The sequence below is a fragment of the Gleimia europaea ACS-120-V-Col10b genome (assembly GCF_000411155.1).
In the GTDB taxonomy this organism is placed as follows: Bacteria; Actinomycetota; Actinomycetes; order Actinomycetales; family Actinomycetaceae; genus Gleimia; species Gleimia europaea_B.
This window is the reverse complement of sequence record NZ_KE150267.1, coordinates 133,220-189,209: the sequence shown is the minus strand read 5'-3', so window position 1 is coordinate 189,209 and position 55,990 is coordinate 133,220. Positions and strand designations below refer to the sequence as shown.

The 55,990-nt window shown below is 56.6% G+C and carries 39 protein-coding genes, 1 tRNA gene and 3 rRNA genes; 14 read left to right on the top strand and 29 right to left on the bottom strand.

The window, feature by feature from the left end; all coding sequences use genetic code 11:
• Positions 1–72: 72 nt before the first annotated feature.
• From rrf to gatC, 7 genes are all read right to left on the bottom strand, one after another.
• A 5S ribosomal RNA gene (gene rrf / locus HMPREF9238_RS07875) occupies positions 73–191 on the bottom strand.
• Between the two features lie 172 nt (positions 192–363).
• A 23S ribosomal RNA gene (locus tag HMPREF9238_RS07870) occupies positions 364–3,489 on the bottom strand.
• Positions 3,490–3,534: 45 nt separating this feature from the next.
• Complete coding sequence (locus HMPREF9238_RS09100) at positions 3,535–3,753, bottom strand: hypothetical protein (RefSeq protein ID WP_232217618.1); 219 nt, start codon at positions 3,751–3,753, stop codon at positions 3,535–3,537.
• Between the two features lie 95 nt (positions 3,754–3,848).
• A 16S ribosomal RNA gene (locus tag HMPREF9238_RS07865) occupies positions 3,849–5,387 on the bottom strand.
• Together the 16S, 23S and 5S rRNA genes form the textbook arrangement of a ribosomal RNA operon.
• A gap of 505 nt (positions 5,388–5,892) precedes the next feature.
• On the bottom strand, positions 5,893–7,383 hold the full coding sequence (gene gatB / locus HMPREF9238_RS07860; protein ID WP_016444930.1) for an Asp-tRNA(Asn)/Glu-tRNA(Gln) amidotransferase subunit GatB: 1,491 nt from the start codon (positions 7,381–7,383) through the stop codon (positions 5,893–5,895).
• A gap of 3 nt (positions 7,384–7,386) precedes the next feature.
• Positions 7,387–8,919, bottom strand: a complete 1,533-nt coding sequence (gene gatA, locus HMPREF9238_RS07855; RefSeq protein WP_016444929.1) for an Asp-tRNA(Asn)/Glu-tRNA(Gln) amidotransferase subunit GatA — start codon at positions 8,917–8,919, stop codon at positions 7,387–7,389.
• 2 nt (positions 8,920–8,921) lie between these two features.
• Positions 8,922–9,218, bottom strand: a complete 297-nt coding sequence (gatC, locus tag HMPREF9238_RS07850; protein ID WP_016444928.1) for an Asp-tRNA(Asn)/Glu-tRNA(Gln) amidotransferase subunit GatC — start codon at positions 9,216–9,218, stop codon at positions 8,922–8,924.
• 592 nt (positions 9,219–9,810) lie between these two features.
• Between gatC and HMPREF9238_RS07845 the strand changes: the two genes are divergently transcribed.
• Positions 9,811–11,076 (top strand): phospholipase D-like domain-containing protein, encoded by a 1,266-nt coding sequence (locus HMPREF9238_RS07845; RefSeq protein WP_016444927.1) that lies wholly within the window; start codon positions 9,811–9,813, stop codon positions 11,074–11,076.
• Positions 11,077–11,187: 111 nt separating this feature from the next.
• Here HMPREF9238_RS07845 and HMPREF9238_RS07840 read toward each other — a convergent pair whose 3' ends face one another.
• Positions 11,188–11,436: a WhiB family transcriptional regulator gene (locus tag HMPREF9238_RS07840; protein WP_016444926.1), complete on the bottom strand. Its 249-nt coding sequence runs from the start codon at positions 11,434–11,436 to the stop codon at positions 11,188–11,190.
• A gap of 145 nt (positions 11,437–11,581) precedes the next feature.
• Positions 11,582–14,482 (bottom strand): type VII secretion EssC family protein, encoded by a 2,901-nt coding sequence (locus tag HMPREF9238_RS08705; protein WP_016444925.1) that lies wholly within the window; start codon positions 14,480–14,482, stop codon positions 11,582–11,584.
• A 122-nt stretch (positions 14,483–14,604) separates the two neighbouring features.
• Here HMPREF9238_RS08705 and ligA point away from each other — a divergent pair, with 122 nt between their 5' ends.
• Positions 14,605–17,019 carry an NAD-dependent DNA ligase LigA gene (gene ligA / locus HMPREF9238_RS07830; protein ID WP_016444924.1) on the top strand — a complete coding sequence of 805 codons (2,415 nt, stop codon included), beginning with the start codon at positions 14,605–14,607 and terminating at the stop codon, positions 17,017–17,019.
• A 121-nt stretch (positions 17,020–17,140) separates the two neighbouring features.
• Here ligA and HMPREF9238_RS07825 read toward each other — a convergent pair whose 3' ends face one another.
• From HMPREF9238_RS07825 to HMPREF9238_RS07810, 4 genes are all read right to left on the bottom strand, one after another.
• A complete protein-coding gene (locus HMPREF9238_RS07825) occupies positions 17,141–18,016 on the bottom strand; it encodes a carbohydrate ABC transporter permease (protein ID WP_016444923.1) in 876 nt (291 codons plus the stop codon).
• A gap of 1 nt (position 18,017) precedes the next feature.
• A complete protein-coding gene (locus HMPREF9238_RS07820; protein WP_016444922.1) occupies positions 18,018–18,941 on the bottom strand; it encodes a carbohydrate ABC transporter permease in 924 nt (307 codons plus the stop codon).
• Positions 18,942–19,006: 65 nt separating this feature from the next.
• Entirely contained in the window at positions 19,007–20,314 is a 1,308-nt protein-coding gene (locus HMPREF9238_RS07815) for an ABC transporter substrate-binding protein (RefSeq protein ID WP_016444921.1), read from the bottom strand.
• Between the two features lie 156 nt (positions 20,315–20,470).
• On the bottom strand, positions 20,471–21,931 hold the full coding sequence (locus HMPREF9238_RS07810; RefSeq protein WP_016444920.1) for a sensor histidine kinase: 1,461 nt from the start codon (positions 21,929–21,931) through the stop codon (positions 20,471–20,473).
• Positions 21,932–22,060: 129 nt separating this feature from the next.
• Between HMPREF9238_RS07810 and HMPREF9238_RS07805 the strand changes: the two genes are divergently transcribed.
• The 4 genes from HMPREF9238_RS07805 (at position 22,061) to HMPREF9238_RS07790 (ending at position 24,853) form a co-directional block, all read left to right on the top strand.
• Positions 22,061–22,546 carry a DUF2505 domain-containing protein gene (locus HMPREF9238_RS07805; protein ID WP_016444919.1) on the top strand — a complete coding sequence of 162 codons (486 nt, stop codon included), beginning with the start codon at positions 22,061–22,063 and terminating at the stop codon, positions 22,544–22,546.
• Between the two features lie 108 nt (positions 22,547–22,654).
• Entirely contained in the window at positions 22,655–23,077 is a 423-nt protein-coding gene (locus HMPREF9238_RS07800) for an OsmC family protein (RefSeq protein ID WP_016444918.1), read from the top strand.
• Between the two features lie 43 nt (positions 23,078–23,120).
• Positions 23,121–23,900 (top strand): hypothetical protein, encoded by a 780-nt coding sequence (locus HMPREF9238_RS07795; protein WP_016444917.1) that lies wholly within the window; start codon positions 23,121–23,123, stop codon positions 23,898–23,900.
• A 158-nt stretch (positions 23,901–24,058) separates the two neighbouring features.
• On the top strand, positions 24,059–24,853 hold the full coding sequence (locus HMPREF9238_RS07790; RefSeq protein WP_016444916.1) for a thymidylate synthase: 795 nt from the start codon (positions 24,059–24,061) through the stop codon (positions 24,851–24,853).
• Between the two features lie 142 nt (positions 24,854–24,995).
• Here the strand turns inward: HMPREF9238_RS07790 and HMPREF9238_RS07785 are convergent, their stop codons facing one another.
• The 7 genes from HMPREF9238_RS07785 to HMPREF9238_RS07755 all read right to left on the bottom strand — a co-directional run bounded on the left by HMPREF9238_RS07785 (position 24,996) and on the right by HMPREF9238_RS07755 (position 36,144).
• The gene (locus HMPREF9238_RS07785; RefSeq protein WP_016444915.1) at positions 24,996–27,878 is read right to left on the bottom strand and encodes a choice-of-anchor M domain-containing protein; all 2,883 of its coding nucleotides are present in this window, start codon (positions 27,876–27,878) and stop codon (positions 24,996–24,998) included.
• 121 nt (positions 27,879–27,999) lie between these two features.
• Positions 28,000–28,908: an anchored repeat-type ABC transporter permease subunit gene (locus tag HMPREF9238_RS07780; RefSeq protein WP_016444914.1), complete on the bottom strand. Its 909-nt coding sequence runs from the start codon at positions 28,906–28,908 to the stop codon at positions 28,000–28,002.
• The gene (locus HMPREF9238_RS07775) at positions 28,905–29,801 is read right to left on the bottom strand and encodes a metal ABC transporter ATP-binding protein (protein ID WP_051109836.1); all 897 of its coding nucleotides are present in this window, start codon (positions 29,799–29,801) and stop codon (positions 28,905–28,907) included. The genes HMPREF9238_RS07780 and HMPREF9238_RS07775 overlap by 4 nt, the downstream gene beginning before the upstream one ends.
• A gap of 170 nt (positions 29,802–29,971) precedes the next feature.
• On the bottom strand, positions 29,972–30,913 hold the full coding sequence (locus HMPREF9238_RS07770) for a choice-of-anchor M domain-containing protein (protein WP_016444912.1): 942 nt from the start codon (positions 30,911–30,913) through the stop codon (positions 29,972–29,974).
• Entirely contained in the window at positions 30,913–32,469 is a 1,557-nt protein-coding gene (locus tag HMPREF9238_RS07765) for an anchored repeat ABC transporter, substrate-binding protein (RefSeq protein WP_198009508.1), read from the bottom strand. The genes HMPREF9238_RS07770 and HMPREF9238_RS07765 overlap by 1 nt, the downstream gene beginning before the upstream one ends.
• Positions 32,470–32,486: 17 nt before the next feature.
• The gene (locus tag HMPREF9238_RS09095) at positions 32,487–34,409 is read right to left on the bottom strand and encodes a choice-of-anchor M domain-containing protein (RefSeq protein WP_016444910.1); all 1,923 of its coding nucleotides are present in this window, start codon (positions 34,407–34,409) and stop codon (positions 32,487–32,489) included.
• A 484-nt stretch (positions 34,410–34,893) separates the two neighbouring features.
• Complete coding sequence (locus HMPREF9238_RS07755; RefSeq protein WP_156824467.1) at positions 34,894–36,144, bottom strand: MFS transporter; 1,251 nt, start codon at positions 36,142–36,144, stop codon at positions 34,894–34,896.
• 197 nt (positions 36,145–36,341) lie between these two features.
• On the opposite strand from HMPREF9238_RS07755, the gene HMPREF9238_RS07750 reads away from it, so the two are divergent.
• On the top strand, positions 36,342–36,857 hold the full coding sequence (locus HMPREF9238_RS07750) for an NUDIX hydrolase (protein WP_016444908.1): 516 nt from the start codon (positions 36,342–36,344) through the stop codon (positions 36,855–36,857).
• Here the strand turns inward: HMPREF9238_RS07750 and HMPREF9238_RS07745 are convergent.
• The 3 genes from HMPREF9238_RS07745 to HMPREF9238_RS07735 all read right to left on the bottom strand — a co-directional run bounded on the left by HMPREF9238_RS07745 (position 36,854) and on the right by HMPREF9238_RS07735 (position 38,896).
• Positions 36,854–37,411 carry a dihydrofolate reductase gene (locus tag HMPREF9238_RS07745; RefSeq protein WP_016444907.1) on the bottom strand — a complete coding sequence of 186 codons (558 nt, stop codon included), beginning with the start codon at positions 37,409–37,411 and terminating at the stop codon, positions 36,854–36,856. The genes HMPREF9238_RS07750 and HMPREF9238_RS07745 overlap by 4 nt on opposite strands.
• Before the next feature lie 58 nt (positions 37,412–37,469).
• The gene (locus tag HMPREF9238_RS07740; RefSeq protein ID WP_051109834.1) at positions 37,470–37,850 is read right to left on the bottom strand and encodes a hypothetical protein; all 381 of its coding nucleotides are present in this window, start codon (positions 37,848–37,850) and stop codon (positions 37,470–37,472) included.
• Positions 37,851–38,140: 290 nt separating this feature from the next.
• Complete coding sequence (locus HMPREF9238_RS07735) at positions 38,141–38,896, bottom strand: sulfite exporter TauE/SafE family protein (RefSeq protein WP_198009507.1); 756 nt, start codon at positions 38,894–38,896, stop codon at positions 38,141–38,143.
• 286 nt (positions 38,897–39,182) lie between these two features.
• On the opposite strand from HMPREF9238_RS07735, the gene HMPREF9238_RS07730 reads away from it, so the two are divergent.
• The 3 genes from HMPREF9238_RS07730 (at position 39,183) to HMPREF9238_RS07720 (ending at position 42,050) form a co-directional block, all read left to right on the top strand.
• Positions 39,183–39,256, top strand: a tRNA-Met gene (locus HMPREF9238_RS07730).
• Between the two features lie 932 nt (positions 39,257–40,188).
• Positions 40,189–41,145 (top strand): hypothetical protein, encoded by a 957-nt coding sequence (locus HMPREF9238_RS07725; protein WP_016444904.1) that lies wholly within the window; start codon positions 40,189–40,191, stop codon positions 41,143–41,145.
• A gap of 542 nt (positions 41,146–41,687) precedes the next feature.
• Positions 41,688–42,050, top strand: a complete 363-nt coding sequence (locus tag HMPREF9238_RS07720) for a YchJ family protein (protein ID WP_016444903.1) — start codon at positions 41,688–41,690, stop codon at positions 42,048–42,050.
• Positions 42,051–42,199: 149 nt separating this feature from the next.
• On the opposite strand, the gene HMPREF9238_RS07715 is transcribed toward HMPREF9238_RS07720, so the two are convergent.
• Positions 42,200–42,760 (bottom strand): hypothetical protein, encoded by a 561-nt coding sequence (locus tag HMPREF9238_RS07715; protein ID WP_156824466.1) that lies wholly within the window; start codon positions 42,758–42,760, stop codon positions 42,200–42,202.
• A 268-nt stretch (positions 42,761–43,028) separates the two neighbouring features.
• Positions 43,029–43,637 (bottom strand): DUF6318 family protein, encoded by a 609-nt coding sequence (locus HMPREF9238_RS07710; protein ID WP_040316840.1) that lies wholly within the window; start codon positions 43,635–43,637, stop codon positions 43,029–43,031.
• A 280-nt stretch (positions 43,638–43,917) separates the two neighbouring features.
• Between HMPREF9238_RS07710 and HMPREF9238_RS08830 the strand changes: the two genes are divergently transcribed.
• Positions 43,918–44,574, top strand: a complete 657-nt coding sequence (locus tag HMPREF9238_RS08830) for a TM2 domain-containing protein (RefSeq protein WP_016444900.1) — start codon at positions 43,918–43,920, stop codon at positions 44,572–44,574.
• Positions 44,575–45,019: 445 nt separating this feature from the next.
• Entirely contained in the window at positions 45,020–46,126 is a 1,107-nt protein-coding gene (locus HMPREF9238_RS08695; RefSeq protein WP_016444899.1) for a hypothetical protein, read from the top strand.
• A 227-nt stretch (positions 46,127–46,353) separates the two neighbouring features.
• On the opposite strand, the gene HMPREF9238_RS07695 is transcribed toward HMPREF9238_RS08695, so the two are convergent.
• The 3 genes from HMPREF9238_RS07695 to HMPREF9238_RS07685 form a co-directional block, all read right to left on the bottom strand.
• The gene (locus tag HMPREF9238_RS07695) at positions 46,354–46,677 is read right to left on the bottom strand and encodes a DMT family transporter (protein WP_434056929.1); all 324 of its coding nucleotides are present in this window, start codon (positions 46,675–46,677) and stop codon (positions 46,354–46,356) included.
• A gap of 5 nt (positions 46,678–46,682) precedes the next feature.
• Entirely contained in the window at positions 46,683–47,237 is a 555-nt protein-coding gene (locus HMPREF9238_RS07690) for an O-acetyl-ADP-ribose deacetylase (protein ID WP_016444897.1), read from the bottom strand.
• Between the two features lie 713 nt (positions 47,238–47,950).
• Positions 47,951–50,998: a UPF0182 family membrane protein gene (locus HMPREF9238_RS07685; protein ID WP_016444896.1), complete on the bottom strand. Its 3,048-nt coding sequence runs from the start codon at positions 50,996–50,998 to the stop codon at positions 47,951–47,953.
• Positions 50,999–51,174: 176 nt separating this feature from the next.
• Between HMPREF9238_RS07685 and HMPREF9238_RS07680 the strand changes: the two genes are divergently transcribed.
• Positions 51,175–51,876 carry a PPA1309 family protein gene (locus HMPREF9238_RS07680; protein WP_016444895.1) on the top strand — a complete coding sequence of 234 codons (702 nt, stop codon included), beginning with the start codon at positions 51,175–51,177 and terminating at the stop codon, positions 51,874–51,876.
• Between the two features lie 415 nt (positions 51,877–52,291).
• On the opposite strand, the gene HMPREF9238_RS07675 is transcribed toward HMPREF9238_RS07680, so the two are convergent.
• Complete coding sequence (locus HMPREF9238_RS07675; RefSeq protein WP_016444894.1) at positions 52,292–53,449, bottom strand: YlbL family protein; 1,158 nt, start codon at positions 53,447–53,449, stop codon at positions 52,292–52,294.
• A gap of 598 nt (positions 53,450–54,047) precedes the next feature.
• On the opposite strand from HMPREF9238_RS07675, the gene HMPREF9238_RS07670 reads away from it, so the two are divergent.
• Positions 54,048–55,628, top strand: coding sequence for a zinc-dependent metalloprotease (locus HMPREF9238_RS07670; RefSeq protein WP_156824465.1), 1,581 nt, complete (start codon positions 54,048–54,050; stop codon positions 55,626–55,628).
• The last annotated feature ends 362 nt before the right edge of the window (positions 55,629–55,990 follow it).

Below are 55,990 nucleotides of genomic sequence, written 5' to 3'. Positions count from 1 at the left end.
GCGTGTGTGTTTTTGGGTGTGTTTTGGGGCCCTCACCGTGTTGGTGGGGCCCCAAAATGTTTTTATGTGTGGTTGCGGTGGTTTCCTACTCTCCCACACCCTACCAGGTGCAGTACCATCGGCGTTCACGGGCTTAGCTTCCAGGTTCGGTATGGAATACTGGGCGTTTCCCCGTGGCTATGACCACCGCAAAAATATCAGCCAACACGAACAGCCCCCCTTTGTTTACAGGCCGCATGGCCTGCGCGGGCTTGTCCCACACGCTTCAGTGGTAACAACCACGATCACGCGTGTGTGGGTTGGTGGTGGTTTGCATAGTAGTTACGAGCAAACAGGATTCCTGTTTGTCATTGTTGTAATGGTTGTTTTTAGTTGTTGACTATTAGTACCAGTAAGCTAAACACGTTACCATGCTTACACCCCTGGCCTATCAACCCAATCATCTATTGGGAGTCTCTCCCCCACAAGAGGGGGTTGGAAACCTTGTCTTGAAGCAGGCTTCCCGCTTAGATGCTTTCAGCGGTTATCCTTCCCAAGCGTAGCTAACCAGCCATGCACCTGGCGGTACAACTGGCACACCAGAGGCTTGTCCGTCCCGGTCCTCTCGTACTAGGGACAGGCCTTCTCAAGTTTCCTACGCGCGCAGCGGATAGGGACCGAACTGTCTCACGACGTTCTAAACCCAGCTCGCGTACCGCTTTAATGGGCGAACAGCCCAACCCTTGGGACCGACTCCAGCCCCAGGATGCGACGAGCCGACATCGAGGTGCCAAACCATGCCGTCGATATGGACTCTTGGGCAAGATCAGCCTGTTATCCCCGGGGTACCTTTTATCCGTTGAGCGACCGCGTTTCCACAAACCACGGCCGGATCACTAGTTCCTGCTTTCGCACCTGCTCCACCCGTCAGTGTCACAGTCAAGCCTTCTTCTACACTTACACTCAACACCTGATTACCAACCAGGCTGAGAAGACCTTTGAGCGCCTCCGTTACCATTTAGGAGGCAACCGCCCCAGTTAAACTACCCACCAGGCACTGTCCCCAATCCGGATCACGGACCAAGGTTAGATAACCGTTTATATCAGAGTGGTATTTCAACAACGACTCCACCACCACTAGCGTGAAGGTTTCACAGTCTCCCACCTATCCTACACAAACACAACCGGCTACCAATACCAAGCTATAGTAAAGGTCCCGGGGTCTTTCCGTCCTGCTGCGCGAAACGAGCATCTTTACTCGTAATGCAATTTCACCGAGTTCATGGTCGAGACAGCGAAGAAGTCGTTACGCCATTCGTGCAGGTCGGAACTTACCCGACAAGGAATTTCGCTACCTTAGGATGGTTATAGTTACCACCGCCGTTTACTGGGGCTTAACTTCAAACCTTCACCCCACAAAAGAGGGGTTGAGCCTTCCGCTTAACCTTCCAGCACCGGGCAGGCGTCAGTGCGTATACATCGCCTTGCAGCTTCGCACACACCTATGTTTTTAGTAAACAGTCGCTTCTTCCAAATCACTGCGACCACACCCAAACAAAAAATACCAGAAACAGTAATGTCCGGGCCTGGTCCCCCTTATCCCGAAGTTACGGGGGCATTTTGCCGAGTTCCTTAACCATGATTCACTCGCACGCCTTAGTATACTCTACCTAACTACCTGAGTCGGTTTAGGGTACGGGCGGTCCTTTCTCTAACGTCGAGGCTTTTCTAGACAGCACAGGCACACCAATAACCACCACAAAACGTGGCAGTCCCATCAGCCCTCACCCTCATCATTTAAGACAGCACACCGGATTTACCTAGCATGCAGGCCACAACCTTAGACTGGCACAACCACCGGCCAGCATCAGCTACCCTACTGCGTCACCCCTGTTAACACGCTTGCCTACCCAAGAAGGGACCCCAAGACCACTAAGAGGCAAAACCCGAAGGAATCACCCCCATCACGGCGTTGGTTAGCACAACTTTGTCAGCACTGGACAAGAAAAAACCGGTACCAGAATATCAACTGGTCATCCATCGACTACGCCTGTCGGCCTCGCCTTAGGACCCGACTAACCCAGGGCGGATAAACCTTGCCCTGGAACCCTTAGTCAATCGGCGCGTGGGATTCTCACCCACCACTCGCTACTCATGCCTGCATTCTCACTCCCAACCAGTCCACAAACCCTCACAGGCCTGCTTCACCCCAGTCAGGACGCTCCCCTACCCAAAAAACAAAAACATTTTCTGCCACGGTTTCGGCGGTGTGCTTAAGCCCCGCTACATTGTCGGCGCGGAATCACTTGACCAGTGAGCTATTACGCACTCTTTCAAGGATGGCTGCTTCTAAGCCAACCTCCTGGTTGTCTATGCAACTCCACATCCTTTCCCACTCAGCACACCCTTAGGGGCCTTAACCGATGATCTGGGCTGTTTCCCTCTCGACTACGAAGCTTATCCCCCGCAGTCTCACTGCCTTGCAATTATCAATGGCATTCGGAGTTTAGCTGACGTCAGTAACCAAAACGGCCCATCAACCAACCAGTAGCTCTACCACCACAACAACACACGCAAGACGCTGCACCTAAATGCATTTCGGGGAGAACCAGCTATCACGGAGTTTGATTAGCCTTTCACCCCTACCCACAACTCATCCCCCCAGTTTTCAACCTAGGTGGGTACGGCCCTCCACGACCCTTTACAATCGCTTCAACCTGGCCATGGGTAGATCACCCCGCTTCGGGTCTAGAACACGCGACTGGGCGCCATTTTAAGACTCGCTTTCGCTACGACTACCCCACAAAGGGTTAACCTCGCCACGCATCACTAACTCGCAGGCTCATTTTTCAATAGGCACGCCATCACCACAACCCAAAAAAGGGCCGACCGGCTCTGACGGCTTAAAAGCGCTTGGTTTCAGGCACTATTTCACTCCCCTCCCGGGGTACTTTTCACCATTCCCTCACGGTACTACTACACTATCGGTCACCTAGAAGTATTCAGGCTTACCCAGTGGTCTGGGCAGATTCACAGCAGATTCCACGAGCCCGCTGCTACTTGGGAACACACTCAAGCAGAGTTGCATGAACCACCTACACGACTATCACGCCCTACGGTCAACCATCCCAGACTGTTCAGCTCCACACAACCATTTATAACTACCCCCACCCCCGGCAGAGAATGGAAAAACACGCCCCAACAACCCCACATGCGCAACAGCTGCCGCCTTGACACGCACACAGTTTAGCCATCATCCGCTTTCGCTCGCCACTACTCACAGAATATCTCTTCCTGCAGGTACTAAGATGTTTCACTTCCCCACGTTCCCCCCACCACCCTATACATTCAAGCAGTGGTAACAGGCCACAAAACCTGTCAGGTTACCCCATTCGGAAACCCCCGGATCAACGCTCGCTCGCCAACTCCCCAGGGAATATCGCAGGCCACAACGTCCTTCATCAGCTCTAGGCACCAAGGCATCCACCAAACGCCCACAAAAACTAAAAAACCCAACAAAACAAACAAAAAAGATGCTCGCAACCACTATACAAATCACCAACAACCCAACCACAACCACCAAACCACCACACACAAACCATCAACAAACAACAACTTGTGAAAACCAGTAGCAGCTAGTGGAAGAGCCAGACCAACAGTGTTAGCCATAAACCCGACAGCATGCCCCCAAACCAAACCAACACGAACCAGTGAAATTCGATTCAGAGTAAATTCTGTAATGCCCAAAACAATATTTTGTTCTTGTAAAAACAATCCAAAAAACTAAGGAACAAACCCACAGCAGGCCACAACCACAACTGGTTGCAACAAACCCACCACGAATCCTACTTAAAAAAGATAATCCTTAGAAAGGAGGTGATCCAGCCGCACCTTCCGGTACGGCTACCTTGTTACGACTTCGTCCCAATCGCCAATCCCACCTTCGACCACTCCCCCCACTTTCGTGGTTAGGCCACGGGCTTCGGGTGTTACCAACTTTCGTGACGTGACGGGCGGTGTGTACAAGACCCGAGAACGTATTCACCGCAGCGTTGCTGATCTGCGATTACTAGCGACTCCACCTTCACGCAGTCGAGTTGCAGACTACGATCCGAACTGAGAACAGCTTTAAGGGATTAGCTCCACCTCACAGTATCGCAACCCTCTGTACCATCCATTGTAGCATGCGTGAAGCCCAAGACATAAGGGGCATGATGATTTGACGTCATCCCCACCTTCCTCCGAGTTAACCCCGGCAGTCTCTCGAGAGTCCCCAACCAAATGCTGGCAACACGAGACAAGGGTTGCGCTCGTTGCGGGACTTAACCCAACATCTCACGACACGAGCTGACGACAACCATGCACCACCTGCACACCAGCCAAAAAAGCCAGCATATCTCTACACTGTACCGGCGCATGTCAAGCCTTGGTAAGGTTCTTCGCGTTGCATCGAATTAATCCGCATGCTCCGCCGCTTGTGCGGGTCCCCGTCAATTCCTTTGAGTTTTAGCCTTGCGGCCGTACTCCCCAGGCGGGACACTTAATGCGTTAGCTACGGCGCAGAAACCACACGGCCCCCACACCTAGTGCCCAACGTTTACAGCATGGACTACCAGGGTATCTAATCCTGTTCGCTCCCCACGCTTTCGCTCCTCAGTGTCAGTAACGGCCCAGAGACCCGCCTTCGCCACCGGTGTTCCTCCTGATATCTGCGCATTCCACCGCTACACCAGGAATTCCAGTCTCCCCTACCGCACTCAAGCCTGCCCGTACCCACCGCAAGCCCATGGTTAAGCCACAGGATTTCACGACAGACGCGACAAACCACCTACAAGCCCTTTACGCCCAATAAATCCGGACAACGCTAGTACCCTACGTATTACCGCGGCTGCTGGCACGTAGTTAGCCGGTACTTCTTTACCAGTTCAAATCAACCACACCCAAAGCATGGCCTTTCAACCCAGCGAAAGAGGTTCACAACCCGAAGGCCTCCATCCCTCACGCGGCGTCGCTGCATCAGGCTTGCGCCCATTGTGCAAAATCCCCCACTGCTGCCTCCCGTAGGAGTCTGGGCCGTATCTCAGTCCCAGTGTGACCGCCCACCCTCTCAGGCCGGCTACCCGTCACCGCCTTGGTAGGCCATCACCCCACCAACAAGCTGATAGGCCGCGAGCCCATCCCCCACCAGACCAAACCATTTCCCACCAAAGCCATGCGACCAAAGCGGAATATCCTGTATTAGCCACACTTTCATGCGGTTATCCAAAAGAAGGGGGCAGGTTACTCACGTGTTACTCACCCGTTCGCCACTCTCACCAAAAACAAAAAGCCCTTGGATCCCGTTCGACTTGCATGTGTTAAGCACGCCGCCAGCGTTCGTCCTGAGCCAGGATCAAACTCTCCAAACAAAAACAAAACAAAGAGAAAACCAGAACCAACCAAAAAAGCCAGCCCCAGCGACCCCAACCAAAAAACAAAAACAAAACAAAAAAGGACAAAACAAAAAACACACTATCGAGTTCACAAACAACACCCACACAATCGCTTTTCTCACCATTTGGTCTCAGTCACGAGCCCAAACATTTCGTGAAAACCGCGAAAGGCGTTGAAAAAGGTTCCGTTTCAACTACTTGCTTCGTTGCGGAACTGAGAGTCTACTCTAGTAGGTTTCGAACCCCTTGTCAACTGACTTTTTGTGATCCGCACTACTTCGCAGTTCCTCCGATTGAATCACTGCGATCAGAACCGGAACCAAATTAGTCACGCCACTACGGCGGAATCAAATTCCGAGCGCGTGACTTGGCGCACTTTCAGCGATTTAGAAAGTATTCCATAGTAATGGGGGATTCCCATTTGGGAATCCCCCATTACAGCGAGCCACCTGCACAGAAGCTAGCGGCCTCCTCGCGAATCTTAAATACGTTCCATGATTAGTTCGCGAACGCGCTTCGCATCGGCTTGACCTCGCGTCGCTTTCATAACCGGACCCATCAAAGCCCCGATAGCGGCCATCTTGCCACCGCGGATCTTCTCCACGACATCAGGGTTATCCGCCATCGCAGCCTCGACAGCCGCAATCAGAGGACCATCATCAGACACCACGGCCAGGCCGCGAGCATCCACAACCTCCACCGGGTCGCCCTCGCCAGCCAGGACGCCCTCAAGCACCTGGCGGGCAAGCTTGTCATTAATCTTGCCCTCATCAACCAACACTTGAAGCTCGGCCACTTGAGCCGGGGTCACCGTGAGTTCCTCGAGCTCAACGTCCGCCTCGCGCGCAACACGAGACAGCTCACCCATCCACCACTTACGAGCCGCAGCAGACGAGGCTCCAGCCGAAACCGTGTTCTCAATCAAATCCATAGCGCCGGCGTTCACCACATCGCGCATTTCCAGCTCAGAGAAGCCCCACTCATCGCGCAACCGGCGACGACGCACAGCCGGGAGCTCCGGAAGCTCCGCGCGCAAACGTTCAACCCACTCCGGGCTCGCCACAATCGGCCCCAAATCCGGATCCGGGAAGTAACGGTAATCCTCCGCATCCGACTTGCTACGACCAGCCGACGTCGTGCCATCCTCCGCATGGAAGTGACGCGTCTGTTGCACTACCTCGCCGCCATCAGCAAGCACCTGCGCCTGGCGCGAAATCTCGTAACGCACAGCCTTCTCAATACCACGGAACGTATTCACGTTCTTTGTCTCCGTGCGCGTCCCCAGAGGCGATTCCGGCGTCTCGCGAAGCGACACATTCACATCCGCACGCAGATTACCGCGCTCCATGCGAGCCTCAGAAACCCCAAGCGCCCTCGCAATATCACGCAAAGCCTGCACATACTTCGACGCAATCTCTGGAGCGCGATCTCCCGCCCCCTCGATAGGCTTCGTCACAATCTCAATCAAAGGCACCGAAGAACGGTTAAAGTCCACCAGCGAATACGCCGCGCCCTGAATGCGACCATCCTCCGAACCAATGTGAGTGTTCTTACCAGCGTCCTCCTCAACGTGAGCGCGCTCAATCTCAACCCGGAACGTATCGCCGTCATCCAGCTCAACATCCACCCAGCCGTTATGCGCAACCGCAACCGCAGCCTGCGAAATCTGGTAAGCCTTCGCCAAATCCGGGTAGAAGTAGTGCTTACGAGCGAACCGGCTAACCTCCGAAATCTCACAGTTCAAAGCAAGACCTAGACGGATAGCCCACTCGATCGCCGTCTTATTAATCGTCGGCAAAGCACCCGGCAAACCAATCGAAGCCGGCGCGATATTCGTGTTCGGATCGCCACCAAACTCATTCGGCGACTGGTCAAACATCTTCGTCTTCGTACCCAGCTCGACGTGAACCTCAAGACCCAAAACCGGGTCAAACTTCTCCACAGCCTCGCTGTACTTCATCAACTTATCCATGACCTAACGATCCTCTCCCTCGCGCGCAGCCCCATCCACGCCCTCAATCATCGGGTTCTTATGCGCCACATCCTCCTGCGCCTCAACCACAGCAGCCACGCGGTACATCACATCATCACCACGCACCGGGCCAGTCACCTGGAAACCAACCGGAAGACCATGGGCAACACCAGACGGTACCGACATCGCCGGCATACCGCCCAAGTTCGCAGGCGTAGTCGTAATATCACTCAAATACATGAGCGTCGGATCATCCATCTTCTCGCCAAACTTAAATGCCGTAGTAGGCGAAGTTGGCGACACGATCACATCTACAGACTCGAATGCCTCGACCAGCTCCTCCTGCAGGAGCGTACGCACGCGCATCGCCTGTACGAAGTACTTATCGAAGAAACCCTTCGACAGCATACGCGTACCAAAAATGATGCGACGCTTAACCTCAGAGCCAAAACCCTCACCACGGCTAGCCGCAATCAAGCGTTCCGATGTAACCGGAGGCTCCGGTTCCACACGCAAGCCAAACCGCACGCCATCAAACTTAGCGAGGTTCGACGACGCCTCCGCCGGCATAATCACGTAATACGCATCCAGAGCGATACCAAGGAGGGGAAGATCAAGCTCTACAACCTCTGCGCCCTTGTCTTTCAAGAACTCAAGCGTGGACTCAAAGCTCGCCACCACGTCATCTTCATACGCATCGCCAGTCAGCTGCTTAACCACGCCGAGCTTCACGCCTTCCAACGGGCGCTCCCCCGCGTTCGCAGGTGCCAACGCGGCCTCCTCCATCGATGGCCACGCATAATCCAACGACACCGCATCACGATCATCAAAACCGTCAATAACATCCTGCAACGCTGCGGCATCTGCCACCGTACGCGCCACCGGGCCCGCCTGATCGAGTGAAGACCCAAGAGCAATAATGCCTTGACGCGACACCGCACCATACGTCGGCTTCACGCCAACCGTGCCCGTCATAGCCGCAGGCTGACGGATCGAGCCGCCCGTATCCGAACCAATCGCAAGCGGCACCATAAACGCCGCCACCGCAGCTGCCGAGCCGCCGCCAGAACCACCTGGAATGCGCTCCAAATCCCACGGATTGTGCGTTGGGCCGAAAGCTGAATGCTCGGTCGAACTACCCATCGCGAACTCATCCATATTCGTTTTACCCACGATAGGGAGCTTCGCAGCCTTAATCTTCTCGACAATCGTCGCATCATACGGAGGAACCCAGCCCTCCAAAATCCTCGACGCAGCCGTTGTCGGCACGCCCCGAGTCACAACATTATCCTTCAGAGCAATCGGCACACCCGCCAGCGGATGCAGCTGCTCGCCAGCCGCACGAGCCTCATCCACCTCACGAGCGGTCTTAAGCGCACCCTCCTCGTCAACAAACAGGAAAGCGTTTACCACCGGATCGACCTCAGCAATACGATCCAGCATTGCGCGGGTCACCTCAACTGACGAAACCTCGCCGTCACGTAACATCTGCGCAAGCTCAAGCGCCGAGCGGAAAACCAAATCAGACTTCGCCATAATTACTCCTCACCCAAAATCTGCGGAACCTGGAACATGCCATCCTCAGCCGCAGGCGCCTGCGCCAAAACCTCTTCACGATCCAGCGTCTGACCAACCTCGTCATCACGCCACACGTTAACCAAAGGAATCGGATTAACCGTCTCCGCCACACCCTGCGTCTCCCACGCTGCGAGGCGCTCCAAACGCTCCTCCAACGCACCAAGATCACGAGCGAACTGGGTCGTCTCTTCATCGGTCAGGACAATATGAGCCACTTTTGCAATACGGGCGACTTCTTCCCTAGAAATATTCGACATGCCCCCAGTATAAAACCCCGAAAAACACCGGAGCGAAACATGTCCAAAAAAATCCCCAAACAAGGCGAAAATAGCGCTTTTTCAGGCAAAACACGGGGCGGGCTTGAAGGTGGCGGTGGGGATGTGCAACGATTCAGACCCAAAGTGGCAGATTAGGCGGCGCTTTCATACACTTCCCCTCACGGATGCGAGTCTGCAGACTACTCCTTACGGTATTCAGACCCGAAGTGGCCAAACCAGCACCACTTTTAGGCAGTTACCCTCACGGACGGGGTTCTCGAGGCAACCTCGCGCAGTATTCAGACACGAAATGGCAGATTAGGCGGTCCTTTCAGGCAGTTACCCTCACGGACGCGAATTTGGGTTCCCATTGCGGTGCAAATCCTTTTCTCCAAAGACCAGCTCCGCCCACGGGACACTTTGGGTCGGGCACCTGGACGGGCCGCAAACGCGAAGCGACAGTTCAGGTCGGGGACACAATAGGGCGGTAAACGCGGACTACAAGCGATGGCAATTTGGGTCGGGCACCTGGATTGGGGGGCACTTATCGCGGTGGGCCGCGTCATCTTCGACCCTGCACTAAAGTGAGGGCATGAGGAAACGCGGGAAGAACCTACTCAATCCGAACCAAGCGCTACGAGCCGCCAAAATCGCCGGCATCACCACCGTCAGCGCACAGATCGCGGCCGTCATCACGCTCACAGCCGTCGATGAAGTCCGCAAACGACGTGCCCCCGGAGGCGGTGGCTTCCCCGCCCTCCCCCCGCTGGACACAAACCTGGGAGACAACACCATCCGCACATACACGGAAGGCAGCTCCCTATACTCCGACATGCTTGAAGCAATCGAAAACGCCACCGACTACATCTACTTCGAAACCTTCATCTGGAAATCAGATAAAGTCGGCCAACGTTTCAAACAAGCACTCATCCGCGCTGCACACCGCGGCGTCCAAGTGTTTTGCGCCTTCGACGGCTTCGGCAACCTCGTTGTCAACCCCGCCTTCAAACGCTTCCCCAAACACCCCAACCTGCACGTCATCATCCTGCCCGCAATTCGCACCGGCGTAATCACCCTAAACCCCCGTAAAACCGGACGAGACCACCGAAAAATCCTCGTCACCGACGGCAAAATCGGCTTTGTTGGCGGCTACAACATCGGCACACTCTACAAAGCAGAATGGCGAGACACGCACGTGCGCATCCAAGGACCAGCCGTGTGGGAACTCGAAATGGGTTTCGTAGACTACTGGAACGCAAGACGCTGGAACCACATGCCCAAACTCCCCGACCAAGGAGCACGCGCATGGAACGCCTCCATCTACGCCGCCCTAAACCAGCCGAACAAAATGCTCTTCCCGATCCGCGGCCTCTACATCGACGCCCTCGAACGCGCCAACGACCATGCGCTCATCACATCCGCATACTTCATCCCCGACCGGGAAATCCTCGCCTCCCTAGTCGATGCGGCAAAACGCGGAGTCAAAGTTAAAGTCCTCGTCCCCAAACGCTCAAACCACGTAGTTGCAGACTGGATATCGCGCGCATACTACGACGACCTCATCAGCGCCGGCATCGAAATCTGGCAATACCAACACGCCATGATCCACGCCAAAACCGCAACCGTTGACGGACGCTGGTCAACCGTGGGCACCGCGAACATTGACCGACTGTCCATGTTCGGAAACTATGAAATCAACGTCCAGACCTGGTCCGAAGAACACGCCGCACAAATGGAAGCGATCTTTGAAAATGACCTCACCACCTCATCCAAACTGCGTGAGGAGGAATGGCATGCCCGGTCCGTCCTAAAACGAGGTGTCGAACAACTCCTCAAGCCCCTTGGCGTCCTCATGTAACCGCGCCAAAGCTCCCAAAAGAGGGGCCAAATCAAACTAACGAGGCGCGGCACACCAAACACGTTGGAGGGCTCAACCACTTGGTTGAGCCCTCCAACGAAAACTAAACGACTAGCTAGCGCGACGTACACGAGCGCGACGACGTTTTAGCGTGCGACGCTCATCCTCACTCATGCCACCCCAAACACCGGCGTCCTGGTTATTCTCCAACGCCCACTGCAAGCACACCTGTTGCACGTCGCAAGTAGCGCAAACCTGCTTTGCCTCTGCCGCCTGCGCAATTGCGGGACCAGTGTTACCAATCGGGAAGAATAGCTCCGGGTCAACACTCAGACACGCCGCGCGACTACGCCAATCCATCGATACTCCTAAAGAGCGACAACGCAGGCTAAACCCGCGCACACAAAAACATTCTTATGACGCTCTTTAGTCTCACCTACTGGGCAAGGTTACACAAGGGTTATAGAAACGTTTCACACTAAAGAAGCGTGTGCGAATAGTCACGTTAGTGCGCAAACGCTCCAATTCTGTACCACACCTCACAACAACCGGCCCAACACGTCTCATCTGTCACCACGCCAAGCTTCACAAACAGTGGAAACGACACCGAACGCAAAACGTGTCGCGGAAGGCTACCCACCACCGAGACCTCTCCCCTAGCGGGCCTATACCCACCAGAAACCAGGGCAACCTCATCCACCTCCACAACCTCGCAACCATTCTTCGCCGCATCAAGGAGGACCTGGCTTCTCAGATCAGGAGGAAGCTCACCCACTATCCACACTCGTTGCTCTACCCCGTCAACGACAGCAGAGATTCGCGGGACTTCAGCGGCTAAAGCTGCTTCCTGTACCCGGGTTAAGATGCCGCTTGTCGGGTCAATCGAGGGCGTCACGTGACGCGAAGCGGCACCTGCGGAATCAACAATACTTACCGCAGCGCCCTCAAACTCGTCCCACGGGTGTGCAATTAAGCCCCTTGCTCCAGCCTTTGGAAGCCCCATACCACGGGCCTGCTGCGCAGTCACGTTCACCAGGGTTCGCCGCCACGTCCTCACCAGTGAATAATCATCAGCGTTAACCCCCGCAACGACGCCCGCCGCGCGCCCAAGCCACGCACGCAACCACTCCTGGCCTTGGGAAAAACCCGAGCCGTCAATGGCGCGAAGAAGCGAACCTAAGTCCTCAACCACCACAGGCACGCGCGCTCGGGCAGCAAAATCTATCTGATGCAGAGCTTCAAAAACCCGCTCCTGGCTAGCCGGGATATAGAGCGCTCCGCACGCGCCTGCGACATTTTCCAAAAGGTCCCCTGTATCCGTTACAACCGCAACATTAGAGCCCTCTAACCGCAACGGCCTATATGCCCTGCCCGCAACGTCATCCAACCAACCAAAAACCGCTGTGACTTCCGTCCCCGTCAAACCCGCCTCGCGCGCCAAATCTGCACTGAAAACTGGAGAAACCAGCTCAGGCAGTTTCGGCCGCCAAAGCGCGGGGATAGTGCCCTCGCCCGCAGCTCGCTGAAACGAATCCAGACACGATTCCAAATCTGGGAAGTAAGCCCACTGCACCTGCCTCATTTCCCCGGCGTCGATCACCGCGCGGCCGGGCACCCGCGGCAGTTCGCATGCCGCACCGCTTGCCACCATCTCAAGAGAATCAGCCACGCCAGCCGTGCGCAAACACACGCGAAGAGTCAGATTTGCACGCATTGACGGCGTAACAACACCGCTAGGGCTTTGCGTTGCGGCAATCAGGTGGATTCCCAGGGAGCGTCCGCGTGCCGCCAAATCAATCAGGCTCTCCAACGTGTCCGGGTGGGTCCTAATCATCGCGCGGAACTCGTCTATTACACACACAATGCGCGCCGGGCAATCATGCGGGCTATGTTTCTCCCACTGGTCCACGCTCATGAATTGACGCGCCGCGAGGGCCTCCTCCCTCTCCCGTAATTCGGCACTTAGACCAGCAATCGCCCGCTCTGTGTCATCGGGAGATAGGTCGGTTAAGAGCTGTTCGGCGTGAGGTAGCTGCGCGAGATCGCGAAATGCCGCCCCGCCCTTGTAGTCGATCAACACCAGCCGCAACTTCGACGGGTCTTTCTTGCGACACATTTGCAATATCCACGTGCGAAGTGCCTCTGATTTTCCCGAGCCTGTTGTGCCAGCTACGAGGGCATGGGGGCCGTCCTTCACCAAATCCAAAAACTCAATGCCAACCTCGCTCACGCCTATGGGAACTGACAGGTCTGGTCCAGATTCAGGCTTCGGTAAATCCTTGACGAGAACGCGAGAGGGCATCGCCGCCTCGGATGCGCCCACAACTTTTGGCAGCGCGGCGTGCAAGGGGAATCCCGGTGGACACTCGACGCGATGATCAGCCGCGTCTTCCGAAGCGTTCAAGACCGTGAGTAATGCGGCTCCTCCCTCGTCCCTTAGCACTTGCGGCGAATCCTCCAGGATGTGCGCATCGATGCCGCCTTCTCGCGCGTACACGAGTGCCTGAGCCAGCACCCACGAGGACCAGTTTTGGGTTTGCGACAAAGCAACTGATTCTCCTGCGCCAACTGCGACCTTGGCGCCTGGCGAAAACTTAACCCTACCGAGCGCGCACCCAAACCATTTCAACAGCGCAAGACCATACTGCGTCCAAGACGGCGCCACAGAAAACTCTATTTCGAACTCCTGTAGCCCACTCGAATAGCTCTTCTCAGTAGGAGGGCGTCCTGCCCCGCCCCGCCCTCGCGCAGGCATTGACAGACCATACAAAATACCCCAGCGACAGCCCGGCTTGCGTCGACTTCGTAACGCCAACAAAGAGTAGCTGATTGCGAATGCTATCAACGCAAAAACAGTGAGTGCTCCCACCCATCCCAACAACCGTCCCGCTAGCCAGACCAACGACAATAGGGGTAGGAGGAGCAAAAGCCCACGCTTGTTCACGGGCCGGGAGGCACCCCATTCGAGTGCTTTTTGTAAGTTCATTGTCGAGGGGCGTGAACGGACCTGCCAGAGGTTACCTCCCACACAAAACACTCTGCCCGAAACTACCGTTGCCGATGCCAAAACCGATGATGAACCATGCGGCCTCCTCGCCAGTGAACGAAGCAGAATCCACGACCGCGCAAATCCTGGCAAAAGCGCCACTTTCTTTCCGACCGCGAAACCGTTTGCGGAACCAAGATCGTACAGCGCCAACTCAAACTCGCCACGACGGTAAACCCCCTCTACTCGCAAATGCCTGCGCGAAGTAAGCGGATCGGTTACCTGTACGTCCCCACCGCGGCCCAGGATCATCGGCTTATCCCCCACAGCGAAGCCCACACCAGCGTCAGGACCGGCAATACAAAGCACATGAAGCGGGGTCGAAAGCAGATCATTCATAGCCTCCACTAAAGCCGTCATCAACAACGACGAGCCGAAATACCCCTCCTAGTTGGGGAAACAGAGCCGCGTCACCCACCTGTGGAAATGGAGCGAAATGGTTACCGGTTTTTATGTCCGTGGTTTGAGGTAAGAATTAAGGCATGATTGAAAGCACGATGGAAACGCTGAGCCGTCGCGGCAAATCAGGCGATTTTGCGAAGAAAACCCCAGAAACTACAAGTGCGGCCGGGATGCCTACCGAGCGTGCCCGCGAGCGTTGGAGCGAGCTTGTACAGATTATTGAGCAGGCGCGCGGATCGTACTACCAAGAGGACTCTCCCACGCTTGCCGACGCCGAATATGACGCGTTGTACCGCGAGCTGGAAGATCTTGAGCAGCATTTCCCGTCACTGCAAACGCAGGATTCACCCACGCAGTCAGTTGGTGGCTTCGCATCGGATGCTTTCAGTAAGGTTACCCACGAGATCCCCATGCTCTCGTTGGACGATGTGTTCTCTGTAGAGGAAGCCCACGCGTGGATTGACCGCTGCATGAATGCACTGGGCGTGCAGACCATGCCTATGACAGCGGAGGTGAAAGTTGATGGCCTCGCTGTCTCGATCCTCTACGTAAATGGCAAGTTACAACGCGCGGCAACCCGCGGCAATGGAAGTGTTGGCGAAGACGTGACCGCGAACGTCCTCACCATCAAGAATGTTCCTGAGCGCCTCAGCGGTGCGAATGTGCCTCGGCGGGTGGAAGTGCGCGGAGAGATTTTCTTCCCCACTAAAGATTTCGAGGAATATAACAGCGCACGAGCCGAGGCCGGGCGCAAACAATTTGTCAATGCTCGTAACGCCGCAGCCGGGTCCTTGCGCCAAAAAGATGCGACTGAAACTGCGAAGAGGCCACTCGCCATGGTGTGTCACGGCATTGGCGTTTTCGAGGGCGCGCCGCGCACCCCCAAGTTCCAACACGAATGGTACGAGCTTATTGCAAGCTGGGGGCTACCCACCTCTTCATATACGCGAGTGGTGCAAAGCCACGACGAGGTCGATGCTTTCATCCGCGAATACGGCGATAAACGCACCCACCTGGACTACGGCATAGATGGTGTTGTACTCAAGGTTGATTCGCGGGAGAGCCAGCAGGCGTTGGGCACAACGTCGCGGGCTCCACGCTGGGCTACAGCCTACAAATACCCGCCCCAGGAAGTGCACACGCGACTTCTCGACATTCGCACCCAAGTTGGACGGACTGGGCGGGTAACCCCCTTTGGGGTCATGGAAAAAGTGCTTGTCGATGGCTCTTACGTGTCTCGCGCTACCTTGCACAACGCCTCCGACGTTAAACGCAAGGGCGTATTAATTGGTGACCTCATTGTGCTTCGCAAAGCTGGAGACATCATCCCCGAAATCGTTGCGCCCGTTGCGGACGCTCGCGATGGAACCGAACGCGAGTTCGTCATGCCCTCGAACTGCCCTTCGTGTGGGGCAACACTGGCACCCGCGAAAGAAGGCGACATTGATCTGCGCTGCCCCAACTTCGAAAAATGTCCAGCGCAGCTAACGGAACGGATCGCATACATCGGCTCTCGCAAAGCCCTCGATATCGAAGGTCTTGGTGAAGAGGCGTCCCTTGCCCTGACCCAACCCGAGTTAGACCGTGAGGAAGTTGCGGCGGCTCTAGTATCTGGCGAGGCTGTGTTACTAGCAGATGGGACCGTGCTCCGGCTCGACACCACCCTGGTAGAAAAGCTCGGTCATGCCGACGAAATCACCGCTGCGGAAAACCTGCTACCAAGCCCGCAACAACCGGCACTAGACACCGCAGCAGACCTGTTCGATCTCAACGCCGATAGCGTGCGAAACGTGTGCGTATGGAGAAGGCGCGCATTCCCTGCCGGCGTTGCAAAAAAGGTTGGTGCCAGCGAAGGTTGGCAACAGGTCCGCTACTTCTACACTGCGGGCGTTCGTGACGTTACCAGTGGCGGGTGGAAAACCGAACCGCGTCCAACAAAAACTTTTGAAAAGATCATTAGTGAACTTGAACGGGCCAAGGACGAACCACTTTGGCGGGTTCTGGTCGCATTCTCGATCAGACACGTCGGCCCGCAAGCTGCGCAAGCTCTTGCAAACGAGTTCAACTCGATAGCGGAAATCGCGAATACGCCTCTTGCGACCCTCGCTCAAGTTGAAGGCATTGGCCCCGAGATTGCCAGCGCCATCTCCGACTGGTTCACGCTAGATGCGCACCAAGACCTTGTTAAAAAGTGGGGTGCAGCGGGTGTGCGTATGGAAGCCGAACAAACCGAAGAGCTTGCACAAACCCTCGCCGGCCTCACCATCGTTGTGTCTGGAACCGTACCCAACTACGATCGCGAGGCCGCCAAAGCCGCCATCACCGCACGAGGAGCCAAAGCTACCTCCTCAGTCTCAAAAAAGACCAGCCTTGTAGTTGCCGGCCCCGGAGCCGGATCCAAAGCAAGCAAAGCCGAAGAACTTGGCATTCCAGTTATCGATTCCAGCCTCTTCGACGCACTTCTTGAGGGCGGACTTGAGGCGGTGGACGTTTAAAGCAGCTGCGCCGCGCAGACGCGAAATGCAATGTAAAACTAGCGGCGGCTTTCTCCCCCAGAGGACGAAAGCCGCCGCTAACTGCAATAGTGCCCAGCCGCGCGAAGGCGCAATCCCTTGGCTAGCCCTTAACCGAACCAGACATCAAACCGCCAACAAAGTATTTTCCAAGCAGAATGTAAACGATCAACGTAGGAGCAGACGCAATCAAAGCACCGGCCATGGACGCCCCATAATCCGCCATTATCGAACCGTGAGCCAGGTTATTCAACGAAAGCGTAACCGGGCCCGTCTCCGTGTTTGTCAAGAACAAAGCGAATAGGAAGTCATTCCAAGCGGACGTGAATTGCCAAATCAGCACAACCACGAAGCTGGGAATCGAGATCGGAAGTACCACTGCGAAATACGTGCGAAGCATGCCCGCACCGTCCACACGCGAAGCCTCGATCAGCTCCGCCGGCACAGACTCGTAATAGTTCCTGAAAATGAGGGTGGTGATCGGAATACCGTAAACCACGTGCGCCAAAATCAGCGTAGGGATGCCGTTTGGCAGGCCGATAGTTAGCACCATCTTCATCAGTGGAATCATCACCGCCTGATACGGGATAAACATGCCAAACAGGAGGAACGTGAACACCACGTTCGCACCCGGAAAACGCCAGCGCGAAAGTACAAAACCGTTCATCGACCCCAAAATCGCCGAAATAATCGACGAGGGGATCACAAGCAGGAACGTACGGCCGATCGGAGCTGCTAACGCATCCCACGCGCGCTGCCAGTTCTGCACATCCCACACCTCGGGCAAATACCAAGTGCGTGAAGGATCAGCCTCCGCAGCCCCCTTGAACGAGGTAACAAAGAGGACGTAAACCGGAATCAGCACCATCGCGAGGAAGAAAATCAAAAGCGCGTAGCGAATCGCTGTAGTTATCGGACTGCCCTTCTTCACCACGTTCGGATTCGCGGCCGGCAAAGCGTTCTTAATCTGAGTGGTCATGTCACTTCCTCTTCTTCGCGTCGTGGATCAAGTACGGCACGACCAAGATAGCGACTATCACCAGAAGGATCGTTCCGACCGCCGCAGCATTGGAGTAATCACCCGAAGTCATGTAGTTGTACATATCGATCGCGGGGACCTTAGTGGAGTACGTGAGCTGATCCGTAACGGCCATGATGAGGTCAAACGATTTAAGCGCCATATGGCCGATAATGATCACTGCCGAAAGGGCCACGGCCGACAGTTGCGGGAAGATGATGTGCTTGTAAAGTTGCCACTCGCTGGCACCGTCGACGCGGGCCGCCTCACGCAGGTCATCGCTGATCCCCCTGAAGCCAGCCAAGAAGAGAGCCATCACGTAACCTGACAGCTGCCAAATTGCGGGGATCGCAACTGCTAGCACGCCAAACGTGATGTTAGAAGTCCATGAGTTTTCGAGGAAACCCAGTCCGAGCATCTGGAACAGGCGATTCAGCCCCTTAGCTTGATCGCCCATGCCCGGGTTCAGTAGCCACTTCCATACAACACCCGAAGCAATAAATGAAACCGCCATCGGGAAAAGGAAGATAGAGCGAAAAATACCTTCACCCTTAATGGGGCGCTCAAGTAGCCAAGCCCAGAGGAACCCCAGAATGAGGGTACCGAGCAGGAACGCTGCCGTGAACAGCAGAAGATTAATCAAAGAGTGCTGGAAGTCTGGATCACCAAACAGGTAGGCGTAGTTCTCAAAGCCAACAAAACTGGTTTGTCTAGCACCGTTATATTGCGCGACAGTGTGCGCGTCGCGCATCGATGTGATGGTGTTCGCGGCGATCAATCCATAAACAAAAATTCCCACCAGGATGATCGAAGGCGAAATCAGTAGTAGCGGCGGACCATACTTGCGCCACCACGACTTTGCGTTGCGTTTTTTCTTAGGGGCCATTCTTTCCTCCAATGAGCGGGTGACGGACAGACCGCCACCCGCTCACCGCTATTGCGATAATCGAGCTACTTGGACAGCGGTGCTGCCGCCTTGACAAGCTCAGCCTGGAAGCCCGCAACATCGGAAGCTCCCTGCGCGAACTTCGCGCACGCAGCGTTCATATCGTTTGATACCGCAACTGGAACTGCAGCACCATGAGCGATGGAAGAAACAATCGTGTCTTCAGCGAAAGATTTCATAGCATCCTGCTGGTACTCACCAAACTGCTTGACCTCGTCATCAGTTAGGTCTGAACGGGCCGGGATGGAGCCCTTAATCGTGTTGAACGCAATCTGGCCGGGCTTGCCGGAAATGGTCTGCAACCAAGCCTTAGCGCCGTCAACGTTCTTCGCACCTACCGGCAACGTGAACGAGTCAGCAAGGAAGTCGAAGATGCCGTCCGAACCCGGAACCGGGAATGCGACGTAGTCCTCGTTGTACTTCTTGCCCGCCGCCTCAAAGCTGGCGATAGCCCAGTCACCCATCACATTGTAGGCAGCCTCGCCGGTGATGACCGGGTTCATGGCCGGCTCCCAGTCCTCATTCAAGTAGGACTTGTCAGCTAGATCAATGATTTTCGAGTAGTGCTCAAGCGACTTCGTAACCTCAGCCGAAGCCCAATCCGTAGATCCATCGAAGAGACCGTTGTAAGCATCTGCACCAAGATCAGCCATGAGAACAGACTCGAGAAGCTCAAGCTGAGTCCAGGCCATACCAACCGTGATTGGCACCTTGCCGGCAGCCTTTACCTTCTCCATGTCCGCAATCCAGCCCTCAATGTCAGTTGCGGGCTTCGCCGGATCAAGCCCGGCCTCTTCAAGGACGGCCTTGTTTGCCCACACAACATTCGCGCGGTGAATGTTGGACGGAACCGAGTAGATCTTGCCGTCAACAGTGAGGCGATCAATGAGCGTATCAGGGAAGGCGTCGCGAAGGTTGAACTCGTCATACAGTGCCGAGACGTCCTCGATCTGCATTGCATCAATGTAGTCGGTGAGCTCAGCACCAGCATGCGCTTGGAACGTGTCCGGCGGGTTCTTTGCCGCTAGGTCAGCCGCAAGCTTCTGCTTAGCCTGCGATCCGCCGCCACCGGCAACCGCCGCGTTCTTGAACATGAAATCAGGATGCTCTTCTTCAAACACCTTAACCAGTGCGTCACGGCCGTCCTTCTCAGAACCGGCCTCCCACCAAGTAACTACCGAGACCTCGCCGCTTGCTGCGGACTCACCCGAACCAGTGTTTTCAGTCCCAGAGCCTTGCTGTGCACCGCCACCACATGCGGCAAGCATCAAGCTAACAGCCGCAAATCCAGCAAATGCTGCAATCCGCTTCATAACTTCTCCTTCGAAGTACTGCATATGAAACCATGCCCTCTAATCAAAGAGCTGATGTCAGACTACAACGCCGCTACAGGACAGAATACGCCGTTAAAGCAGTCGTTACCTTAATGCAATACAGGCTCAATAACCATTGCAATTGCGCGGATCCAATCAGTTTTCCAAGTTCGCATACAGCCTGACGATCGTGCCCGGTGCGCACTTGCGTCTATCCCAAGTGATCGTCCCCGAAAGCTCTCCGGCAACCACCGTAGACACAATCTGGGTTCCCAAACCCGACTTGGCCTTATCCGGCTCGATACCAAGCCCATCATCAGACACCGTAACCTCAAGCCGGCACCCATACCGCTCCGCCTCAACACTTACAACACCACCATAGTCGCGGTAACCGTGTTCAACAGAGTTCGTAACCAACTCCGTAAGCACCGTTGCTAAGGCCTGCGCTGCATCCGCATTGACCTTGCCGAAGTGTCCACGCACCTCGACACTCACGTGTTGATTAGTCTTTGCCAGCACAACCGCCAAGTGCAGAACCTTCTTGGCGACCTCATCAAAATCAACCCTCTCGTCAACATTTTGAGAAAGCGCCGCATGCACCGTAGCGATCGTGGTCACGCGCCGCTCTGCCTCCGAAAGAGCCGCACGCACCTCCTCACTATCGGAGCGACGCGCCTGCAACCTGATCAACGCCGAAACCGTCTGCAGATTGTTCTTCACGCGATGGTGAATTTCACGGATCGTGGCATCCTTCGTCATCAGTTCAAGCTCACGCCGCCTCATCTCTGATACGTCACGCGTGAGCAAAACCGCACCCACGCGTTCATCGCCTTTCAAAAGCGGCAACGCGCGCATCGTGACCGTGGCACGAGCAGACTCAATCTCCGCCCGCCACGCAGCCTTCCCCGTCACCACAACCGCGAGCGTTTCTTCAATGGTCTGATCCTGTTTCAAAACCTCCGTCACATCTTCAATCAGCAGACGACCAATAGGGTTCTGACGGATTCCGAGCCGGCGCAAACACGACACCGCATTTGGCGTCACCTTTTGCACCACGCCCTCCGGATCAAGCAAAAGCGCGCCATCCATCACACGCGGTTGACCGTGCGTAACCGAAACCGGTGTCGCGTCATACGGGTACTCGCCGCGCGCAATCATGTCGCATAAAATATCGGCAGCGTGAGGCATCCATGCCTCCGCTCCCCCCAAGAAACCGGGCAAAGACAGGTTGGTCTCCCGCGTAATCACCGCAATTGCACGGCCGCTACGCACCACCGGAATCGCAACTTCGCTCATCGAATACGTACCCACCCAACGCGCTCCGGGAGGAGAAGCAATCTGACAGGTATCAACGGCCTGCTCAAGAAGCGTCTGCCGCGAAGGCTGAATGTACATGTCAACTACGTCATCCATGTGAATTGTCGAAGCCGTAGCCGGACGCGCATGTGCGATCGCAAGGAAACGCCCATCATGCGTACGAACCCACATCACCAGATCAGAGCCAGCCAGATCAGAAACCACCTGCCAATCGGCAAGAATGAGGTGAAGCCAATCCAAATCCTCGTGATGCAAATTAGAACGAGCGGCGGCCTGCGCAAGATCAGTCAACGTATGCATAGTCATACTTTAAAACAATGCGGGCCACGACACAGTCACGCATCTCTGCGCGAGCTTCTCGTGCAAAACATGCTCATTCCCACGATAATGGGTACAAATCGCGTTCAAGTCTACCCTTGGAGGAACGCCATGGACTTTCATACTTCCGTTTCCTACCCCGCCGACCTCGTTGCCGTGCAGCGACTTTTCCGCAATGAGGACTTCTTTAAGGCCCGCGCTGCTGGATCTCCCGCCTCGGTGAAATCCGTGCGCGTCGAGGCACTAGTTAGCGAAATCCGAGTGACCACCACAGCACATGTAGATACGGCAGTCATTGACCTGCCTCCAGTTGCACAGCGCTTTGTTCCCTCCTCAGGGATTGAAGTCACAATCACCGAAACTTGGAATACCACCGACAACACAGGCGTTATCAAAGTGCATGCCGATAGTTTGCCAATTTCAATGTCTGCCACCTGTGCTTTCATTGAAGAAGGAGAGACTGTGAGGCGTGACGTCAATGGAAAACTAAAAGTGAACGTGCCGATCATCGGACGCAAGCTTGAGCAGAAAGCAGTAGCTGAAGTTTCTAAGATCGCTGAGCACGAGCAAGAAGTTGCCAGTCATTACTTGGCATAACGGCCGCGCGAACATCTGCACGGGAGCCGTTCTTGCAAGTTCGTGGATATCGGTAAGACCGGCAGCTAGTGCTAACCACGCTTTTACACATACGAGAAGGGAACGAGCATGGGCGACCAAGAAAAATACCTCTGGCTAGAGCGCGTAGGGAAAGGCTCCTACCTGGGCAAAAACTCGCGCGGACTCGCCGTGCCCATCGGACATGGCGAAGATGAATTCACTCCCGGAGACTTGCTTCGCCTCGCCCTCGCCGGTTGTAATGCGACTAGTTCAGATTCGCGATTCGCTGCCGCCCTGGGTGAGGATTACCAGGCGACCGTGGGGATCGAAAGCGAGTACGACCAAGCAGAAAACCGCTTCACTAAACTGGTTGTCGAGATCGTGACCGACATGAGTGGCCTAAGCGACGAGGAGCGCGCGCAACTGGAAAGCCGCGTACACCGCGCCATCGAGAAGCGTTGCACCATCGGCAACACGCTTCGACACGGGGCGGAAAACAGCGCCGTGATCACCTGCGAGAGCCCCGAGTAACAACGAGAAATCACGCGAGAACTGTCTACCGAGGAGGAACGTCATGCGGCTTGCGAAGAAAGCGAAGAACGGCACCCGAGCCGTGGCCGAGGGGATATCAACCACGCGCCGCTTTGCTAAAGACCTGCGAAAAGCGGACTCTATCCAGGATGTTATCGACGCAATGATCGACGTTCCCACCTCGCGAATCGAGAACAAGGTCAATCAGCTACGCGCCAAAAATCCCGGAGCCACGCCCGCCGACATACAGGAGATAGTCACCAAACAATTCCGCAAACTCGCGGCCACTACCTCTGGCGCTGCCGGCGCCGCAGCGGCTGTGCCCGGCCTCGGAACCGCTGCAGCACTGGGACTATCTTCCGCACAACTAACCGGTTTCGTTTCCGAGGCCGGTTACTACGTGCTCACCCTCGCCCACATCCACGGTATTGCACTAGAAGACAAAGAGAAGCGCAGACTGCTGGTATTGACGGCGCTTATGGGCGAACAAGGTGAAGAAATCGCGACCTCACAGTTCGGCTTCACCACGCTGACCGCGCTCAAGGGGTACGCGAGCGACGTGCAGCGCCAAACCATCAATCAAGTCAATCGCAAACTCACAAAGATGGCGGCTAAACGCGCCGCCCGCACAGGCACCAAGGCAATGCTAGGACGGCTCATGCCCTACGGTATTGGTGCTGGCCTGGGATGGGTGATCGGCCGATCCATGGCGGGCAACGTCATCGATGGAGCCCTCAATGCGCTAGGCACCCCACCCCCGACCTTCAGCTACCCCCTCACCATCGAAGTCGAGGTGCAAGCCCAAGAAACTCAGGGAAAATAGTTGGTGCCGCCGGTTTGGCGCAGATTTGGTGAACTAGACGGCCTCTTCAGACCAGGGAGCAGAACAGGCAACGATTGTTGAGACCGGCCCAACGATTACAGATAATCTAAATGAGTGGCAAACCGCGCCCACCTCCAAAATCGAGACACTGAGGACAAATGAACACGCAGTACGAAGACCTCCTACGAGACGTTATGAACACCGGCACGCCAAAAGGAGATCGGACCGGAACCGGCACGGTATCGGTGTTTGGAAGGCAGCTGCGGTTCAATCTGCAAGATGGATTTCCCCTAATCACCACCAAACGTGTGCATCTGAAATCAGTGGTTGGGGAACTACTGTGGTTCTTACAGGGTGATTCGAATGTGCGGTGGCTGCAAGAAAACGGGATCCGCATTTGGAACGAATGGGCAGACGAGGAGGGTGAACTCGGCCCGGTATATGGCGTCCAATGGCGATCCTGGCCCACGCCAAACGGTGAGCACATCGACCAGCTGGCTGGCGTGCTCGAAACGCTGAAGAACGATCCGGACTCGCGGCGCATGATCGTATCCGCGTGGAATGTTGCCGAACTGGACAAAATGGCGCTGGCACCATGCCACGCTTTCTTCCAGCTATACGTAGCAGACGGCAAACTGTCACTCCAGATCTACCAGCGATCCGCCGACCTATTCCTCGGTGTGCCCTTCAACATCGCCTCATATGCGCTTCTTACGCATATGATCGCGCAGCAGAGCGGCCTGGAAGTTGGAGACCTCATCTGGACAGGTGGCGACTGCCACATCTACAACAACCACTTTGAGCAAGTGCGCACCCAACTGGAGCGAGAACCATACCCCTTCCCCACCCTCGCACTGCGCAAAGCCAAAGACCTCTTTAGCTACACCTTCGACGACATCGCTGTAGAGAACTACCGACACCACCCCACTATCAAAGCGCCCGTTGCCGTTTGAGCCACGGGTGGGGCTTGGCGAGGTTGGGATCACGCACCTGAACGGATCCAAGAGCCGAAGCTACAGCTAGCCGATGTGATGCACTCACACAAAAATCTAAATGAAAGGCCCAAGTTGCGTCCGCAACTTGGGCCTTTCACCATTAATCTACGAACCTCCTCTTCAGGAGCACTCCACCTGCAGCCAGTGCCACGATTGAGGAAGCCACGATGATGATTAGCGGAACGCTAATCCGCCTAGCGTGATCAGCGCTCGAAACGGGAGACGCCCCGAACACAGATTGGCCAGCTACGTCGCTCGAATCTGAAGCTAGCGGTGAGGTAGAACCTGGAGGCTCGTTAGTCCCAGTAGTTTCAGCATCAGAAGAAGTATCTGGCTGCAACCCCTCAGCTGCGGGTAAGCCAGAGAGCGCCGTAATCGGAGAGGGCGTGACGGCCGCTCCCCCACCTCTAGATCCAGTCAAGCCCGCGTTGCCAGCTCCAAACCCGTTAGCACCAGTTGGCGCAGGATTTTGCGGAGGAAGCACCCCGTTTGGTGAAGTCGCTACATCGCTACTCGGACGAGTCGGCTCGGTGCTACCCGCAGGCTTAGAACTATCGGGCTTGCGGCTCGGAGCCTGGCCTGAACCCCCTGGCTGCGCGGCGCCAGATCCGGTATCACTGGAACCATCGTTTCCTTCACCACCGTCTCCAGGCAACGCGGGTGCGTGCGGATTTGCTGGGCTGTTAGAAGAACCTCCCTCGCCCTCCTCACCTACTTTGAACCGAATATCGGCCGAAGAACGGAAATCTTTGCCAGCAGCATCACTGCCCGACACAGAAACGGTCAACACGTAAGTACCCGCCTTGTTGAAAGCCCAGTAGACGTGTTTGTGGAGCGGTTCGGGTGCGTCAATCTGGCCGGCCTTTTGCGCAGATGCAATCATATCTAAACCATTGAAAGAGTCGTGCGTAAACAGCCACCATGAGCTACCAGCTGGCGCGGACTTTTGCGAGATCTCAAACTCGACGCCGCGAGGAAATGCCGCCCGGTCGATGTGCTCGGAGGAGAATCCCGGCCACACAATCCCATTCTTTTGTTGCATCGGAGACACGAATAGTTCAGTTCCTCTCGGCCCCATGAAGTCGAACACGGGATCGTTGAACGCCTTTGCTGAACGCTTCACCTTCGAGTTTTTCAAAAGCTGGAGCGTGACCGATTCAGGAGTGCGTGCGACTGAGGTTTTCGCGTGTTCGCGCGAATCATCATTGATGACCACACTCATTTTGCCGTCAACGACCGCAGGGCCAATATCGACATGACCATGCGAAATCTTCACCACATCATTTGCGAGACTGCCACTATTGCTCTGATTCGGGTCAGACGGATTCTCGGAGGGAGTGTTGGGATCCGTGGGTTCACTCGGATCAGGACGCTCGGAAGGTCGCGTAGGATCGGCAGGTTCCGTCGGATTCGTTGAAGGGGGCGTCGATTGCTCCGGAGAATCGGGCTGGCCCGGAACAGGCGCGTCGGGAGATTCAGGCTCGCCCGGAACCTCTGGCGCATCCGGGGTGGGCGAAGTTCCCGGCGTTTCGCTTTCGGTTTTCTGTCCAAGTTTTACCGGCTGCGGCCTCTTCTCGGTCAAAGGAAAGACTGCCTGGGCTCCAGAAAGGCTCACGGTTGTAGGGGTAATCAGTTTTAGTCGCACCTCCATGTTGTCTCCAAAGCAATCCCACCAGTCGCCCGAATTCCAAGTGCGGTGAGCGGGTGTAGATACGAACTCAATGTCGCAAGTGGGGTAAGCGCTTCCCGCCTCGTATGCGCCGCCCACCACCTTGAACCAAAGATTCTTATCTTCGGGAAGCACCGACACTGCCGCGTGATCCGCGCTGGCGTTGAACTCAAAGTTCACAACGGGCGAGGTAGGGGCGTATTCGGCAGTTGAAAATGCGGGAGCGGGATCGCGCACGATCTGCTCAGGAAACTGACCAAGTTCTGAAGTGGATCCGCTACGAATGGTGCGCGAAATCTCTACGGGAGCGGTGATCCAACGAGGCGAGGGCGCCCCAATTGCCGGCACGAATACGGCCTGCAGCGAAAGGTCTTGCGAGCCAAGGAGCTCGTTCCAGTGGGCAACCCCTGCCTGAAGCGGTACTTCGCCAAGATAGAAGCCGTCGGTGTAGAACACTACCGTGCCGGTATCGGCCGGGTTTCCCGTGGTGAAGGTGAGTGAAGTGAGGCGGTCATCCCCGTCAGCTTTCACATCCTGGTTGGGCTCTACCGTGAACTGCGGGGAGAACTGGCCCGTTCCAGTTTCGGGCGCACCGTTGTATGCGGCGACGACGTCAGTTAGGGTCTCGGACTCAGGATTGGGGCCACCTACCTGCCACACCAGCGTCTGCGGAGCTGAAGCGACCACGCGGTTTTGGTGATCGCGAGCCGTCGCGCGGAACACAACCTCATAGCGCCCCGGCTTGGTGAAAAGGGTCTGATTGTGCGTGTGATTTCCCGGATCCACCCAAGTTTGGCGCAGGTGCGGGTCATGAGAAGACAGGAAACGACGGATGGGATAGCCCTCGTAGTAAGTGAGCATTTCCATCCGCCCCGGCCCGTTGAAACCCACTATTTCGAGGTCGAATTTGCTGTCCCGAAACTTCTCGATCGGAATGTCCGTATCCGCACCAAAACCCGCCCAGATCGGCCCATTGTTACGGCCATTAACTGCGGGAGCCGCGTAGAGCATGTCGCCAGCTTCGACCCCCATGAACGACAGGTCCCCATTTTCGGGAACGTCCATTGAGTACAGTTGCGAGCCGGAAATCGAGTAGCCCCGCCCCAGCCAGTTGACCGTATTTTCTATCGGGAGGGATTGTCCTCCCGCATCAGAATTCAACGTGAAGTTGTTGCCTTGCCAATAGACCTTTGGCGAATCGACGTGCGCGTTATACATGATCGTCTTGCCCACATCAGGCCCGGCCATCGCGGGTTGCGTTATTCCAGCGGCGAGGACGAGGCCGGCAATCGCGGCGCTAACGAGTCGTCGCATAATCGGTTTCCTTTCTAAACCTCGGCAGTTTGCCTGGTCATTTTGGCGCCAGGGAGAGGCTGTTAAATCCATTTGGTTAATCTCTATAGTTACTGTTGTCGCGCAGGAGGCCACCTGACAGTTAGCGAGCAACGGCCTCGGAAATCTTCTGCGCATTGGACGATTTGAAAAGTCTGCTTTGTACGGCTTTGAAGCCGGCGTGCACGTTGCGGCGTGATTGAAGGATCCAGACCAAGACGAACTGCGCTGTGATAGCGAGCACTAGGGCCGCACCCGTTGGTACCAACCACGACCATGACACCCACAGGCCAACCAGCGCCGCTGTGGTGCCAAGGACAGCCGAAAGCGCCATCATTGCCGCGATACGACTTGTGAGGAGGCGAGCCGTCGCGGGCGGACCTACAAGAAGGGCAAGAACAAGTATGTTCCCTACCGTTGAGACGGAAACGACCACTGCCAAAGCTGTAGCGACGTAGAGAACAACATCGATGAGGCCGGTGCAATAGCCCAGTGTTTGCGCGTATTCTCGATCGAAGCTGACCGCCACGATGCCGCGGTGGAAGATTGCAAGAACCGTGAGGATCAAGGCTGCGCTGATCGCGACAGTGAGGAGATCTGCACCGGTCACCCCAGTTAGAGATCCGAACAGAAGCGACTCGAGCGAACCGGTGTAGGTGGGCATGCGCGAGACGATCACGAGTCCGACGGAAAACGCCGCAGCGAATAAGATACCGATGATGGAGTCCTCCCCCACGGTTTTTCTCCGCGAAAATAAGGCGATGAGTAGCGCAACGATCACGCCGACGACCGCTCCACCAAGAAGCGTGGACGTGCCCGTAGCGAAAGCCACCGCGATGCCGGGGAACACGGCATGCGAGAGAGCATCACCCACGAATGACAGGCCGCGCACCACAATGTGGGAGCCAACAATCCCGCACAGGACGGCCGAAAGGATCGCCATTAGCAGGGCGCGGCTTAAGAATGCAAGTTGCGGGTTGGCAAGGTCGGCAAAAAACTCGATGGGGTTCATGACCCGACCTCCACTTTGAGAAACGCTCTGGGCTCTGCCCCTGATAACGATCCGTTTTTCAGCTCGGGAAACGTTCCCGCCTCCACCTCGGTTAACGATTGGACGGCGCGCACCAGCGCCGCATTTTCAGACACGTCGTACGTGGACGCCCACAGTTCGGGCGCGGTTAGGTTTTGAAGCGGACCCGCCGCGCGAACCGAGCGGTTCAACAGGATGAAACGGTCGCACATACCTGCGGCCTGCACGAGGTCATGAGTAGACATGAGAATCGAGATTCCACTACTGGTAAGGCTCATAGCCATTTTTGCTAGTGCTTCCTGGTTAGGTTCATCGAGCCCGGTAAATGGCTCGTCCAACAGCAGAAGTGACGGTTTTTGAGCCAATGCCCGAGCAATTAGGACGCGCTGACGTTGGCCTCCAGAAAGCGCCGAGATTGGCCGGGAGCGAAACTCCTTCATCCCCACCGCTTCCAGCGCCTCGTATGCTGCTCGCCAATGCTTCGCTCCCGCCAGAAAACGCGGTTTAAGCGACGAAATCACGACCTCTTCAACGGTGATTGGATACTCCCACCTCGCCTCCTGCTTTTGCGGCACGTAGCCAATTGCGCGGCGCGCCCTCTTAAGCGAGGTTTCCGGCACGAGCATGGGGCTTTCTAGTGCGTAGGCGCGGGCACTAGTCGTAGCGATCGTGCCGCTGTCAGGACGAAGGAGGCCAAGAATGGTACGGATCAAAGTGGTCTTACCCGCTCCGTTGGGGCCAAGCAGTCCCACTAGCTCACCGCGGTTAATGCTAAACGAAACGTCTTGCAACACTCGATAGTTGCCGAGGCTGACATTGACGTCCGAGACGGAAAGTACCACCGGCTCTACCTTCGTTTCATCTGTAAAGGACATGCTGGGAGTTGTATTTGGAACAGCACTTTGGGTCTCGCAGGTGGGTGCAGCACTGACGGGTGCACTTCGGGTCTCGCACCCAGATGAGGCGCATCCCACCTGAGTCATGGCGCGATCCGGGAGGGCTCCCTGCTCCGGCCTCGTCTTTGTTAGTGGAATCTGTAGTGAGGTCAAGACAGGGCCTCCTCTTTACGGCTCCGACTCATCCGCCGCATCAGCAAGGCCCCCACCGCGATGATCAGCGCGGCAACGCCCACGCCGATTCCGACCGAAAGCGCCAGGCCGTTACCCGACGGTTCCGCACTCTTGGAAGTCACGCCTTCGCCCGCCTCGCCCTCGTTCTTCGATCCTGCTACGCCACCGATATCCTGCGATGACCAAGTAAGCTCATGCGCGGCCTCCACACTCGCATTGGGACCAACGGCGAAACGTAAAGTCTGCGTATTCGACACAATCTCCCCATCAATAGTGGCCTGCGCCGTCACGCGAACCAGATGCTCACCCGGCTTTGTGAAAACCCACGAAACGTGCGTATGCGTGGACGGTTCGACGTGAATCAGCTGGCCGTGGCCCCTAGTCGAATCCCAAATGACCTGCGGGCCGGAGAAATTTCCCGCCTCGACAAAAGTGGTCAAGACACCCGGACCCTCGTGCCCCTCAAAAATCAGATCCACACCACCTGGTGCCTTCTCAACCAGCTGGGGGTGCTGCGTATTCCAGCCCAACCATGGCACTCCCTCAATCTCGTGTTGCGGGATCACCCAAGCCTGGCCCTCAGCCTTGGTGAACGTGTACGCCGGGTCGTCTGGAACCGTCAGCTTTCCCGCCTCGCCAATCACAAAGACCACATCGTCGAGGTGGCGCCAAACCGGTTCCGGAGCAGTGTCGTCGCGCGCCATGAGCTCGAACGAATCCGAAAGCGTGGCCCCCATGTCTACGTGTCCGGCTGAGATTTCGATTTTCTCGCCCTTCGAGGCAACCTTCTCATTGCCTGTCACCGTCTGCGTTAGCGCCGGATCAACATCGGAATCAGACGGCATGACTGGCAGAGAAGACATCGCGGAGACCGCGAGCAAAGAAGCTCCCATAAGGGTTGAGAGTGCGGTTTTCATCAAATTCCTTTCAAAACTGGTTGCGAGGCGCGCGGCCAGGCTCCTTGCGAAGTGGGATCAAGGCAAGCTTTCAAAGACATAACGTTTGTTTCGACGAGGCTCACGTACGTCGGAGTTTGTTCCGTCAAACTGTCCGCGTAAATTGAGCAGAGCCGCACTCGAGCACTCTCGGCCGCGCTTTGTAGCTCCGCCTGATGTGCCGCCGAGGCCGGGTTTTCAAACACCGCCGGAACGTGCAGGTCTCTAAGTTGGCGGGCCAGGATCGCCATGTCGCGCGAACTTGGCTCGACCGACGGGTTTGGGGCGACGAAGCCGGCAACCTCCAGGCCGTATCGCGAGGCTAAATACCCAAACGCGTCATGCGCAGTGACGAGCTTGCGGTTTTGCGGCGTAATGGAAGCGAGCACGGCGGTTGTCCACTGGTCAAGCTGGCGCAGCTCCGCCTTAAACTCCTTGGCGCGAGCCGCGTAGGCAGACGCGTGCTTCGGATCAGCCTTCGCAAGCTCCTCGCCAATGACATCCACGTAAGCGATCGCGTTGTTCACGTCGTGCCAAAGGTGTGGATCAATTTCGCCATGAATATGCTCGCCCACAACAGCCTGGGCCAAAATCCACGTGCCCTCCCCCGGCTTCCCCAAAAAAGCCCAATTTCCTTGCGGTACTTTTGTAAGCGTTCGATTAGGCACGACGACCACCACGTCCTGTGGGTCGTAAAAAACAGACTTCCCATCCTCGTTTGCGAGCAAGCGAATTCCTTTAGGTGTCGCCGTAATATCCACATGTCCCGCATCCAAGTGCACGAGGCCGGCGTCAGGCTCTACACCAACCGCGAAACGAATTACGGCCTCGTCTTTCGGCCCGGCACTTTGGGTCTCGGAGCTACCTGCGCCCGGCGCCCCCTCATCCTTCACAACATCTTGTTTCCCAGAATGTGGCTCCTGCACAAGATGCAGAGTGTAAGTTCCAGCCTCGCTAAACGCCCACGACATGTGGGTGTGCGCGTCGGGAGGTAGCGCCACGGCGTCTGCCGGACTGAATCCATCGGCCGACGTGATGTGCGGGCGTCCCTCGCCAAATGTTCCGGTGGTAAAAGCCGCCAGCCTACCCGGGCCATCCATCGAGGTAGCGCGGATCTGCCAGGCACCCGGCAGCTGGTCAGACCTAAACCCGAGCCAAACTGTGGATAACGCGAAATCCTCAACCAGACGAATGTGGCGCCCTCCGTACGCGGGAGCCTTGTCCCCCAAGCTGATCAGCGGCACCCCCTCACGCAAATTTGCCCTCATTGTGTGCCGGATGGCGCCGGACTCGAGCAAAAGGCCGTTCTCGAACGCGAGATCCGCCCACGCCACGTCCCGCACAGCTCGTAGCGGAGGCTCATAAGAATGCGGGTCCGACCCGACCGGCACGAGGCTGGTGACCGACGCGTCCTGCCCGGCCACGTTACGCACCAGATCCGCGATAATCGGTGTTGATGTGACAACCTGAATCCGGTTATCCCGCGACGCATTCGCTGGCGTGCACCCTCCAAGCAAGAGCGCCACGGCGGTCGCCACTATCAATGGTTTTCTATTCACGAAACTGCAGGAGAGGCGGGTCTGGCCACCCTAATAAGCAGAGCTCCCGCAACAATCATGCTGAACGCTGCTCCAAGCCACGGCACCACCGGGTTAGACCCCGTGGTGGCGAGGCGCCCTCCCACGACACCGCCCGCAGCCTCGATCTCGGCTATCTGTTCCGGGCTCAGTTCGCAATCCTTCCCCGAGGCTGTTTTGCCGACGAATACCTTCGCTGTGCCATCGCCGGACGCGCCAAACCAACGCTTGCCAACAATCTGGCCGAACGAACCGGACTCGAACACGGCCATCGCTCCCGGCCCCTGTACGCTATTCACGGTCCAGGTAACTGCCCCGGTCGTCGCTTGTGAGAGCGACGGGTGTTGCGTGTTCGCGCCAACCCACGGCACTCCCTGCATTTGCGTTGAGCTGATAATCCATACGGGCGCGCCCTGAGGTGCCACAAACTCGATACCGGCCGGTGCCGCAACCCTCGCCGCATCAGACAACCCAAATACGAGCTCGCTGGGGTTCCGCCACGATGCCGGCTGCGAACGGTCATCCTTCACCAGCATCTTCAGCTGCCCCGACTCAACAACCGAGCCAACATCGAAGTGGCCCGACGTCGCATTACCGCTACCCCCAACATTGAAGGTAAGAGTGCCGGTCGCGCTAAGCTTCTTCCCCGCCTTCGTGGTTGCCGTCTGTGTCAGCGAAACCCGGTAGGTTCCCTCTTTCGAAAACACCCAGTTTGGGTGCACGTGCGTGTTAGCGGGGATCGTGTGACTTCCCGAGGCAGAGCCTGCCGCTGGAACCGACACCTCTGTGGGGATGCATTGTTCTACTGTGGGAGCCGGCTGGCCTGGCTGAGTTGGCGTTTGGGCCGGGCTCTTCTGCGGGGGCTTAGTTTGCCTACCGGCTTCGGCTCCAGCATCTGGTGTGCGTCCCGGGGCCTGCTGACCAGTAGCTTCGCTGAGCCCAGCCTCTCCCTCTTTTTCGGGCTTGCCGCCCTGCTGGGCGCCACTGTCATGCGAGCTGCCCTCCAGACGGGCTACCCCTGCTTTGCCATACGCCGATTGCCCCTCGGGATCACCGGAATTATCAGAGCCGGACGCATTAGGCTCCTTGGACGAATCGGTATTCAGACTGGACATGCCAGCTTGGAGGTCTCCAACAATCCAAGTGAGCGTTGCCGGCTTCGACGTGAGCGCGCGACCCCCGGTATTTACCGTGGCTCGCACAGTCATCTGATACGCGCCCGGCTTCGTGAACAGCCAGTTCGCATGCACGTGAGCTGGTGATTCCTGAGAGATTACCGCACCCGAACGCAAACGCAAACCTGCATCTGTGACCGGCTGAGGTTCGCCAGAGAAGCTGTCCTGCCACAAGAACACCTCGCCCGGGCCAGCGAGCGTATCGATCGTAATCGCCACCGACGCGTCGGGCTTCCTATCGGCGACCGCCATCGAATCCCAGCCCGGCCACAACAGATCCGCCTGCTGGGTTTGTGGCAACGTATATCCAACGCGCTCGATGCCCGCGATTTTTGCCGTCACATCTGTGTATGCCTCTTGTTTCACGTGAAACAAGACGTCCTCCGCCGCTCGATGCACGTGCGAGCCGGTCACGTCTTCGTTCACCGCGAGCGACACATCCTCACCTGCGAGGGCCACGGAAAACGCGTCCACATGTCCGTGATCTAAAACCACTCGTGATTCCAAATCTGTGGAACTAGCGAGTTGCGGGTGCACAACTTGCATCTGAGACCCGAACCGCGCGACGTGGTGCTGCGCTGCGTGAAGCGGTGTGGATTGCAACAGTGCGGCGCGAGGTTGCGCGGCTTGGGGTTGCGCAGCTTGGGCATCCGGAGATCCAGCGAGAACTGCGGACGCGCAAAATACTAAGGCAACCAGTGCGGAAGCGAAGTGTCGTTTAAACATGGTTTATATGATAACGCTTCTCATTACTCTTATCAATGAGGTTTGGTGGGCGCTGCGTCACACACACTGCCCGTGCACTAAAAGGTTTTCAGACCCAAAATGGCGCAACGAGTGGCCGAAACCGACAGTTCCCCTCACAGATGCAAATACAGCCGCTGTCTCAAATGCGATTCAGACCCAAACCGGCGAAAACACACCCCAAGATGGCCAGTTCCCCTCTGAATACCAACCACCCGCACCCACACCCAACACCAATCAGACCCAAACCGTCGTAAACAGGGCCCGATATAGCCACTTTTCCTCACGGACTCAGATTTCGCCTGCGGCTCACACGCGATTCAGACCCAAACTGGCAGCAACCAGCCCAAAACTCGCCACTTTCCCTCACGCACCTTGTATGGGCCACGGAGCTGAGCGCACCGCCATCAACACCCAAGAGAGCACCCCACCCTGACCCAAGAGAGAGGCTAGCCTCAGGCCGTACCTAATCGCGGCTTACCGGCTTCGTCCTCTTAAGTCGAGAGCGGAGGCGCTCACCCCAATTATCTGACCTGAACTCCGGGTGCAACCAAGCCACCCCCGCCGAAGCTGAAACCGCCCCAACCGCTAACAACAACGCGGCCAGCGGCGACAACCCATACAAAACTGTGCCCGTGATAGGCGCAAAAACCCAGGTCAAACCACCAGTTGCGGAGAGGAGGCCGGCAACGGATCCCTGCTCTTCAGGGGCAACCTTCAGCGACGCTCCCGCGTTATAACCAGGCCCCGCAAGCCCCGCGCCCACACCAATCAGCGTCACGCACAAAATCGTCACCCACAGAGGCAACGACAACACAATGCCCGTCACCGCGAGCACAACCACCATCAATCCTACGCGCAACAACCTGCGCGGCGGCCACACCAACCGTGGCACCAAAACCAGCTGCGAGAAAATCGCGCCAGCCGCCTGGCCGAGCATCGCCAGGCCCGTAGGTAGCACCGCATTCTCCGGCGCAATACAGAACCGATCCTGCACCACAAACCCGATGCAAATCTGCACGATACCCATCGCGAAGAACATGCCAAAACCCGCCGCCAAATACGGCCTCACTCGCCGGTCACATGCCGACATCTTGGGAGGCTTAGCCGCGCCTTCGCGCCTCGTCGACTTAGGCAGCGTCAGTAGCGCGATTACGAGCGCTATGCCAACACTCACAGGCGTCGCATAAACCGGCGCCATCAACCACCATGCGGCGAGCAGCCCCGACAGAAGCGCTCCTACCATTGCCGCCACATTAAACGCCGACCCGAACGCGGCCATACCGCGGACGCGCGAGGCTTCGTCGGGTGTGATCTCCGCGATTAGCGCCTGCCCCGTTGGAGGCACAGCCGCCACGGCCGCACCAAAGAAACCGCCCCGAGCCAAAATGATGCCCGCCGCCGCTACTCCCGCCGGAATCAGCATCGCCGTGCGGAGCCAAACCGTCAAAGAGAACAACAATCCCGCGCAAAGCGCCAGAACCAACGCCGATAAAAGCACCGGCCGGCGCCCCCACGAAAGCGAAGCCCGCCCCCACGGTTGACTCAACAAAGTCACCATGATCGCAGCCAGCGAGAGCGCAGCACCCATATGCCATTCCGCGAGCCCTAACGCCCTCGACAATGGAGCAATCGCCGCATTCAACAAAAACTGACCGATGTAAGTGAAGAAAACAATCGCAACAATCGCCGACAACAAACGCTTACTATCAGTCATACGTTCAGCATACGAAGCGCGCGCCCGGGCCCAAAACCGTAACCCCGAAAATGAGCAGGTACAGCGCGCAACACGCGGCATGCGGGAGGCAACCCTGCGGGGCGCACTGCCGAGGACACGGTTGGGCCTTGGCGCAACCTCGTCCGCGAGGGGAACTGTCATCATGCCCTCGCACCTCTAAGGCATAAACTGAAGGCATGGCTATACCAAAATTTGTTGCAGACCTGCGCGAGCATGTTGGAAATGCTCCCCTATGGCTGTCGGGCGTTACCGCAGTTATTACGAACGAGGAGGCCACCGAGGTGCTGCTAGTGAAACGCGCAGATAACGGCCATTGGACCCCCGTCACCGGCATAATTGACCCCGATGAGGAGCCCGCAAACGCCGCTATCCGCGAGGCGATCGAAGAGGCCGGGGTCATGTGCGAACCAACCCGTATCCTATCTATCGGCACGGTAGGGCCGGTGACATACCCGAATGGGGATGTGAGCTCGTACCTCGACATTTCCGTGCACATGCGCTACGTGAGCGGCACGCCAAGGCCAATCGATGGAGAAAACTCCGAAGTGCGGTGGTTCCCCATTGATGCACTTCCCGACATGAACGAGCGGTTCAAACACACGATCAGCCTGGCGCTCGCCGACCCGCAGCCCACACTATTCAGCTTTGACCAAGACGCGGCCGAGGCAGCCGCAGAAATCCCTGACCTTTAAGCCGCTCGACGCCGCACGTAGGTGGTGACCTTCCATCTCGCATCACCAGATTGGGTCCTCCACTGCGCGTCCGACCGTTCCGGATCAGCCTGCCAAGTCTCAGCGTCAATAGTCGGCGCGTAGACCAGGTCGGGTGCGGGCGCGACCTCTAGATCCAGATCTGTCACCACAAGCTCATCAGCAATCCCCATCGCCTCGGCGTAAACCCGCGCACCTCCCACAATCCATACGAGTTCCGCGGAAGTTCGCGCCACCGCAACCGCCTGCCCAAGCGAATGAGCAACCTCAGCGCCCTCGGCCTCGTAACCCTCCTGCCCCGTAATTACTACGTTCAAGCGGCCCGGCAAAGGCTTGCCGCCGAGCGCCTCCCACGATCCTCGCCCCATAATCACCGGATGCCCAAGCGTTGCCGCCTTAAAATGCTTGAAGTCGCCGGGCACGTGCCACAGCATTTCTCTACCATTTCCGAGGACGCCGTTCACATCTTGCGCCCAAATCATCGCGACCGTCATGGGACACCACCCATCCTGTTCAGCTACTAGGCCAACTTCCATTATTACCCGCTCGCGGACACGTTTGACGCAACGCCGCAGAAATACGCTACAAACAGCATCACTTGCGGGCGACGCGCATACGCAAGTAGAGCGCGAGAGCCAACGCGGCCAGCGAAAACACCGCGATATAGGGTTGTAACGGCGCCCAGAACCCAAGCGCCCCTGAGGTGCCAAGCAAAAGCAAGACAATCTTGTTACACACCGGACACGCCACGGCGAACAAAGTGAGCATCACCCCGCCAAGCAGGCGCCCATTCTTTTGAAACTCCATCGGCGGGGCCTGCACAGCAAACCACGCGAACGTGAGCGCCATCGTCGCGCCCACAACCGGATACTCCCACCAGCGGATAGGCACTTCGCGCCCAAAGATAGGGTTAGGAACCAGGTCCGTTGGCAGGCCCAGGAACAGCAAGACCCCCAAGCGCCCACGCCGCCGCAATCAGTAGGCGCCTGCGCCGCTCCGCCCTCCTCGCGCCGTCCGCCGCAACATAATCGGCGCCAAGCCTCTGCGGCATCGGTTGTGAAAGCACCTTTACAGTCGAGCTCTCCACGGCATCCCTTTCCTCCCTCACCCACCACACAATACCCCAGGGGGTTTGTTGTGGAGAGCGTTCCCCACTCAATGAGATTTGTTCATTTAGGAGGCGCCGCTATGCCCTCATCAATCAAGAAACACGATAGTGGCTAAGGTTTGGCGCTGCGCGATGAGCACGGTACCACGCAGTTTCTCTACGCGAGGATGCCGATAATCCCGCGCGCAAACACCAGGGTGGCGCCGACGCTTGCAACTATCATCGCGAAATTGCGCGCCTGCTGCTTGGTGATGCGCGCTGACACTGTACGGGCCACGAAAGTGCCAAGCGCAATACCGACGAGGCCCGCCGCGAGGGTCGTAATGGCAACGCGGCCGTCGTGAGGGCCGTACCCGACGGCGAGTTTCAACGGTATGTTCACTGCGTTCATCGCCAAGAAATACACCTGTAACGTTGCTGCAAAACTGCGTTGCGGCCAATGCGCCGCCCGTGCATACGCCGTCAAGACAGGCCCCGCCTGCCCCACCGCAGCAGACAAGAACCCGCCAACGCCGCCCGTGAAATACATGGGCAGGCGCCCCTGAGCTCTGGGCATATTCCGCGCAAACACCGCGAAAGAAACCAGTGCCAGCATGATTAGCCCCACCGCTAGGTCCATCATGGATGCGTCGAGGTTTTGCGTAAGCAACACCGTAGCGAAAATCACCGGTACTGCCGCCACGCTGAAACGAGCTGCGATCGCCCAGTCCACATCCTTACGCTTCTCGACGAGTAACGTTCCTGCCGTCACCGAACCAATGATGTTGCCCCACAGCACTCCTTCTGCGGGGCCAAACAGCGCGATGAACACCGGTACTGCCACCAGCCCAAATCCCATTCCAGCAATGCTTTGAACGCCCGATGCCACCAATGTTGCGCCCGCAACCGCCATAAGCGCCCACACCGTTCCCATGACCCACACCATACTCGCGCCTGTTTCATGGCGCTCATTTTGACAAGCCTTGCGTTCTCGGGCGCGTGTTTTGCTCCGCTGCTCTTCCCACCTCTCCTTCCATCGGGCACGCACCCCGACTCTTACGCCTATTTTCACCATTCATGAGGTTCCCTCGTCCCCTCAGAAGTGCGTAATCTGTTTAGCTGGCAACCGTTACTTTGAACTTGGACGAACCAGTGGTGACGAACAGCACCTGCTAACCGTTTGAATTCCGGCCACGGGTTTCATAAAGTTGAAATACCGACGCGGGGTGGAGCAGTTCGGTAGCTCGCCGGGCTCATAACCCGGAGGTCGTAGGTTCAAATCCTGCCCCCGCTACGATTGTGATGTCCCACGACATATGTCCGCATATGTCGTGGGATTTTTTGTGTTTGGGGGGTTACCGGACAAATTGTGTGTCTATTGGTGGCGTGTCGTGTTGGTTTAGGGTTTGTATCTGCCTGCCCAGCCTTGTCTGATTGATAGTCTGAAGTGAAGCGTCCTGGGTTTTGTTCCTACCTGTTTTTGTGCCGAGTTTTCGTTGCTGTGGTGGGCGAAACTGGGGTTTTGAGTTGGTTTGCCTCAACTGTCAGGTCGGACAAGATGCGTTGCTAGAGGACAGGTTTTTACCTGTTACGGCGCGGGAAAGTCGCGTTTTGAGTTGTGTGTGGGCAACCATGAGGTCGGGCGAAAATGTTGCTAAACCTGGAGCACACGACTTGCATTGCGAACCAAAGCTCGGAGCCTCGGCGAAACTTAGAGTTTGGACCACGAGCCCGGACCAAGTGCTTCCCCCTCTCGCCCAAATAACTGGGCGTTCTTCCCGGCTACCTCTCTTCGACGATTCAGACCTAAAACGGCTAAAACCGGACCCGAAAAGGACAGCTCCCCTCACGGAGACCGATACAGCTCACACCCTAACTCGGTATTCAGACCTGAACGACCAAATTGGGCTCCAGTAAGGGCAGTTCGCCTCACGGATGTGGCAACAGTTGCCACCTCACCCACGATTCAGACCTAAAGTGGCGAAAACAGGTGTCCAAAACGCCAGTTCCTCTCACGCACGTTAAAACTCCGCGTCTGCGACCTAGTTCACCCAGCTCCTCCCTCGCGAATGAGGCTTCCCTACCGCATCAATAGGAAAGAAACATCTGCGTTTATCCGCAACGTTCCGCAGTTCCGAATTCTCAAGACGTATCCGTTGCCAGCTAAAACCTTTTATCCTTGTGCTAATAGCATTCACAGAAAGGTGGCGGTCACAGGCCAAGGTAATGAAAACGGGAAAGATTTTAGTTTCGACGCTACTCGCTGCGGCACTGGTGCTTGGCTTCGGCTCCATGGCATTTCATTACCTCACAAAGTCGCAAAAAAGCTGCGCCGAAGCCAACAAACAGCATGCCGCCACGGTCAAACAGTACGAAATAGAAGCCGCTAAGGCGCGAGAATTATTGAACTTCTTCAACGACGAGAACACCTTCGGCTACTCCACCAGCGACGAAGCCGCTACCCCACTCCAAGCAACGCGAGATGCGCTGAACAAAACGCCCAGCACCGCCGGAAACTGTTCCTCCGACGCTGATGCGAAAACCATATCCGACACTGCCCGCGAAACCGAAGAGGCCACGAAGATCCTCAGCGAATCGGTGCAACAACTCACCGAAGGTGTGCTAACCCATGCCGCGCCACTTATCAGCGAAAAAGACGGCGAGCACCGCGCCGCGATTACCAAAGCGTTGGCTAGCGCGAAATCGAGCTTAGCGAAAGCGAACTCCTCCGGCGGATATGGCAAAGTCGAAGGATCGCTGAGCCTTTTAATGGAGGCGCAACGACTGGTCGACTCACCGCCCGAAACTCCTGAAGTGCCCAACGAACTGAACAGTCTTGACGATCTGCGCGCCGCCAACGCTGCCCTCGACCGGATGAGTGAAATCAGGTCGAACGCGGAGCACTACTCCGCGGCGCTTAAGGGCTCCGTAGACAAATACAGCGACGAGTTGGAAAAGAAAAAAGAAGAACAGAAAAAGGCCGATGAGGCTAAAAAACGCCGCGAAGAAGAGGAGCGCCGGTCTGCTTGCAACGACATCGTCGTCGTTGGTAAACAGTGTTCAAACGGCGCGGAGATCCACTATCTTGCATCAAACGGTTGGGACACTAACAGCGCGATCCAAGATGCGCAAAGCGAGGGTTGCGCCAGCATCACGCCCGACAGCAACCCCTGCGACAACTGACCCGCACTGCCGACTTGGCCTTGCGAGACCTCATCTGTCCCCTCCAGCTTGACCCGACGAAAGCTGACTCGCCTTGTGAACTCAACCCGCGACCTCAACCATGAGGGAAAGCACCCATTCCGCGATCCCTTTAGGCCAGTTCCCCTCTGACTCACGTATAAGGCTGCGGCTAGCGCCACAACCATGAGGGGAACTGGCGTTTGGGAAACCTATTTCAAACACTTTGGGTCTGAAACGCCCATAAGGACTAAGCTCATTGCCCATTCGCGAGGAGAACTGGCAATCGAGAGGCTCGCTTTAGCCACTTTAAGTCTGAACACTGTTCGAAGCTACCAGTCAAATGAGTGTGCGTGATGGAAACTGGCAAAAACAGTATCCCTATTGGACTTTTAGGTCTGAATCACTGTTCCACATCAACCCACAGATTAGTAGGCGTCACGGAGCGTCGTGAGAGCCATTCATTGCCTCCACATCAACACCGACAAGCCAGCCAGTTTTCGATAGAGTCACTTTAGGTCTGAATTCCGACAGAGAGAAAACCCATGTGTCCTTGTGGATCCGGGAAGCCCTACGACCAGTGCTGCGGCCCTTTTCATCGGGGAGCCAACCCACCCACGGCTGAACACCTCATGCGTGCGCGCTATTGTGCTTTCACACGCGAGGACTGCGACTTCCTGTTGCGAACTTGGGATCCGAGAATCCGACCAGATTCCCTCACCTTCGACAATGCCATCACGTGGACACACTTGGAAATCGTAAAAAGCGTGAAGGGCCAGCAATCCGACTACATGGGCATGGTCCACTTCCGCGCCCACTACCTCACCCCGCAAGGACCGGGAGTACAAGAAGAACGCTCACGCTTCGTTCGCCAAGAAGGGGGCTCTCCCTGGATTTACGTCGATTAATTTTCGAGGACGAAGCTATGTTCTCTCAGGTGCTACCGTTTCGCTGTTAACCCGCTTGACCTGGTTCACATACCCTGTCACATGTTCAAAAGAGCTGGTCGGTGAGGCGCCTCCTAGTTTCACACCCGAGCTAACGCCTGCACCAATGGTTAGTATTTTGGTTTTGTGAGGGAGATGATGGGTTTACGTATTTCGAACTCGCTACTGGAGGATGTTGTGGTGTGTTGTTTTGGTAGGTCAAAGCTGGATCCAGCAATGGTGACTTTGGCGTCCCACACGGTTGTTACCAGCACATGGGCTTTACCTTCGTTGCGGTAGGTCCAGGTAATCGACTCGTTCGGGTATGGCGCGCCATCGGTTAAAGCAACCAGTTTAGATCCACTCCCGCCCGGCTCGTTGAACTCGATCTGGTGTTCTCGAACATTCCAGGTCACCTCAACATCGAGCCCGTCAATATTCATTGAGTAGCTAGGTTTATCACCTGTCATGTACACGATCGTTGGGACCGTGGCGAAAACCCAGCCTTTATTGGGCTGGACGTTGACTTGCATGCCGGCTGGGGTCTGGTAGTTAACTGCTTGTGCAGCTATTTGTGCGGGGTCGATAGGACGGTACTCGATTTCACCTTCGTTGGTGGTATCACCAGTTGGGGCCTGGACTTGGCCGTTCACTGGCTCATAACAAATCTGATGCGCGTAACCTTCACTCAAGCCCACTCTCAGCATATGGCACGGCGCAAGGGTGTCCCCGGCCCACGCACCGGCAAAGTTAAACCTAACCCTGTGAGTACCATCACTTGTCAGACCCAAATCATAAGTACCAGGGGTAGGAAAAATCGGGAGACTAGCCGCGGGCAGAGGTTTGTTTGACTGGGGATCACTGTCCAAATAGTAGTGCCTATCAACTTGTGGGAATAGCGCGTTGCTTATGATCAGCAACGGCACCAAGAGCAGGCTTGGGAGCACCGCCAGAATTGACTTAATCATCATCCACGCCCCTCATCTGAAGTTCTACGACTTTCCACTCATCGCGCCAGACAACTTCAACTGCGCCTATGATTTCTCTGTCCTCAAACTTCACGAGCTCACCCGTCGGCCCATCATGAAACACGTGTCCAGGGACGAAGGCAGCAAGCTGAGTGCCATATTCAGCTTCGGGTCGGCTTCCCCCATACGCGCTACCGTTCACCCGCGTAACTTGAAGGTCATATCCTTCGTAGTAAGAGCCTTCTTCAATCCTTATTTTCATGCGATCTAAGAAGCGGTTACACGACACTGAGTCTTCAATGCAAAGAGATGCGAAGGAGTCAATATCGCGAGTCGCGCCGGCGTACCCAAACATGTGCAAGACATAAACCGAAAAAGCCTGTGCTCCCAGCACTGAATGTTCGTGCGCTTCGGGTGGCATATCCGGTTTGGGATACGGATAAAGCACGTCTGCCGGCGGGATTGTGGGAGCCTCAGTCACCACTTCAGTTATGGCGGTGGTGGTCAGAGAGCTTTGCGCCTGCTCAGCCTCATTCTTTTCCGATGAAGAACAGCCCACGGCGCTCGCACTGAGAAAACCCAGTAGGACCACAGCTGTCATAGCTTTTAGATGGCGCATCGTAGCAAACTCCTCAAATGTAAAGCCTGTACAAGGAAAGTACGACATCGCCCACACAATTCCCAGACCATCTCAAAATCTGTGCATAACCCACTTCAAAAATGAACACATGTCCACAAGTATGGTGTCTGGAATGGGATTCAGATGAAAAATCACAATCTGCTTATCAATAGCACGCCTTGAGAAGATTGGATGGAACTTCTGGCACTATTGTTCTGAATCGCGAATGACGGCCAACCCCAGGTTGGAGAGGAAGTGCCCGATGAGCGCATTCCCTCAACCCGAAAGATACTGGAACCCTGAGGGGGACGACACACGCCACGAGTCTAAGATTCGAAATGCCAGCGGGCAGAAACCACCCCAGTTTCAAGACATCACCTCACAGCTGGGAGTTCTAAGCGCCGACCACGCAAACGGTACTCCCCTCCGGGCACCACGCAAACCCCGGGCGGCTAGCAACAGTGACGCCGAGCCCTCGACGACAGATCGCGTTGCGCGCAGGCCATCGCTGCAAATAGGTGAAGTCGCAGGGTTCGACGTCACTCAGCTTAAGGGCTCAACGAAGACGGGAAAATACGAGGGAATACCATCCTCAAGAAACAACCGATCAAAATCGGTTAAAGGAGCTTTTCAGAGCCTAACTGCCAGACGCGACAATCGACGAAGCACTAGCGAAAAACCGAAAAAAGACCGGATCGTAGCTGGCGTAACAGCGATTTTGCTGGGCGCGTTTGGTACGCACAACTTTTACCTCGGCAAGTACAAGCTGGCGCTGATACAGTTGCTGATCACCTTGCTCTCTGCGTTAGGGCTTGCTCCGGTTGTTGCCATGTGGGGAGTTTTTGAGGGACTCATGTATCTCTTCGGCTCAGACCCAAAGTGGAAAGTCGACGGTTGGGGCCGTCCCCTCGCAAACTAAGAAATACGGGAGCTGGGCAGCAGGACGGCTTACCATTCAGATCCGAAATGCCATAAAATCCCCTTTCCAAGCCAGTTTCTATCGGGAACGTAATGGCTTTGCCGTCCACTTGAAGCAACTCCGACCTAAACTGGCGTGGAGAGCACCCATTTGTGACACTTCCCGTCTCGCACCTGCATATGTGGACCGGCGCCAACTTCGGCCTCGCTTAGTTCCTACCCTCAGTTTCGGTTCTCAGTTCCCCCCCTCAGTTTCTTGCCCTCCCCCAGTCCACTTCCTCCCCCAGTTCTCTCGTTCAGCCCCCGTTTCTACCTCGTACGCTCACCTCTTCCCTTGGCCAGACCCCCTCCCACCCCTTGTTTCCCCAGGCAGCGCTTTCCCCAGCGTGTCCACAGCCCTTGCCCAGTGACGCCCTCGAAAACCGCAGTCATGATGGTCTTGCGGCATGGAGCATATTGACAACATCGCAACATGGGCACAATCAGGCCGCACAATCACGAGGCGCAAAAGGAACAGCCGAGTCCGACTTGCCTACGGCGTCTGGGCACAAATCCAACCCGGCGCCCCCTGGGAAATCTGGGAAGCCGTACAAAAGGAACGCGCCCGGCGCGTCCTAAACATGTCCGCTGATGGCACCGCACTGGACGGCTCCATCGCCGCCCTCATGTACGGCGCGCCCATCCCACACAAAACGTGGGAAATCGAGCTCATCACCGGAGTCAAACATTCCCGGCACCACGCCAAATGCAAGCTACGATTCGTCGGCGAAGCCACCTATCAGTGGGTTGGCAGTGCCCTCGGCCTGTTACCCGCGACAACGCCACAAAATAGCTCAGCCACCAGCGTCGAAGTCCCCTCCGCTACACACGGCCAAAATCTGCCTCGAATACACGAGGGGGTGGTAAAGCGAAGCTCAAGAACCCTTCCCACCGACGCGTACACAACGATCGACGGGTTGAAAACACTGAAATGGGACTACCTCTGCGTGGAACTACTGGCCCGTCATCCCGCGCCCCATTGCGTGCCAATAGTCGATTGGTTCATTCAGCAGCGCGTTCTCGAGCATAAACGAGACCGCGCCGCCGTCGAAGCAACCTTCCGAAACATCCTTCTGCGGTTCGAAACCATCCTGGCAAGCCGAAAAGACCACCGCAGGAAACGGCGCGCGAGGCACAATCTCCGCCTCATCTCACCCTGGTCCGAAAGCGTCGGGGAATCATTACTAAGACTTGAACTTCACCGCTTCGGCTTCCCTCCCGCCACCGAACAATTCGAAATCGGAGAAGGAGGTCGCCGCTACTTCACCGACTTCGCATACCCCTCTAAAGGACTCGCACTCGAATTCGACGGTATTGTCAAATACGATGGCACCATCATGAACCCCGAGATTGCCTTGCACGAGGAGCGGCAACGAGAAGAAACGATTCGCCGAAAACTTCCAAACCTGGAACGGTTCACCTGGGGCGAGTTCAAATCCGGGAGCCTCTCCACTCGCCTCGCCAAACTGAGATCACGGTATTTCCCTGGTGCGATGATGCGGCGCCTCATCTGACTCTGCAGTCACAATCCCCGGCGTGCGCGTAATGTGTCCTCTGCATAATGCGATGTTATGCCATTCGAGGCCTTGTCTTGGTTAGCGGTCAGCCTCTGGAGCACGAATTTATGCGTGCACAGTGCTATGCTCAGCATTTTGCTTGAGGATTGCAGGCGGCTGCCACCCACGAAATTCGGCACACACGTTGCGCCCCAGCGCCGAAGTTCGATCCTCTTTCTAGACCCTTAAGACACAATTTTTAGGCCTGCAACACCAGCAACGATCATGCCGATGAAAACCAGCTTCAACGCCGTTAACGTCTCGACGCCGGCGAATGCAGCCCAAAGCACCGTCGTTGTAGCACCAATCCCAACCCAAATCGCATACGACGTGCCCACCGGCAAATCGCGTAACGCCAAATACAGGCCGCCTACCGAGATGATCGAGCCGACCACGAAGCTAATCACGTTAAGCAAAGTAATAGTGCCCTCGGCCATGCGATCCAACGCGCTTGCCCACATGGCCTCGAACATCGCGGAAACAACTAGAATGACCCAAGCCAACAGCATCCTCCTCAATCAACTTCGAACGTACCAGCTGTTGCCGTCAGTGCCGCTTCAAACGCATCGCGAGCGCGCTCATTCGTCACCGCAAAAATAACTGTTTGCAAAGCTCTGCATAAGCCACTCTCTGAAACATTCCACGTTGTCACAGCGGAGGCGGCAACTCGCGCAACCTCATCCATTTCCCAACCGTACGCGCCGGCCGAGATAGCTGGGAACGCCACCGATCGGGCACCTAACTGCGTGGCGAGCTCCAAGGAGTTCCGGAACGCCGATTCAAGCAAATGCGGATCATTCTCGCCGGCATGCCGATTTGGCCCCACTGTGTGAATGACCCAAAGTGCAGGCAAATCGTAGGCTCGCGTGGCTATAGCTTGACCTGTTGGAAGTCCTTCCGGTAGCTCATTTGTCCTTATCTTGCGGCATTCTTCAAGCAAACCAGGACCGGCCGCCCGATGGATTGCGCCGTCTACACCGCCTCCGCCCAGCAGCGATGAGTTTGCCGCATTCACGATCGCATCTACTTCCAGCACAGTTATGTCTGCAACCTCGACGATTAAATTCAACGCGGCCTCCCATTATCTCTACCAGTACAACCGTATGCTATGCGCGTCTCTATTGCGTGCGAGACCCAAAGTGACGGAAACCCCCTGATAATGGGACACTTCCGCTCTCGTAGCTATCCTAGATGGGGTCGCCCGCCAGGTTTTCAGACCTAAAAAGGCAGAAAATGAGTACCATTCGACCACTTGCCCTCACGCATGTGTAGCTGTCCTCCAGTAGGATCCTCGATTCCGACCAAAAACGACCTGACGATACCGGCATTCCGCCATTTTGGGTCACGAACCCGTATGAGTATGAGCAAGTGAACGCCATTCAGACCCAAAGTGTGTTGAAACCCCACTCTTTCGGGAACTTTCCCTCACGTAGCGTGGCCAACAGCTCCGCGGGTTACGGAAGTCAGACCTAAAACACCAGAAACGCCACCTAAATGATGCATTTCCCATCGGGCACGTGATCTAAAGCGGTTAGCTAAACCGCGAGTTACAACCTGAGACCACCAGAGGTCACCATAGGCCACCAGAATGCACGCAAGCCGATCCCAGCCAGAACTTGCCCCCGCTCTTCCTAACAAGAACCCACAGTCAACACCTGCTGGAGGCCGCGACCGCCAATCAAGTCAGAACCGGCAGGGCCGCCCGCTCCGGCGCAAAGCAAGGCCTCCCGCCTTCCAGCTCTTCGCTGGCCGACGGGAGGCCCCGACTTTACGTGGTTGCCGTCACTTCTTAGCGGCAGTGCCCTCCGGCTCGGTGGGCGCGGCCGTTGGTTCGGGCGCCTCCACAGTGAGCTCCTCTGGGCTGAGCTGCGTTTGTGTATCCAGCTCGTTCTGCAAGCGAAGCGCCTGAGTCAAGTAGCTCTGCAAGCGCTCCTGCTGCTTACCATACTCGGCCCAGTTACCAGCCTTCATCGCGTCGTCGCCCGCAATGATGGCGTCACGCGCACCCTGCAGAGCGCTGGTCAGCTTCTGCTGGGCCGACAAGTTCAGATCCTCGCTCTCACCCGAACTGGATCCGTCCTTGTTGCCCGCCCCTTCGGCCAGCTCCGCAGCCGAGTCGCCCTTAAATGTCATGTCGAGGGCGCCCTCAAGAGTTTCACTGAAGCCGACGGAATCACCAAACGCAGTCATAACCTTACGCAGAACCGGGTACTTCGTTGAACCAGTACCCTGCAGGTAGACCGGCTGCACATACAGCAGGCCGCCACCAACAGGTAGGGTGAGCAGATTTCCGAGAATCACCTCAGATCCCTCCTGATCCATAAGGTTCAGCTCGCGCGCAATCTCCGCGTTCGCATTGAAGTTATTCTGTACCTGGCCCGGCCCTGGAACTGTGGTCGAGGACGGGAGCGCGAGCAATCGCAACTGTCCGTATCCCTCGCGCACCTTGCCAGCCTCGGAGCCTGTTTCGGAGTCAACGGCGAGGAAGCCCGCCATCGGCTCGCGGTCCGCACGTCCGCCAGGCACGAACACGGAGGTCAGAGAGAACTCCGCACTCTCCTGTCCCGGCATCTGCATGGTCAAATAGTACGGCGGTTGAACAGGCGTCGAGCCGTCGACGTTTCGCACTGAAGTCGGGTTTTCGGATAGCCTCCAGCGGTCACCACCCGTGTAGAAATCGCCGGCCTCGGTCACGTGGTACGCGGCGAGCAACGACCTTTGAACCTTGAACAGATCCTGCGGGTAGCGTAGGTGCGCCATCAGGTCACCAGAAATGTCCGTGAGCGGCTTCACCTGACCGGGGAATGTCTTCATCCACGACTGGAGGATCGGATCTTCCTCATCCCACTGGTAGAGCGAAACCGAACCGTCGTAGGCATCAACCACTGCCTTAACCGAGTTACGCATGTAGTTGATGTTCGGCTGCGCTGCGTAAAGCGCAGAATCCTGCGTTGAGGCGTCCGCAGTTGCCGCAGAAACGTTGACGTGTTGCGCGTACGGATAATGGTTCGAGGTGGTGTAAGCATCCACAATCCAGACGAGACGCTTCGGCGTGGATGGGTCGCCATCCACATCGACCACAGCCGGGTAGGGCCTGCGGTCAAGCGTCAGATACGGAGCGACCTTCGAGACACGCAACGCCGGGTCACGGTCGTACAGAATCTGCGATTCAGGGTTGATCTGCGACGCGAAGAAAATGTTCGTCGATTGGAACTTGATTGCAAACAGGAGTTTATTGAAGAAGTTGCCAATCGACGGACCACCGTCACCGTCGAATGTTGTTGGAACCTGGCCTCCCGACTGCTCATCGGGGTAGTCCAACTCGAGTGGGTCCGCCCCTTCTGGGGCGCCGACGATCGAGTATTCCGGCGAGTTCGGCGAGAAGTAGACGCGCTGCTCGTATTCTCCAACATCGCCATTAGAGGGTATGCCATCCTCCCACCACTGCGGTTCGCCCTTTGAATCAACCCTGTTACCGTAGGCTGCCACTACACCGTAACCATGCGTGAAAATGGTGTGCCGGTTGACCCAGTTCTGCTCGTTATTGTCAAGGCCCTCGAGGTCGATCTCGCGAACCGCAATAACCGTATCCCGCTTCTGTCCGTCAATCTCATAACGGTCAACGTTTAGCTGATCCTCGAACGTGTAGTACGAGCGTGACTGCTTCAACTGTCGAACAGTGGGCGAAATAATATCCGGATCAATGAGACGAATCTGCTGCGTTGAAGCCGCATCATCACGGAGCTGACCAGTGGCCGTGTCGGTCCTCGCCGCGTAGGTCTGCACTTCAACATCCTCGAGGTCGTATGCCGCAAGCGTCGCGTCAATGTTGCGCTGAATATACGGCGACTGCAGGGCACGCTCGTTCGGGCGCACCTTGAACTGCTGGATCAACGCGGGATACGCCATACCGAGGACGAGGGCGGAAACAACCGTAACAGCAACACCGGCTGCGGGCAGATGCCAAGTGCCACGGAAAGCAGCAACCACGAAGAGCGCCGCCACAAGCACCGAGATAACCGCGAGGATCATCTGCGCCGGAATGTAAGCATTAACCTGCGTGTACAGCGCGCCATCGGAAGGCGATCCTGTAGTCTCCACCAGGGCCCGGTAAGGGGCAATCCAGTAGCGCAGGCCAACCACTAGCGACAGGATTGCCGCAAGGATCCCTACTTGACGCCGAGCCGGCCTCGTAACCCGAAAACGAGGAGACATTTGAATAGCGCCATAAAGGTAGTGCACGACGATGGAAGCCAAAAGGCTCACAACGAACACTGTGGTGAACAACGAGAGGATCATCTTCAATAGCGGCAACGTAAACACGTAGAACGAAACGTCCGTGTTGAACTGCGGGTCCGTAACTCCGAACGAAGTGCGGTTCATCCACATAATGATCTGCCGCCAATCTGCGGCAAGCCCCAACCCCGTAAACAGGCCGATAACCAGCGGAACTCCCCAGAAAATGACGCGACGGAGCGAAGTCATTTTCTCCTGATACTGCATCAGGCTTTCGCTGCGGGCACCAAGCATTGAACGCGGACGCTTCTTATACGCCCAATTCATGTTCAGGCCAACGATCGTGGCGTTCACAAGCGTCGCCACCACAACAATCGCTAGAATCGACAACCACTTGGTCCACAGCACTCGTTGAGCTTCCAGCTGGTTGAACCAAAGGATCTGCGTCCACAGATCGGACGCAACGTAAATGAACACACCAAGAACCAGAAGCACCAGGATGGTGATCCGGAACGGCGTCATCCCCTTCTTAGGGTGATTGGGCTTTTCTGGCCTGGACGGCTCAGGAAATCCCTGGAATGGAAAACCGCTCACGTTTTTCCTCTCGAAAACTAGCGCGTTTGCTTACACTGTCCATCCAGTGTATCGATTGGCGAGGCATAAGGCACACGGGAATAATGGTGCTTAGCATACCCGCCTTGCGCCCTGCCGATCAGGACTGAACGTTCTGGTTCAAGTGTAGGGCGAGCTACGGACAAAGGAAGTGAACGATGTTCAACGAGGACGAGGCTACAACCGCCTCCCCCATGCCAAATGGCGTAACTAGCGCTCAGTTGGGCCTGACGCAGGCTGTACACGAGATTGAGCAAGCGGCCTCGGCCTTGGGTTGGGACCACGCCTCAACGGTTTACGCGCTCGTACCCACCGCAGAGTTGCTGGCCTTGGAGGAACTTCCCGCAGATATGCGCGAACACCTCGAGTCCAACTGGGACGGCACAGAAACCGCTCTGACCGCGGTCATCCAGGAGGACCTGCCCGGGGAGGATCTTGAGGAAACCCTCGCGCAACTAGGCTGGCCCGAGTCCGTTGCCGGCGTAGCAGTTGCCACCGAACGCGTCATGGTTCCGCCCGCCGTGCAGGAGCAGGCTCCTGAGGACCCGGTAGAGGCAGTTGAGTTCTTCGCTAATCACCCTGACCGAGACGAGGTCCGTATTGTTGCGGGCGTTCTACGCACCGGCGAATCCTGGTGCGCGGTGCGGGCGCGATCCCACGACAATAACGACGAGGTTGCCGAGGGCACCAATCTAGTTCCCGGCTTAGTGGAGGCCCTTTTTACCACGTTCATGCCGGCCGAAGAGCGCCGGTCTGGTGGCTGTGGTAGCGGTTGCGGCTGCGGCTCCGGCGGCGGAGGGTGTGGGTCCGGCGGAGGACACGGAGACGGTGGCTGTGGAGGCGGCGGTTGCGACTGCTAGCCTCGCTCTCGCAACGGCACCTGCCTCCGGTCTGCCAGCTTTAGGTGTGTGAGGGAAACTGCCCCAAAGCGGCATTGAAACGGTCGCTTTGGGGGCTGAATCATTGCAGGGAAACCTCCCTATTCAACGACCGTGACCCTAACTACCCGAACCACGCAGGTTTCCTGCCATTTCGGCTCTGAATCGCACATGAGCCCGCCGCTTCAACCACATCCGTGAGGGAAACTGGCAAACCAAAGGCTTTTTCTGGCATTTCAGGTCTGAATACCGTGATCGCACATCCCCAGAATCGCATCCGTGAGGGGAAGTCATCGTTTAGGAGCTTGAATTAGCCGCTTTGGGTCTGAATGGCGCGCGCCGGCAATCATGCGTCAATGGGAGAAGACCCCGGCGCGTCCCTATGCTCGACGAGGTCTCACTCAACCTCACAAACCGGGTGATTTATCGTAGCTCCCTTCGATATGGACTGCACCGCCTCGCGCGCATCCGCGAGCGTCGCAACGGGCCAGACCTCTAAACCATCGGGGATATTTCCCACCACCTCATCGCAATTCGACTTCGGCGCAAGGAACCACTGCGCTCCATCACGCTTCGAGCCGTACATTTTCTGCACGATACCACCGATTGGCTGCACCTCGCCGTCATATCCAATGGCCCCGGTGCCCGCAATGATCGCACCGCCGGTCGAATCCCCACCCGTAAACTTGTCGATGATGCCCAGCGTAAACATCAGGCCGGCCGAAGGGCCACCAACGTTTTCCAAATGGATAGTCACATCAATCGGCAACGTCACGTCCGCAGTCAAGTAGATACCGAACCGAGAGCCTTCAAAATCCGACTCCACATTCTCGGGCAGATAAGTGCGCATGGCAAGGGTTTTCTTCTCACCATTACGCAGAATTTCCAGCTTCACAGGCGTTTCCGGCGGGAGCGTTTTCGGAAGCGCGAACGGAACTGACGGACGGTCAACCGCATGCCGTTCCCCATCGGGTGTGATGATCGCCTGGAGCACATCGCCCTCCTCAACCACGCCCTCCGCATGCGACCCTGAGGATGCACCAGCAATCGTCATGGTCGCGCCCACGTCGTAACCGAGCTCCTCCAAAGCCACCGAAGCGGCCGTCGATTGGGAGGACATCATTTGGACTTTGTTGAGTTCATCCAGTTCCTCGCGAGTGAGGTCGCGCGGGTAGACCTCCTCCACCGGCCTCACGTTGCTCGACGGATCCAATTTTGCCAGCAGATAATCCACCAGGGACACGTGAGCGTCCGGCCCGCCCAGACTCGACACGGTGACCATGCGTAGCTGCCCCTCGGACTGGTTCACGACGTCAGGGTCGTCAATGTCGATTACAGGGTTGCCATTCATAGAACCGAGGACATCATACGTTGGCCCCGGCGACGTAATCACGTACGGCATGGGCACCGCGAACGCAATAACCCCAACTAGAACCAGCGCGCCCACTAATGTGCCCCAGCGGCTGATTTTTCTGCGGAGTGGACGCGAATGGCTTGACTGTTTCTCGCCTTCCTCACTCATTTCCGAGGGGGCGTTGTGATACTCGATAGCCATATGTTCCTCCAACCGGCCGGCCACCGTCTGGGCCGCCGAAACCATTTTGCGTGAATGGTACGAACTTTTCCAAGCGTGAGGAGGTGCGGGTCTTGAGCGTGCGTGAGGGGAACTACCTCTTGTTTGCGTTTCCTATCTGAGCGAGCAGCACTCCTCCGCTCCTCAGGGGGGGCGCAGTCTCTAGGAGATCCTTCGGGAATAGGTGGCCTCACAGGATCATCGATTCAGACCAAAAGCGGCAGGAATTGCCTCAAAGTTGTCACTTTCACTCACGGACGCAGTTACAGCTACCGGTGTTAACAGTATTCAGAGGCAAACTAGCAGTTTTACCACCCAAAACTGTCGTTTTCCCTCACAGATGTAGCGAGAAACTAAACTTTGTTACAGTATTCAACCCCAGAGAGGCGATAACGGCACCACGAATGGGCAGTTTCCCTCACATACGGTAACAGAAGGGTTCACTGCCGGGATTCTCCACCACTTCCTCTCACGCGCCGAGTCAGTTCGCTATAGGCTAAACGCCTAAATACCGGCCCAAACGGACTCATTCCGCACCCTCTCGGCGCGCCAGCGCAGAAGAGGCGGTAATTTGGAAGGCATGAGCGAGAACAACCCCGACATGTTTGAGTCAAGCGAGGACGGCAAGCGGCCGTCGTGGGAAGAGATGCTCCGAAGTATGCTCAGCCATGACGTTGCTGACGAGATGCTGAATGCCATCCGCGCGAGCGGTGTGGACCCTGCGTTGCTGGGTGCCGGCATGAAACTCCCCCGTACACCCGAAGAAATGCGCTCGATGCTCGGGCAGTTAAACTTCATGATGAGTTCAAGTAGCGGCCCGATCAACTGGAAGATGGCGCACGAAATCGCGCGCCACCGAGCATGGGGCGATGGAGACTTGCAGATCTCCGCAGCCGAGGGCCAGCGAATCCGCCAAGCCCTGCAGGTTGGCGATCTGTGGTTGGACGCGGTAACGGACTTAGCTCCTCCGCAGGGTGATCGCCACGCGTGGCGCCGTTCCGACTGGGTGGATAACACGCTGGAAACGTGGAAGCAGATGGTTGAGCCGGTTGCAGCGAACGCGTCGCGCGCCCTCTCCGACGCTCTGAAACAGCAGATGGACCAGATGACAAATCATGGCATCGGAGAGTTGCCGGAGGGCTTGTCGACGGTGTTCAGTCAGGCTCAGCCGATGATGGAGCGCCTCTCTGCAGCGGTTTTTGCCGGCCAGATCGGCGAGGCCCTGGGTGGTCTCTCCCACGACGCCTTCGGTTCTACCGACGTGGGCATTCCGTTAACCGATGGTGGCAGCACCGCCCTCATTGTGCCTAATGTGAACTCTTTCGTGGACGGCCTCGATATTCCAACGGATGAGGTGTACCAGTTCCTCGCGTTGCGGGAGGTAGCACACGCTAGGCTGTTCCATTCCGTGTCCTGGTTGCGGTCAGAGATTTTGCAGTCCGTACAGAACTACGCGACCGAGATCCGTATTGACACTGATGCTATTTATGAGGCCGCCACTTCGATTGATCCGACAGACATGGCGGCGCTCCAAGATGCGATGACGGCCGGAGCGTTTAACGCGGAGCCCACTCCCGCGCAGGAGAAGGCGCTGGAGGATTTGGAGACTCAGCTCGCGCTCGTGGAGGGTTGGGTTGAAGTTGTTACTCTCGAGGCGGGTCGCCCATACTTGCCGCATATCGAGCAGTTGCGCGAGTTAATGCGTCGCCGCCGCGTTTCAGGTGGTGCCGCAGAACGGATGCTCGAAAAGCTCATCGGCCTGAAATTGCGTCCGCGTCAGGCACGTAACGCTGCACAACTTTGGCAGATTGTTTCAAGCGAACGAGGCCGTAGCGAACGCGATGCTCTTTGGAATCACCCCGACTTTGCACCAACCGCCGCCGAGCTTGCCAATCCGGAGGCTTTCCTTCTTTCCCGCAAGCGGAAGGCCGAAGCCGAGGCCGACATTGATGCTGCTCTGGAGCAGTTATTGGAGGGGACACTAGGCTGGGCCGAGGGGCTTGAGCCAGGTCAGGATTCGGAGGGCGATGCCAAGCGTGTCGGTTCACCCGGCTCTGGTGCTGGTGGGTCAGATTTTGATGCTAACAGGTCTGAGTCGGGCGGTGGCCTCGACGATGATGCTTCATCTAACGATGAAGATGAAGATACCGGTCAGACCTAGCTTCCGAGCTTAGTTACGTTCCCGTAGAGGGTGTTGAGGCACGATGCTTCAGCACCCTCTTCAACGTGCGAGAGGGAAACTGCCCTCTTACACGTCCGTGAAGGGAACTGACCATTCGCGCCCACGTTCTAACCACTTCGGGTCTGAATACCGTCAAGGAATGACTTGCCCCATCGTATCCGCGAGGGGAAGTGGCGAATCCGACCCCGTTTTAGACGCTTTGGGTCTGAATCGACGGAAGAACGGGTTTTCCACAGTTACGAGCCGCCCCTGGACGCCGCCAACGCATTCTGGGATCGTAAACCCAACAAGCCAGATACAAGCGAGGAAACCAAACGTAACTCTCTCTCTCCCCCCCCCCC

Excerpts from the sequence above, each read along its gene's own strand:
- HMPREF9238_RS07785 (WP_016444915.1), bottom strand. The coding sequence starts at position 27,878 with ATGCGACGACTCGTTAGCGCCGCGATTGCCGGCCTCGTCCTCGCCGCT.
- HMPREF9238_RS09095 (WP_016444910.1), bottom strand. The coding sequence starts at position 34,409 with ATGTTTAAACGACACTTCGCTTCCGCACTGGTTGCCTTAGTATTTTGC.
- HMPREF9238_RS08830 (WP_016444900.1), top strand. The coding sequence starts at position 43,918 with ATGAGCGCATTCCCTCAACCCGAAAGATACTGGAACCCTGAGGGGGAC.
- gatC (WP_016444928.1), bottom strand. The coding sequence starts at position 9,218 with ATGTCGAATATTTCTAGGGAAGAAGTCGCCCGTATTGCAAAAGTGGCT.
- HMPREF9238_RS07805 (WP_016444919.1), top strand. The coding sequence starts at position 22,061 with ATGGACTTTCATACTTCCGTTTCCTACCCCGCCGACCTCGTTGCCGTG.
- HMPREF9238_RS08695 (WP_016444899.1), top strand. The coding sequence starts at position 45,020 with ATGGAGCATATTGACAACATCGCAACATGGGCACAATCAGGCCGCACA.
- HMPREF9238_RS07845 (WP_016444927.1), top strand. The coding sequence starts at position 9,811 with ATGAGGAAACGCGGGAAGAACCTACTCAATCCGAACCAAGCGCTACGA.
- HMPREF9238_RS07735 (WP_198009507.1), bottom strand. The coding sequence starts at position 38,896 with ATGGGAACGGTGTGGGCGCTTATGGCGGTTGCGGGCGCAACATTGGTG.
- HMPREF9238_RS07775 (WP_051109836.1), bottom strand. The coding sequence starts at position 29,801 with ATGTCCTTTACAGATGAAACGAAGGTAGAGCCGGTGGTACTTTCCGTC.
- HMPREF9238_RS07820 (WP_016444922.1), bottom strand. The coding sequence starts at position 18,941 with ATGGCCCCTAAGAAAAAACGCAACGCAAAGTCGTGGTGGCGCAAGTAT.
- HMPREF9238_RS07710 (WP_040316840.1), bottom strand. The coding sequence starts at position 43,637 with ATGACAGCTGTGGTCCTACTGGGTTTTCTCAGTGCGAGCGCCGTGGGC.
- ligA (WP_016444924.1), top strand. The coding sequence starts at position 14,605 with ATGATTGAAAGCACGATGGAAACGCTGAGCCGTCGCGGCAAATCAGGC.
- HMPREF9238_RS07780 (WP_016444914.1), bottom strand. The coding sequence starts at position 28,908 with ATGAACCCCATCGAGTTTTTTGCCGACCTTGCCAACCCGCAACTTGCA.
- HMPREF9238_RS08705 (WP_016444925.1), bottom strand. The coding sequence starts at position 14,482 with ATGACGGCTTTAGTGGAGGCTATGAATGATCTGCTTTCGACCCCGCTT.
- HMPREF9238_RS07720 (WP_016444903.1), top strand. The coding sequence starts at position 41,688 with ATGTGTCCTTGTGGATCCGGGAAGCCCTACGACCAGTGCTGCGGCCCT.
- gatA (WP_016444929.1), bottom strand. The coding sequence starts at position 8,919 with ATGGCGAAGTCTGATTTGGTTTTCCGCTCGGCGCTTGAGCTTGCGCAG.
- HMPREF9238_RS07795 (WP_016444917.1), top strand. The coding sequence starts at position 23,121 with ATGCGGCTTGCGAAGAAAGCGAAGAACGGCACCCGAGCCGTGGCCGAG.
- HMPREF9238_RS07750 (WP_016444908.1), top strand. The coding sequence starts at position 36,342 with ATGGCTATACCAAAATTTGTTGCAGACCTGCGCGAGCATGTTGGAAAT.
- HMPREF9238_RS07755 (WP_156824467.1), bottom strand. The coding sequence starts at position 36,144 with ATGACTGATAGTAAGCGTTTGTTGTCGGCGATTGTTGCGATTGTTTTC.
- HMPREF9238_RS07725 (WP_016444904.1), top strand. The coding sequence starts at position 40,189 with ATGAAAACGGGAAAGATTTTAGTTTCGACGCTACTCGCTGCGGCACTG.
- HMPREF9238_RS07675 (WP_016444894.1), bottom strand. The coding sequence starts at position 53,449 with ATGGCTATCGAGTATCACAACGCCCCCTCGGAAATGAGTGAGGAAGGC.
- gatB (WP_016444930.1), bottom strand. The coding sequence starts at position 7,383 with ATGGATAAGTTGATGAAGTACAGCGAGGCTGTGGAGAAGTTTGACCCG.
- HMPREF9238_RS07840 (WP_016444926.1), bottom strand. The coding sequence starts at position 11,436 with ATGGATTGGCGTAGTCGCGCGGCGTGTCTGAGTGTTGACCCGGAGCTA.
- HMPREF9238_RS07815 (WP_016444921.1), bottom strand. The coding sequence starts at position 20,314 with ATGAAGCGGATTGCAGCATTTGCTGGATTTGCGGCTGTTAGCTTGATG.
- HMPREF9238_RS07810 (WP_016444920.1), bottom strand. The coding sequence starts at position 21,931 with ATGCATACGTTGACTGATCTTGCGCAGGCCGCCGCTCGTTCTAATTTG.
- HMPREF9238_RS07770 (WP_016444912.1), bottom strand. The coding sequence starts at position 30,913 with ATGAAAACCGCACTCTCAACCCTTATGGGAGCTTCTTTGCTCGCGGTC.
- HMPREF9238_RS07825 (WP_016444923.1), bottom strand. The coding sequence starts at position 18,016 with ATGACCACTCAGATTAAGAACGCTTTGCCGGCCGCGAATCCGAACGTG.
- HMPREF9238_RS07695 (WP_434056929.1), bottom strand. The coding sequence starts at position 46,677 with ATGCTGTTGGCTTGGGTCATTCTAGTTGTTTCCGCGATGTTCGAGGCC.
- HMPREF9238_RS07680 (WP_016444895.1), top strand. The coding sequence starts at position 51,175 with ATGTTCAACGAGGACGAGGCTACAACCGCCTCCCCCATGCCAAATGGC.
- HMPREF9238_RS07800 (WP_016444918.1), top strand. The coding sequence starts at position 22,655 with ATGGGCGACCAAGAAAAATACCTCTGGCTAGAGCGCGTAGGGAAAGGC.
- HMPREF9238_RS07790 (WP_016444916.1), top strand. The coding sequence starts at position 24,059 with ATGAACACGCAGTACGAAGACCTCCTACGAGACGTTATGAACACCGGC.
- HMPREF9238_RS07745 (WP_016444907.1), bottom strand. The coding sequence starts at position 37,411 with ATGGAAGTTGGCCTAGTAGCTGAACAGGATGGGTGGTGTCCCATGACG.
- HMPREF9238_RS07670 (WP_156824465.1), top strand. The coding sequence starts at position 54,048 with ATGAGCGAGAACAACCCCGACATGTTTGAGTCAAGCGAGGACGGCAAG.